The organism is Pseudoalteromonas sp. Angola-7, from assembly GCF_028599255.1.
GTDB lineage: Bacteria > Pseudomonadota > Gammaproteobacteria > Enterobacterales > Alteromonadaceae > Pseudoalteromonas > Pseudoalteromonas atlantica.
The window spans coordinates 1-57,671 of the sequence record NZ_JAQREL010000014.1 but is presented as its reverse complement, the minus strand read 5'-3'; the positions used below and the strand labels follow the sequence as shown (position 1 = coordinate 57,671).

54 protein-coding genes, 2 pseudogenes and 1 riboswitch (1 of these 57 running past the window's edge) are annotated in these 57,671 nt (G+C 39.4%); of the genes and pseudogenes, 24 read left to right on the top strand and 32 right to left on the bottom strand.

Annotation, left to right across the window (positions count from 1 at the left end; translation table 11 throughout):
- The 5 genes from PSH50_RS16600 to PSH50_RS16580 all read left to right on the top strand — a co-directional run.
- Window positions 1–258, top strand: the 3' end of a protein-coding gene (locus PSH50_RS16600) for an SDR family NAD(P)-dependent oxidoreductase (RefSeq protein ID WP_273586282.1). 465 nt of this gene lie to the left of the window's left edge; the window shows 258 of its 723 coding nt (coding positions 466–723); its start codon lies beyond the left edge, outside the window; it ends in the stop codon at window positions 256–258.
- 9 nt (window positions 259–267) lie between these two features.
- The gene (locus PSH50_RS16595; protein ID WP_004588763.1) at window positions 268–879 is read left to right on the top strand and encodes a flavin reductase family protein; all 612 of its coding nucleotides are present in this window, start codon (window positions 268–270) and stop codon (window positions 877–879) included.
- Between the two features lie 158 nt (window positions 880–1,037).
- On the top strand, window positions 1,038–2,258 hold the full coding sequence (locus PSH50_RS16590; RefSeq protein WP_273586281.1) for a Xaa-Pro peptidase family protein: 1,221 nt from the start codon (window positions 1,038–1,040) through the stop codon (window positions 2,256–2,258).
- Window positions 2,259–2,369: 111 nt separating this feature from the next.
- A complete protein-coding gene (locus tag PSH50_RS16585) occupies window positions 2,370–3,029 on the top strand; it encodes a DsbA family oxidoreductase (RefSeq protein ID WP_273586280.1) in 660 nt (219 codons plus the stop codon).
- A gap of 335 nt (window positions 3,030–3,364) precedes the next feature.
- Window positions 3,365–4,096, top strand: coding sequence for a MauE/DoxX family redox-associated membrane protein (locus PSH50_RS16580; protein ID WP_273586279.1), 732 nt, complete (start codon window positions 3,365–3,367; stop codon window positions 4,094–4,096).
- Between the two features lie 61 nt (window positions 4,097–4,157).
- Here the strand turns inward: PSH50_RS16580 and PSH50_RS16575 are convergent, their stop codons facing one another.
- From PSH50_RS16575 to PSH50_RS16550, 6 genes and pseudogenes are all read right to left on the bottom strand, one after another.
- Complete coding sequence (locus tag PSH50_RS16575) at window positions 4,158–4,436, bottom strand: peptidylprolyl isomerase (RefSeq protein WP_004588770.1); 279 nt, start codon at window positions 4,434–4,436, stop codon at window positions 4,158–4,160.
- An 87-nt stretch (window positions 4,437–4,523) separates the two neighbouring features.
- A pseudogene (locus PSH50_RS16570) lies at window positions 4,524–4,826 on the bottom strand (thiol-disulfide oxidoreductase DCC family protein); the annotation flags it as partial.
- Between the two features lie 292 nt (window positions 4,827–5,118).
- Window positions 5,119–5,214 (bottom strand): annotated as a pseudogene (locus PSH50_RS16565) (thiol-disulfide oxidoreductase); the annotation flags it as partial.
- An 18-nt stretch (window positions 5,215–5,232) separates the two neighbouring features.
- Window positions 5,233–5,760 (bottom strand): response regulator transcription factor, encoded by a 528-nt coding sequence (locus PSH50_RS16560; protein ID WP_029771697.1) that lies wholly within the window; start codon window positions 5,758–5,760, stop codon window positions 5,233–5,235.
- A complete protein-coding gene (locus tag PSH50_RS16555; RefSeq protein ID WP_273586430.1) occupies window positions 5,757–6,998 on the bottom strand; it encodes an ATP-binding protein in 1,242 nt (413 codons plus the stop codon). Before PSH50_RS16555 ends, PSH50_RS16560 begins: the two co-directional genes overlap by 4 nt.
- 44 nt (window positions 6,999–7,042) lie before the next feature.
- Entirely contained in the window at window positions 7,043–7,447 is a 405-nt protein-coding gene (locus PSH50_RS16550) for a DUF4440 domain-containing protein (RefSeq protein ID WP_054981811.1), read from the bottom strand.
- A 366-nt stretch (window positions 7,448–7,813) separates the two neighbouring features.
- Between PSH50_RS16550 and PSH50_RS16545 the strand changes: the two genes are divergently transcribed.
- Both PSH50_RS16545 and PSH50_RS16540 read left to right on the top strand, forming a co-directional pair.
- On the top strand, window positions 7,814–8,893 hold the full coding sequence (locus PSH50_RS16545) for a ketoacyl-ACP synthase III (protein ID WP_138579147.1): 1,080 nt from the start codon (window positions 7,814–7,816) through the stop codon (window positions 8,891–8,893).
- Window positions 8,894–8,989: 96 nt separating this feature from the next.
- Window positions 8,990–9,376, top strand: coding sequence for a VOC family protein (locus PSH50_RS16540; protein ID WP_273609844.1), 387 nt, complete (start codon window positions 8,990–8,992; stop codon window positions 9,374–9,376).
- Window positions 9,377–9,393: 17 nt separating this feature from the next.
- Here PSH50_RS16540 and PSH50_RS16535 read toward each other — a convergent pair whose 3' ends face one another.
- Window positions 9,394–10,755, bottom strand: coding sequence for a M17 family metallopeptidase (locus PSH50_RS16535; protein ID WP_054981809.1), 1,362 nt, complete (start codon window positions 10,753–10,755; stop codon window positions 9,394–9,396).
- Between the two features lie 82 nt (window positions 10,756–10,837).
- Window positions 10,838–11,260: a hypothetical protein gene (locus PSH50_RS16530; protein ID WP_024031949.1), complete on the bottom strand. Its 423-nt coding sequence runs from the start codon at window positions 11,258–11,260 to the stop codon at window positions 10,838–10,840.
- Between the two features lie 104 nt (window positions 11,261–11,364).
- Here PSH50_RS16530 and PSH50_RS16525 point away from each other — a divergent pair, with 104 nt between their 5' ends.
- From PSH50_RS16525 to PSH50_RS16515, 3 genes are all read left to right on the top strand, one after another.
- On the top strand, window positions 11,365–11,532 hold the full coding sequence (locus tag PSH50_RS16525; protein ID WP_004588779.1) for an oxidoreductase-like domain-containing protein: 168 nt from the start codon (window positions 11,365–11,367) through the stop codon (window positions 11,530–11,532).
- A 325-nt stretch (window positions 11,533–11,857) separates the two neighbouring features.
- A complete protein-coding gene (locus PSH50_RS16520; protein WP_004588780.1) occupies window positions 11,858–14,437 on the top strand; it encodes a TonB-dependent siderophore receptor in 2,580 nt (859 codons plus the stop codon).
- Between the two features lie 86 nt (window positions 14,438–14,523).
- Entirely contained in the window at window positions 14,524–15,951 is a 1,428-nt protein-coding gene (locus PSH50_RS16515) for a tetratricopeptide repeat-containing sulfotransferase family protein (protein WP_273586277.1), read from the top strand.
- A gap of 10 nt (window positions 15,952–15,961) precedes the next feature.
- Here the strand turns inward: PSH50_RS16515 and PSH50_RS16510 are convergent, their stop codons facing one another.
- Complete coding sequence (locus PSH50_RS16510) at window positions 15,962–16,864, bottom strand: alpha/beta fold hydrolase (protein WP_054981806.1); 903 nt, start codon at window positions 16,862–16,864, stop codon at window positions 15,962–15,964.
- Window positions 16,865–16,992: 128 nt separating this feature from the next.
- Here PSH50_RS16510 and rlmF point away from each other — a divergent pair, with 128 nt between their 5' ends.
- Both rlmF and ltaE read left to right on the top strand, forming a co-directional pair.
- Window positions 16,993–17,925, top strand: coding sequence for a 23S rRNA (adenine(1618)-N(6))-methyltransferase RlmF (gene rlmF, locus PSH50_RS16505; protein WP_273586276.1), 933 nt, complete (start codon window positions 16,993–16,995; stop codon window positions 17,923–17,925).
- Window positions 17,926–17,974: 49 nt separating this feature from the next.
- Window positions 17,975–18,979: a low-specificity L-threonine aldolase gene (gene ltaE / locus PSH50_RS16500; RefSeq protein WP_273586275.1), complete on the top strand. Its 1,005-nt coding sequence runs from the start codon at window positions 17,975–17,977 to the stop codon at window positions 18,977–18,979.
- Here ltaE and PSH50_RS16495 read toward each other — a convergent pair.
- The 6 genes from PSH50_RS16495 to PSH50_RS16470 all read right to left on the bottom strand — a co-directional run bounded on the left by PSH50_RS16495 (window position 18,962) and on the right by PSH50_RS16470 (window position 27,714).
- Entirely contained in the window at window positions 18,962–19,546 is a 585-nt protein-coding gene (locus tag PSH50_RS16495; RefSeq protein WP_004588785.1) for a thymidine kinase, read from the bottom strand. The genes ltaE and PSH50_RS16495 overlap by 18 nt on opposite strands.
- Window positions 19,547–19,647: 101 nt before the next feature.
- On the bottom strand, window positions 19,648–20,400 hold the full coding sequence (locus tag PSH50_RS16490; RefSeq protein ID WP_235207504.1) for an amino acid ABC transporter substrate-binding protein: 753 nt from the start codon (window positions 20,398–20,400) through the stop codon (window positions 19,648–19,650).
- 109 nt (window positions 20,401–20,509) lie between these two features.
- Window positions 20,510–20,980 (bottom strand): methylated-DNA--[protein]-cysteine S-methyltransferase, encoded by a 471-nt coding sequence (locus tag PSH50_RS16485; protein WP_273586274.1) that lies wholly within the window; start codon window positions 20,978–20,980, stop codon window positions 20,510–20,512.
- The gene (locus PSH50_RS16480; protein WP_273586273.1) at window positions 20,977–22,332 is read right to left on the bottom strand and encodes a DNA-3-methyladenine glycosylase 2 family protein; all 1,356 of its coding nucleotides are present in this window, start codon (window positions 22,330–22,332) and stop codon (window positions 20,977–20,979) included. The genes PSH50_RS16485 and PSH50_RS16480 overlap by 4 nt, the downstream gene beginning before the upstream one ends.
- A gap of 128 nt (window positions 22,333–22,460) precedes the next feature.
- Window positions 22,461–22,946 (bottom strand): GNAT family N-acetyltransferase, encoded by a 486-nt coding sequence (locus tag PSH50_RS16475; protein WP_054981801.1) that lies wholly within the window; start codon window positions 22,944–22,946, stop codon window positions 22,461–22,463.
- Between the two features lie 10 nt (window positions 22,947–22,956).
- Complete coding sequence (locus PSH50_RS16470) at window positions 22,957–27,714, bottom strand: PAS domain-containing protein (protein ID WP_273586272.1); 4,758 nt, start codon at window positions 27,712–27,714, stop codon at window positions 22,957–22,959.
- A gap of 422 nt (window positions 27,715–28,136) precedes the next feature.
- On the opposite strand from PSH50_RS16470, the gene PSH50_RS16465 reads away from it, so the two are divergent.
- The 3 genes from PSH50_RS16465 (at window position 28,137) to bfr (PSH50_RS16455) (ending at window position 30,324) form a co-directional block, all read left to right on the top strand.
- Window positions 28,137–29,207 (top strand): PepSY domain-containing protein, encoded by a 1,071-nt coding sequence (locus PSH50_RS16465; protein ID WP_273586271.1) that lies wholly within the window; start codon window positions 28,137–28,139, stop codon window positions 29,205–29,207.
- Window positions 29,208–29,373: 166 nt separating this feature from the next.
- Entirely contained in the window at window positions 29,374–29,847 is a 474-nt protein-coding gene (gene bfr / locus PSH50_RS16460; protein ID WP_024031963.1) for a bacterioferritin, read from the top strand.
- 12 nt (window positions 29,848–29,859) lie between these two features.
- Window positions 29,860–30,324: a bacterioferritin gene (gene bfr / locus PSH50_RS16455; protein WP_004588793.1), complete on the top strand. Its 465-nt coding sequence runs from the start codon at window positions 29,860–29,862 to the stop codon at window positions 30,322–30,324.
- A gap of 71 nt (window positions 30,325–30,395) precedes the next feature.
- Here bfr (PSH50_RS16455) and PSH50_RS16450 read toward each other — a convergent pair whose 3' ends face one another.
- The 5 genes from PSH50_RS16450 to PSH50_RS16430 all read right to left on the bottom strand — a co-directional run bounded on the left by PSH50_RS16450 (window position 30,396) and on the right by PSH50_RS16430 (window position 37,466).
- Entirely contained in the window at window positions 30,396–30,590 is a 195-nt protein-coding gene (locus PSH50_RS16450) for a (2Fe-2S)-binding protein (RefSeq protein WP_004588794.1), read from the bottom strand.
- A 682-nt stretch (window positions 30,591–31,272) separates the two neighbouring features.
- Window positions 31,273–34,473 carry an efflux RND transporter permease subunit gene (locus tag PSH50_RS16445; protein ID WP_273609843.1) on the bottom strand — a complete coding sequence of 1,067 codons (3,201 nt, stop codon included), beginning with the start codon at window positions 34,471–34,473 and terminating at the stop codon, window positions 31,273–31,275.
- 11 nt (window positions 34,474–34,484) lie between these two features.
- Window positions 34,485–35,741, bottom strand: coding sequence for an efflux RND transporter periplasmic adaptor subunit (locus PSH50_RS16440; RefSeq protein ID WP_096041312.1), 1,257 nt, complete (start codon window positions 35,739–35,741; stop codon window positions 34,485–34,487).
- Window positions 35,742–35,805: 64 nt separating this feature from the next.
- Window positions 35,806–37,023 (bottom strand): TolC family protein, encoded by a 1,218-nt coding sequence (locus PSH50_RS16435; protein WP_008468875.1) that lies wholly within the window; start codon window positions 37,021–37,023, stop codon window positions 35,806–35,808.
- An 83-nt stretch (window positions 37,024–37,106) separates the two neighbouring features.
- The gene (locus tag PSH50_RS16430; RefSeq protein WP_232842866.1) at window positions 37,107–37,466 is read right to left on the bottom strand and encodes a hypothetical protein; all 360 of its coding nucleotides are present in this window, start codon (window positions 37,464–37,466) and stop codon (window positions 37,107–37,109) included.
- A 156-nt stretch (window positions 37,467–37,622) separates the two neighbouring features.
- Between PSH50_RS16430 and PSH50_RS16425 the strand changes: the two genes are divergently transcribed.
- The 6 genes from PSH50_RS16425 (at window position 37,623) to PSH50_RS16400 (ending at window position 45,116) form a co-directional block, all read left to right on the top strand.
- Entirely contained in the window at window positions 37,623–38,522 is a 900-nt protein-coding gene (locus PSH50_RS16425) for a cation transporter (RefSeq protein WP_029771720.1), read from the top strand.
- A 99-nt stretch (window positions 38,523–38,621) separates the two neighbouring features.
- Window positions 38,622–39,266 carry a class I SAM-dependent methyltransferase gene (locus tag PSH50_RS16420; RefSeq protein WP_008109690.1) on the top strand — a complete coding sequence of 215 codons (645 nt, stop codon included), beginning with the start codon at window positions 38,622–38,624 and terminating at the stop codon, window positions 39,264–39,266.
- Between the two features lie 81 nt (window positions 39,267–39,347).
- Window positions 39,348–39,644 (top strand): hypothetical protein, encoded by a 297-nt coding sequence (locus PSH50_RS16415; protein ID WP_223230508.1) that lies wholly within the window; start codon window positions 39,348–39,350, stop codon window positions 39,642–39,644.
- Between the two features lie 73 nt (window positions 39,645–39,717).
- Entirely contained in the window at window positions 39,718–41,010 is a 1,293-nt protein-coding gene (locus PSH50_RS16410) for a TolC family protein (protein WP_008109686.1), read from the top strand.
- Between the two features lie 70 nt (window positions 41,011–41,080).
- Entirely contained in the window at window positions 41,081–41,977 is an 897-nt protein-coding gene (locus tag PSH50_RS16405) for an efflux RND transporter periplasmic adaptor subunit (RefSeq protein ID WP_273609842.1), read from the top strand.
- Window positions 41,978–41,987: 10 nt separating this feature from the next.
- Window positions 41,988–45,116: an efflux RND transporter permease subunit gene (locus PSH50_RS16400; RefSeq protein ID WP_024602003.1), complete on the top strand. Its 3,129-nt coding sequence runs from the start codon at window positions 41,988–41,990 to the stop codon at window positions 45,114–45,116.
- 71 nt (window positions 45,117–45,187) lie between these two features.
- Here the strand turns inward: PSH50_RS16400 and PSH50_RS16395 are convergent, their stop codons facing one another.
- Together PSH50_RS16395 and PSH50_RS16390 are read right to left on the bottom strand one after the other, a co-directional pair.
- Entirely contained in the window at window positions 45,188–46,075 is an 888-nt protein-coding gene (locus PSH50_RS16395; protein WP_029771724.1) for a cation diffusion facilitator family transporter, read from the bottom strand.
- Window positions 46,062–46,793: a transglutaminase family protein gene (locus PSH50_RS16390; RefSeq protein ID WP_029771726.1), complete on the bottom strand. Its 732-nt coding sequence runs from the start codon at window positions 46,791–46,793 to the stop codon at window positions 46,062–46,064. The genes PSH50_RS16395 and PSH50_RS16390 overlap by 14 nt, the downstream gene beginning before the upstream one ends.
- A 78-nt stretch (window positions 46,794–46,871) precedes the next feature.
- Between PSH50_RS16390 and cadR the strand changes: the two genes are divergently transcribed.
- The 3 genes from cadR to PSH50_RS16375 all read left to right on the top strand — a co-directional run bounded on the left by cadR (window position 46,872) and on the right by PSH50_RS16375 (window position 48,200).
- Window positions 46,872–47,261, top strand: coding sequence for a Cd(II)/Pb(II)-responsive transcriptional regulator (cadR, locus tag PSH50_RS16385; protein ID WP_096041309.1), 390 nt, complete (start codon window positions 46,872–46,874; stop codon window positions 47,259–47,261).
- A gap of 42 nt (window positions 47,262–47,303) precedes the next feature.
- Window positions 47,304–47,681: a MerR family transcriptional regulator gene (locus tag PSH50_RS16380; RefSeq protein ID WP_074498699.1), complete on the top strand. Its 378-nt coding sequence runs from the start codon at window positions 47,304–47,306 to the stop codon at window positions 47,679–47,681.
- Window positions 47,682–47,783: 102 nt separating this feature from the next.
- On the top strand, window positions 47,784–48,200 hold the full coding sequence (locus PSH50_RS16375; protein ID WP_223230624.1) for a MerC family mercury resistance protein: 417 nt from the start codon (window positions 47,784–47,786) through the stop codon (window positions 48,198–48,200).
- A gap of 314 nt (window positions 48,201–48,514) precedes the next feature.
- Here the strand turns inward: PSH50_RS16375 and PSH50_RS16370 are convergent, their stop codons facing one another.
- From PSH50_RS16370 to PSH50_RS16325, 10 genes are all read right to left on the bottom strand, one after another.
- Window positions 48,515–49,762, bottom strand: a complete 1,248-nt coding sequence (locus PSH50_RS16370) for a hypothetical protein (RefSeq protein ID WP_248443928.1) — start codon at window positions 49,760–49,762, stop codon at window positions 48,515–48,517.
- A 254-nt stretch (window positions 49,763–50,016) separates the two neighbouring features.
- A complete protein-coding gene (locus PSH50_RS16365; protein ID WP_055018908.1) occupies window positions 50,017–50,823 on the bottom strand; it encodes a trypsin-like serine protease in 807 nt (268 codons plus the stop codon).
- Window positions 50,824–52,203: 1,380 nt separating this feature from the next.
- A complete protein-coding gene (locus tag PSH50_RS16360; protein ID WP_055016676.1) occupies window positions 52,204–52,764 on the bottom strand; it encodes a TMEM165/GDT1 family protein in 561 nt (186 codons plus the stop codon).
- Between the two features lie 86 nt (window positions 52,765–52,850).
- A riboswitch (yybP-ykoY riboswitch) is annotated at window positions 52,851–52,952 on the bottom strand.
- A 525-nt stretch (window positions 52,953–53,477) separates the two neighbouring features.
- On the bottom strand, window positions 53,478–54,209 hold the full coding sequence (locus PSH50_RS16355) for a MauE/DoxX family redox-associated membrane protein (protein WP_055018909.1): 732 nt from the start codon (window positions 54,207–54,209) through the stop codon (window positions 53,478–53,480).
- 33 nt (window positions 54,210–54,242) lie between these two features.
- Window positions 54,243–54,752 carry a DUF305 domain-containing protein gene (locus tag PSH50_RS16350; protein ID WP_064387011.1) on the bottom strand — a complete coding sequence of 170 codons (510 nt, stop codon included), beginning with the start codon at window positions 54,750–54,752 and terminating at the stop codon, window positions 54,243–54,245.
- 140 nt (window positions 54,753–54,892) lie between these two features.
- A complete protein-coding gene (locus tag PSH50_RS16345) occupies window positions 54,893–55,411 on the bottom strand; it encodes a DUF411 domain-containing protein (RefSeq protein WP_273588108.1) in 519 nt (172 codons plus the stop codon).
- A 10-nt stretch (window positions 55,412–55,421) separates the two neighbouring features.
- Window positions 55,422–55,910, bottom strand: a complete 489-nt coding sequence (locus PSH50_RS16340; RefSeq protein WP_008109928.1) for a nuclear transport factor 2 family protein — start codon at window positions 55,908–55,910, stop codon at window positions 55,422–55,424.
- 23 nt (window positions 55,911–55,933) lie between these two features.
- The gene (locus tag PSH50_RS16335; protein WP_273609841.1) at window positions 55,934–56,842 is read right to left on the bottom strand and encodes a copper resistance D family protein; all 909 of its coding nucleotides are present in this window, start codon (window positions 56,840–56,842) and stop codon (window positions 55,934–55,936) included.
- Window positions 56,843–56,853: 11 nt separating this feature from the next.
- Window positions 56,854–57,261: a copper resistance CopC family protein gene (locus PSH50_RS16330; protein ID WP_008109924.1), complete on the bottom strand. Its 408-nt coding sequence runs from the start codon at window positions 57,259–57,261 to the stop codon at window positions 56,854–56,856.
- A gap of 22 nt (window positions 57,262–57,283) precedes the next feature.
- On the bottom strand, window positions 57,284–57,671 hold a 388-nt coding region (locus PSH50_RS16325; RefSeq protein ID WP_273609840.1), incomplete at its 5' end, for a copper resistance protein B.

Sequence of the window (57,671 nt, the reverse complement as noted above, 5' to 3'; positions counted from 1 at the left end):
GCCTTAAACATGCTATTTAAAACCGCAGCGGTAGAACTGGCGCGCCGAGCTAAAAATACTAAACTGGTGTTATTTCATCCGGGCACTACCGATACTGCGCTTTCAAAACCATTTCAAAAAAACGTACCTGCGGATAAGCTTTTTAGCGCTGAATTTGTAGCTAAACAGCTTTTTACACTTACGTTTAATAACCCTCATTTAGAACTTAACGGTGAGCCCGCCTATTTAGATTGGCAAGGCGAAGCCATACCCTGGTAAGGACCTTTAATGCATTTTACTAAAGAGCGCATAAACGCACTTGAAAAACACACTCGTACTCATTTAATTAATTCACTTTCGGGTTTTAAAAGCGCCAACTTAATTGGCACGCAAGACAAGCAAGGCAATACAAATGTAGCTATTGTTAGCTCGGTTATTCATTTAGGGGCTCACCCGCCATTGGTTGGCATGATAATGCGTCCTAATAGCGTGCCTCGCCATACGTTCGAAAACATCATAGAAACCGGCTGTTACACCATTAACCAAGTTAATAAGGCCATATATAAGCAAGCTCATCAAACATCAGCTCGCTACGATAAGGGCGAGTCAGAATTTGACGCGACAGGTTTAACGCCAGAATACCTAAATGAATTTACAGCACCTTTTGTGCAAGAGTCGCGATTAAAATACTCTGTAAAATACGTTGAGCACCAACACTTAGCCGTTAATGGCACTGAGCTGGTTATAGGTGAAATTACCGATGTGTATTTAGATGAAGCGGCGCTACAAAGTGATGGCTTTTTAGATTTACAAGCCATTGAAACAGTGGCTGTAACAGGGCTTGATAGCTACCACACTAGCAATAAATTATCGCGTTTACCTTACGCTAAAAAACCTTAGTATGCATGTTGTCGCATAATATTGAATTATGCTTTTACATTAAACACAATGCCTAACACCAATCTGCTTATTGGGCCTTTTTAACATTTTAGTGAAATTTAATTTGTTAAATTGCTCAAGTATTTATGCAGCTTGGTATTGAAACCAAGGAGACTTTTATGGCCACACTAGGCGTTGGTACACACACAAGCGAGCAAGCATTAGCGGGATTGAGCAACATGACCGCCAATGTAACCCCTATTCAAGCAGATGAATATTTACAGCGCATTGCAAAAGCACAAGCTTATATGCAAGCAAATAATATAGATGCAATTTATTTAAATGCAGGTACAAACCTTACTTATTTTACAGGCATGAAATGGTATGCAAGTGAGCGCATGGTTGGCGCCATTTTACCCGCTATAGGCGATGTACAATACATAGCCCCTTATTTTGAAATTGGCACCCTAAACGGCTTTAAAGTGATTGAAGGCCCCATTCATGGCTGGCAAGAACACGAAAGTCCATATGCGCTATTTGTAAGTGTACTCAAGCAGCTCAACATTAATGACAATGCCACAATAGGCATTGATGAAAGTGCACAGTTTTTTATATTTGATGGTATTAACAAAGCGCAAAAAGGCTTAAATATAGTTAATGCACAAAGCGTTACTGCTCATTGCCGCATGCATAAGTCGGTAAACGAATTAGCGCTCATGCAATGCGCAATGGACATGACTTTAGCTGTACATCAAGCAACTGCAAGCATGCTATATGAAGGTATTACCACCACAGAGGTAGAAGCCTTTATTAAAAAAGCGCATCAAAAGGTAGGTGCCCCCGGTAACTATTTTTGCATTGTATTGTTTGGTGTGGCGACTTCATTTCCACATGGCGTTAAAGATGCGCAAGTGCTTAAAAAAGGCGATATGGTATTAATAGATACCGGTTGCAAAGTGCATGATTACCTTTCAGATATAACCCGCACCTATGTATTTGGTGAGCCAACAGTGCGCCAGCGCATGTTTTGGGATCATGAAAAAGCAGCGCAACTCGCCGCCTTTAGTGCTGCAAAAATTGGCGCTACGTGTGAAGCAGTTGACGCAGGCGCTCGTCACTATTTAGCGGCTCACGGTTTAGGCCCACAGTACGAAACACCGGGCTGCCCGCATCGTACGGGCCATGGTATTGGCTTAGATATTCACGAATGGCCTTATTTAGTCGGTGGAGACAAAACCCCACTTGCACCTGGCATGTGTTTTAGTAACGAGCCAATGCTAGTTATACCTGATGAATTTGGCGTACGTTTGGAGGATCACTTTTATATGACCGACAACGGCCCACATTGGTTTACACAACCAAGTTATAGTATTGACGACCCGTTTGGGCTTAACGCTTAAACCCTTTAAAAAAGAGCAGCAATTAGCTGCTCTTTTTAGTTTGAGGATTGATAATGCATACTTCATCCCAATATCGTTTGTTATACAAAAGCAATCCGCAAAAGGATGAATATGAAAAACTTTAAAATTGATATCGTGTCAGACGTAATGTGCCCATGGTGCGTAATAGGTTACAAAAACCTAGAAACAGCGCTTGGCCAACTTAAAGACGAGATGAGTGCAGATATTACGTGGCATCCTTTTGAGTTAAACCCTGACATGCCGCTTGAAGGTCAAAACTTAAACGAGCATCTAATGCAAAAATACAACCTAAGCGAAGAGCAAGGCGATGAAAATCGTAAAAACATGTTCGAAGCAGGTCAGCGTGCCGGGTTTACCTTTAATTTTGATGGTGAGCGCATCATGATCAACAGCTTTGATTTACACCGCCTACTTACTTGGGCGCGTGAAGAAGATAAGCAAACCGAATTAAAGCTTGCCATGTTTGAAGCACACTTCACCGATTTAAAATACTTAAATCAAGAAGACGCACTGCTTGATGTAGTAGAAAGTGTTGGCCTTGATAAAGAACAGGCGCGTAGTATTTTACACTCAGATAAATACGTTCAAACAGTACGCCAAGAGCAAGACCGCTTTAAGCAACTCGGTATTACCTCAGTCCCTACATTTATTATCAACGATAAATACGCAATCAGTGGCGGACAACCGAGTGAGTCGTTTATTCAAGCACTAAAACAAATTAGTGAAGAAGAAGCCAAGCAAGACGCTTAGCAAGTAAGCTGCTGTTTAACATATATAAGGCTGCGCAATGCAGTCTTATATGATTATTAAGGGTGCAGTGTAACTTAACTGTCTACGTCAGCCGATATTTCTATAAGCTTTTAACAAAAACCCTCTGCTACTCAAGCCTTACCCTCTGCACTTTTATAAAAGTGCTGGCACTATACGTGCATTGTCTATTTTGTGTTCTTAATGAGTGTGCTGCGCGCTATTTTATATCAAATGCCACGTAAATATTACAAGGTGCCATTAACTTCTTTCATACCGCCATTCACTCACTATTACTTAAGGGCTAACGAGTAACTAAATACGCATAAGGAGCAAGCATGGCTAAGTCAGCAACATTATACAGAATGGTAACTAATGAGCATATTTGCCCATTTGGACTCAAATCAAAAGATTTACTTAAGCGAAAGGGCTATAAGGTAGATGATAAGCCGCTGACTTCGCGCGAAGAAACCGATGCATTTCAACAAAAGTACAATGTTGATACCACACCACAAACATTTATCGATAACGAACGCATTGGCGGGTATGACGACCTGCGCGCTTACTTTAATAAATCGGAGCCTGGTCAACAAGGTACTACTTATACTCCCGTAACGGCCATTTTTGCTGTTACCTTATTGCTTGCCTTTGCATTTAGCTACTCGACTGGCTTTGCACTTTTTTCTATGCATACAGTTATGCTGTTTGTCGCGTTAACAATGGGCGTACTGGCTATTCAAAAATTACGCGACTTATACAGCTTTAGTAATTCTTTTATAACCTATGATTTATTTGCGATGAAAGTAGTGAGATATGCTTATGTGTATCCATTTTTAGAAGCATTTGTAAGTATTGGCATGATTGCAGGGCTTTCAGCTTATATTGTTGCACCAATTTCTTTATTTATTGGGGGTGTTGGCGCCGTGTCGGTGATTAAGGCTGTTTACATAGACAAACGCGAGCTTAAATGTGCCTGTGTTGGCGGAGATAGTAATGTACCGCTGGGATTTGTCTCTCTGACCGAAAACCTGTTTATGATTGCTGCGGGTATCTGGATGTTTGTTAAATAAAAAAACTGAATACTAAAAAGGCTGCAGTGTGCAGCCTTTTTACTATTTTTCAGCGAGCTTATTAAGTACGATAAAGCACTTTAATTACATGCCAGCCAAATTTAGTTTTAACTAAATGTGGCTCTAAAATTGCGCCATTAAAGGCTATTTTGTCAAACTGCGGAACCATTTGCCCGCGTCTAAATTCGCCAAGGTCACCGCCTTTTTTACCTGATGGGCACGACGAGTATTTTTTAGCTAAGGTTTGAAATTTGGCACCTTTACCTAATTGCTTAATAATGTCTTCTGCTATTTCTTTGTGTTTAACCAATATGTGGAGTGCGTGCGCTGTACTTGCCATTTCAAAGCCCTGATAATTTAAAACGCGGCGATTTTAGCACAGCCACCTAAACCTAGCATCTACTTATAGCTAAGTTAACTTAGCCAATTATAAATAATGTTTTGCGTCCTCTGGGTTGGGTATTCTGCAATACTGATATTTGCCAAATAAGGTATACCGGTTTAAAGCAATTTTATCGTATAGCCAATTATTAAAGGTGTTGGGTAAAACACTAAATACAGTGGCTAGTTTGTAGGGGTAACCTAGCTGCTTAACCACTTCAAAAAAAGCATGGCTTTGCGTGTACGCTTTGCCGTTTTGTAGGTAAACCAGTGAAGCGTATTGTGTGGTTGAAAAACCAAAGTGAGTTAATAACAGTGCACCTTTTGGGGATTGCACGCTGCACAGTTTTAAAAATGGCAGTGGCATCATTACTAGGGCCTGTTGACCTTTCAGGATTAAAATTTGTTCAATCTAGGGGCCATTTAATCGCGGCGCGAGGTTTGTAACCTAGTGGGCTAAGTAAAAACCGAGCAACAAAGAGTAAATGACCCCTAGGCAGAACCCCTTCGGGCAGCGCCTGTTTGGCATTTATGCTACGTTATCGCCTATTTATGGGGAACAACCACACTACATAGGCTCTGTCTTGCCTAATTACCAAACAGGCTGCTGCAAATTTAACCTCGAAAGATAAACAGGCCCTAATTATAAAATTACACCACGCACTACATAATTTGCACTGTGCATCGAATAATATAATTTTTTGATTACGCATTAATGTAGCCGCATCATCACTCATTTTATACCCCTTAAGCAGTTACTGCTGAACCGGCTTTTTTTGTAACTTACGCTGCAATGTGCGCCTATGCATATTGAGTTGCCGCGCAGTGGCCGACACATTACCGTTATTACTATGTAGCACTTGCTGAATATGCTCCCACTCTAAACGCTCTGGTGACATAACGGGTGTGGCAACATCACTAACATTTTGTGTATTTAAATCTGCGTTTAGGGCCTTTAATAGCGTGGCCATATCAACGGGTTTAGTAAGGTAGTCGTTAGCGCCTAAACGCATGGCCTCTACAGCGGTGGCTATGCTTGCAAACCCTGTTAATAATACAATATACGCCTGCGGTAATAAGCTGCGAAGTGGCTTAATTAAGGCAAGGCCGTTATCGTCACCTAGTTTCATATCAAGCAAAATAAAATCTGGTAAGTGTTTATGTGCACTGAGTAATGCATCACTTTGGTTATGCGCAACTTCACAACTAAAGCCTTGCTTTGTTAAACGCCGAGCAAGTGTACTGGCAAGGTTTATATCGTCTTCAATTATCAGTAATTTCATGTAAGTGGTTGCTCATTATTTGCTATGGCTAATTTTACTTTAGCCACTGCCCCGCCACCAGCATGATTATACAAAGTTAACGAGCCGTTTAGTCGCTCAAACGTTACATTAGAAAGTAAAACCGCAAGCCCCATACCTTGGCTGCTAGGCATAAGTTGCCCGCCAAGCTCTGTTAATTGTGATTGGCTAAAACCGCTACCAAAATCACGAATTAGCAAATATATACTTTCACTGTGTTGATTATCTTGCTGCCAGCTTAGCTCCAACTGGGTTTGGTTATTTTTTTGATTAGCAATGCATGCATTTTGTAGCAAATTAAGTATGGCGGGCAATAGCATTGCATCACTTTTTAAGGTGACTGCTATTGGCTCACTTAACCAATTAATGTGCTGATCAGGGTATTGCAGTAATAATGTATCGATGATCTGCGTTTGTAGCTGCTTTACTGTAATGTGCTCGGTGGTATTTTTATTGCGAAGCTGAGCAGAGAGCTTTCTAAAGTCATTTAATTGCCTAGCACATTGCTTAAGCGGCGTTTGCATTTGCACAACGACAGGGTTATTTGGCTGATCTTCTAAAAGCTCTTCAAATAGTAATTGTAAGTTAGCGATAGGACTGGCTAGTTGATGGGTTATTTGCGCAGCTGCGCCATCTAGGGTTACCAGTTGCTCGTTGCGCAATTGCTGCTCGCGAGCTTTAGCTATTGTGCGCTCTCGCTCCTTTAATGCTCTACTCATAGCGCCAATAACCAAAGCGATAACGCTTGCACTTAAAACAAAGTTAACCCACATGCCTATAAAATGCCCGCTCATATTCATTTGATGCATACTGTGATCGGGCATTCTAATTAATAAAAAGCTATAGGCGGCAATAGCAAGAACCGCTATATAAGCGAGTCCTTTTTCACGAAGGGTGACCGCTGCAATCATGATAGGTAGTAATAATAGCGATACAAACGCATTGGTTGCGCCGCCACTTAATGAGAGCAAAATAGTTAAAAACAGGACATCCGCAGTGAGCTGCATTAACATCCCTATAGGGCGCGCTTGGCTAACATTTCGATAGGCGAATACGCTTACTAATTGAAATATCGCCTCTATAGCTATTACCACTAATAAAGGGAGTAACGCTATTTGGTGTTCTAATAAAAAATACACGCTCAGTACAGCAATTAACTGCACAGCAATAGCAGCACTTCGCAGCATTAAAAGGCGGCTAATGGTCGGGTCGGTTTGCATAAACAAGGTGTGATGTACCTATAAAATTTAATACGTTAAAAAAGTTAATCTTCATCCATTGATATAGTAAACAGCGCGCACGGGGTCCCTTGATGAAACACCATTTTCCATTGTTCATTACTTTTACGCCAAAGCGACATACGTAAGGAGTAATTAAACTCACTTCGGGCTGAGCGCCTATAAGCCGCTTGGTAACTAATTTGCGCGACATCATCGCTAAGCATTCGCCCTTTAAAGTGCTGATTATAAAACTGCGGAACAACCTCGGTAGGTAAACGTGTGAGTACGTGCTGCTTATCAAATACGGTGCCATTAGCTGCAATTTCAATAAATTCATCATCAAGTAAGGCATTTAATGCATGGCTTGATTGACGAACATCGGGGTCGAGCAACTGTCGTTCGGCCTCAATCAACTGATTAAACAACGACACTTTTATTTTATTGCTCATGGGCTTCCTTATTATGTATGCAATTGCCACGTGTTTGTGTTTATACGTTAAACGGGCAGTAATTAATAATATCGGCTTACTTTAATTCACTCAAGCTAACGGCTTGAACGCAGTGCCATAAACGCAAGCCACTTACGTTTAAGTGAAGCTGCAAAATCATGCACTATTCAATTATATGCTGTTTAACACATCGCTACGTATAGTTTTAATACTTGCTTACTCTTTAAACAAGCTTTACGTTAAATTGCCCACAATTACTATTATTTACGAGACAAAACAGGTTAATAACTTCTCTTAAAGGGCAATTTTTGATATAACTCACCCATTAGCAATACACGTCAGACCACCTTTTTAAGAGAACACACTATGGCCTACGCACATATTACTGGTTGGGGTAAATGTATTCCACCAGCAAGCATTAGCAACGATGAAATTAGCGAAATAGTTGATACCAACGATGAGTGGATCACCACACGTACTGGTATTAAATCTCGTAGGGTTAGCCATGTTAGCACTGCAGAACTTGCAACCGTTGCCGCAAAGCACGCCATCGATTGTGCAGGGATTGACGCAAAAGATATCGATTTAGTTATTTTAGCGACTTGTACCCCTTCTACTGTGGTGGCCAATACCGCCTCTTTAATACAAAAAAACATTGGTGCGACCGGCGCTGCAGCTATGGATACCAATGCTGCGTGTTCTGGTTTTTTATATGCTCTCCAGGCAGCTACCGCTCAAATTCAGGCGGGTATGATTAAAAAGGCCGTGGTTATTGCTGCAGAGCGCATGACCTGGTATGTAAACTGGGCACGCCGTGACAGCGCTGTATTATTTGGTGATGGCGCAGGCGCAGTAGTACTAGAAGCCGCAGACACACCCGCAGGCCTGCTAGGTACTAAAACCGGTTGCGACAGCGAAGACAGAGACATTTTGCATATCACCAACTTTGGTAGTGATTTAAATAAATATGAGCCAATTGGCCCATCAGACTTACTATTTGAAGGCCGTGAAATATTCAAACGTGCCGTTAAAGGTATGAGCGAAGCGTGTGATGATGTATTAACGCAAGCCAACCTAAGCCTTGATGACATTAACGTATTAGTGCCACACCAAGCTAATTTACGTATTATTCAAGCAATTCAGCATCGTTTAAAAGTGCCGGATGAAAAAGTAATGGTAAACATTGCTGACTACGGTAATACCTCAGCCGCGACGATTGCTATTGCGTTATGCGAAGCCGTAGAGCAAGGCTTAATTAAGCCGCATTCAAATATTATGTCGGCAGCGTTTGGCGCAGGTTTAACGTGGGCAGCAAGCTATATAAAATGGGGCGAGCGTGTAACGCCGATTAAAGTAAGTGATGCAACTTTGCCACCGTGTGAGCTAACCGGCCTTGAGCTTGTAGCCCCCGCAGTTAAAGCCTGCAAAGACGCTGAGCCTAGCTAAACGTTTTTAAAGCACATAAAAATTAAACGCACTTTTTAGTGCGTTTTTGTTTTTAGGAGAACAAACTCATGGAGCTAACTACATGGAACTAACTACATGGAACTATTAGGCATTCATCATGCTGCTGTTATTTGCAGTGACTACGCCCGCTCTAAGCACTTTTATAGTAACGTACTTAAACTTAAAGTTATTAACGAGCATTTTAGGGCCGCGCGTAATTCGTATAAATTAGATTTAGCGATGCCTGATGGCAGCCAAATAGAGTTATTTTCGTTTGATGGAGCACCTGTAAGACCAAGCTACCCAGAAGCGCAAGGCTTGAGGCATTTAGCATTTAAAGTTAAAAACGTTGCCCAAGCTAAGCAGTATTTAGAGTCACAAAATATAATAGTGGAAGAGATAAGAGTGGATGAAATAACCGGCAAAAAATTCACCTTTTTTGCCGATCCAGATAACTTACCGCTTGAGTTATACGAGGTATAACCCTCGTATAACAAGGTTTATTTAAAGCGGCTTTGCAAGTAATTAAATACCGCACGAATACCTAACGCTTCGCCGCCAGTTGGGCGACCAGGTAATGCACGTAAATTCCACGCCATTACATCAAAATGTACCCAGGGTGTGGTTGGCTCTACAAACTCTTTTAAATAAAGCGCCGCGGTAATTGCACCACCAAATGGTGTGCTGGCACAGTTTGCCATATCGGCTACATCGCTCTTTAAAAAGCTTTTGTACTGATCAAATAAAGGCAATTGCCATACTGGGTCGCTTACATCCATACCGGCATCAATAATACCATTTGCTACATCGCGCTCTGTTGAGAAAAAGCCCGGCAGCTCAGTACCTAAAGCAACACGACAAGCACCGGTAAGGGTCGCAAAGTCAATAATTAGCTCAGGGTTATCGTTTTGTGCCTCGCTAAGCGCATCACACAATACTAAACGCCCTTCTGCGTCGGTATTGTCTATTTCTACCATAATGCCTTTACGCGTTTTAATTACATCACCTGGGCGAAATGCATTTCGCGATACCGCATTTTCAACCGCAGGCACTAAAACACGCAGTCTAATTGGTAAATTAGCCGCCATAATTAGCTGCGCTAAAGCAATAACATGCGCGGCCCCGCCCATGTCTTTTTTCATGTTACGCATGCCCGAGCTTGGTTTTAAATCAAGCCCGCCAGAGTCAAAACATACCCCTTTACCGACTAAGGTAATAAGTGGTGCGTTTTCATCGCCCCATTTTAAATCAAGTAAACGCGGTTTATTTTCGCTCGCGCGCCCGACCATGTGTATTGTTGGGTAATTTTGCTCAAGTAGCTCATCGCCAATCCACTGGGTAAATTCACCGTTGTAATTATTGGCTAAATCTTCCATTACTTGCGATAAATGCTGCGGCATCATATCTACCGCAGGTGTGTTTACTAAATCACGCGCTAAATAAATGGCATCGGCTTGTTGCTTAATACGCTGATACAGCGCTTCATCGGCAATGGCTAATTGTGCTTTGGCAGTTGGTTTTTCTTTATATTCACTAAATTCATAGCCGCCTAACACAAAACCAAGCGCGACTTGCTCTATAAAGGCATCATCGCCTTGAATTTGATACGTGCCCAGCGGTAATTTATTGGCAAGCTCGCCTGCGGCCCAAAAATCATTTTGGCTTTGTAATAAACAATAAACGTGGCTTAGCTCACCGGTTTGCGCGTCAGGCACAAGCGCTAAACCTTGCTTTTCAAAGCCGCTATTTGTTAACCATGTTTGGATAAAAGCCGGTTGTTGTGATTGCCAGTCAGTTAACTCGTTTTTAAGAATAAAAGATAAAGGAATACCAGAAGAAGTATGACGAAGTAATGCACTCATTGAAAAGCTCATATAATAAAAAATGGTAGCTCAAAGCATACCAATAAGACCGGCTAAAAGGTATAGCTAATTTTAGCCAGATTTATTCTTTATTAGGCGCTTTAGTGTGTTGTTTTAAATCCTCTTTAACTATTTCGGCGTCTAGCTCTTTAACTGGTTTATTAATGTTAAACGAGCTGGGCAATACATCTACACCTACCATTCTGCCTAGCTTTACAACCAATGGAATAGTAATAGGGGCAAACGGCAGTACGGCAAATACACCTAAGCCAAGCCCTTTTAAAATATCTACAAACTGCTCATTAGCACGCTTTAACTCTTCTTTGCTGGTTTGCCCTTGCGTGTAACGCCTATAAATGGTGAGCATTTCTATGGTTTCTTGCCTTTCTTGCGCAAGAGCAATTTTTAGCGCCACCATTGCACGACGAAAGCGAAGCTGTTGGCGCTTTTTACTAATTTTAACTACCCGCCAAGGCGCACGGTGAATAACTTTATATAATCGCATACCCTTTATTTTCACACATAAAGGGTTTTACACAAGAATAATTTACTTAATACGCCCTATACTTTACTCTTTTGCACCATAACAGTGCTCACAAGCTCATTTTTATGCAAAACAAACAAATAATAGTACTCCTCAAACCCCAAAAACCACAGCCTGATGAATGCTGCGGCGGAGGTAGCTGTAGCCCTTGCGTGTGGGACGAATACAGACAAAAATATCGTGACTGGCAAGCGCAAAACACACCACCTGCCTCACAAAAAGAAACAAGTTGATAACATCCACCCACCCACTTCGCGCATTAAATCTTCGAAAAAGCGATAAAACCGCACTTTATTAGTTCAAATTAGTTACATACTGCACCATTGTTGCAAATATATTTTATTTTGAACTTTTTGTTATTAAAGAGTTAATTATTAATTGCCCTGAAAGTTTTTTATGTATAGTCTGTACATAGGACTTCACATGAGGTGGGCTTTTAGCTTTAAGAAGTCGAGTAGGTTGACTCTTTATCCCCATGTGAATACGTCCAAAATTATAAATAAGTAATGTTAATTACTGCATTACGTACAAAATATATTCTAACTGGGGAAAATTAGAATGAAACTTAAAAGCAACGCGCTAAATCAAGCAATTAAATTTGCATTAGCAACAACAACCACCGCAGGTTTGTTTATTTCAGGTTCTGCTGTTGCAGCAGAAGAAAGTGAAACTAAAGTTAATAAAAACGTTGAAAAAATTGCCGTAGTGGGTACTCGCTCAGCGCCACGCTCTATTGGTGATTCACCGGTTCCTATTGATATTATTGGCGGTGAAGAGCTAGAAAAGTCTGGTAACACAGACATGCTAGAGCTACTTAAAGGCTCTGTTCCTTCTTTTAATGTTCACCAAAACCCAATCAGTGATGCTGCATCACTAGTACGCCCAGCTAACTTACGTGGCTTACCTTCAGACAGCACATTAATCCTTTTAAACGGTAAACGCCGTCACCGTGCTTCTGTTATTGCATTTTTAGGTGGTGGTATTAACGATGGTGCACAAGGCGCTGATATTTCAGTTATTCCTAGCATTGCACTTAAGCAAGTAGAAGTACTACGTGATGGCGCAGCAGCACAATACGGCTCAGATGCAATCGCAGGTGTAATGAACTTCCAACTTAAAGATGCCTCTGAAGGCGGTAAATTTGAAGTACGCCATGGTCAATACTACGAAGGCGACGGTGATACAACACAGATATCGGGTAACGTAGGCCTACCATTTACAGACAACGGTTTTGCTAACTTAAGTTTTCAATATAAAACAGCAGATGCAACAAGTCGCTCAGAGCAACGCCCTGATGCAGCCGCACTTTCTGCTGCAGGTGTACCAGAAGTGTCTTCGCTTGCGCAAGTTTGGGGTGCCCCAGAGGTTGATGACGACATTTCAATTTTTGGTAACTTTGGTTTAGAACTAACAAACGACTCAGAATTTTATATGTTTGGTAACTACTCTGAGCGTGACGTACGTGGTGGTTTTTACTACCGTAACCCGCATACTCGCCCAGGTGTATACTCAAATGACGGCGGTGAAACACTACTTGTTGCCGATTTAACAGAAGACATGAGCGGTAACTGTCCAACTATCGCAATTGATGACAACGTACTAGATAACCCAGACTACATTAGCGGTGTTGCTAATAACCCTGATTGTTTTGCATTTAACGAAACCATTCCTGGTGGTTTTACACCTAACTTTGGTGGCAACATCACAGATACCTCTTTAACTATTGGTACAAAGGGTATGTTTACGGGTGGTTTCCTTAAAGATGCATTTTACGATTTAAGTGGTACGGTGGGTTTAAACGAATCTCGCTACTTTATTTACGACACGGTTAATGCGTCGTTAGGTGCAGACAGCCCACGTGATTTTAGCCCAGGTAAATATGAGCAACTAGAGAAAAACTTTAACTTTGACCTTTCTAAAGGCTTTGATTTTGACCTAGCGTACGATGTAAATATTGCCGGTGGTTTAGAATGGCACGAAGAAACATTTACTGTAATTTCGGGTGATGAAGCATCATTCACTGCAGGTCCTTTAACAGAGCAAGGTTTTGGTATTGGCTCTAATGGTTTCCCTGGTTTCAAACCTTCTGATGCAGGCGAATATACACGCCGTAACTACGCAGCTTATGTAGATATTGAAGCACCATTTACAGAAGAATTCTTAATGGGCCTTGCGGTACGTTTTGAAGATTACGACAGCTTTGGTACAACAACAAACTACAAAGTAATGGCGCAGTACCACGTAACTGAAGATCTAAATATTCGTGGCTCAGTAAGCACAGGTTTCCGTGCCCCTACTGTTGGCCAAGCTAACGTAAGTAACGTACAAACCAACTTAAGTGATGGTGTATTACAAGATTCTGCATTATTACCACCAACAAACCCAATTGCAGTGCAATTAGGTGGTACAGAGCTTGAGCCAGAAGAATCGCAAAGCTACACACTAGGTGCGGTTTACACTATTGGGGATTTATTTGTAACACTTGATTACTACAACATTGAAGTTGATGACCGTATCAGCCAATCTGAAAAAATTGTACTTAGCCAAGATGATAAAGACACGTTAGAAGCAGCAGGCGTACCAAATGCGCAAAGCTATGCACAAGTAAGCTTTTTCACAAATGACTTTGATACAACAACGCAAGGTATTGACTTAGTAGCAAACTACACAGCTGACATGCTAGGCGGAAGCTCTACATTTAGCCTTGCTTACAACTGGAATGAAACTGAGGTAACTAAGTTCAGCGACATTACCGGTGAGTTTAAAGTTAAGCGTTTAGAAGAAGATTTACCTAACCACCGTGCAACGCTTACTTGGGCACAGCAGTGGGAATCTTTTTCAATGTTTACCCGTGCTAATTACTACGGCGAATACCAAGGTGTTCACGTAGATTACGATGCAACAGCAAAAACAGCTGATGCAGCCGTGACCATTGACGCTGAAATAACGTACTTCTTAAATGAGTCTATTAGCTTCTCGGTAGGTGCACAAAACATCTTCGACCAAGACGCTGAAAAACTTGATTTTGAAGACCGTACGGGTATCCCTAACAATAACTGGGGTGGCCAATACTACGAAACGTCTCCATACGGTATTAACGGTGGCTTCTACTACGCGAAAGCAACCTATACTTTCTAATATTTTTTCATGATAAACCAAGGCGAAATGTTAAGACATTTCGCCTTTTTTATTTTATATTAATTAAAAAACAATAATGCCTCATCATGCTAATTAAAAAAGCCAATCAATTATTACAAGAAAATAAACTTAAAGAAGCCGAGTTTCATTTTAAAGCAATTTTAAATAGTAACCCGCAAAGCGGCGAAGCATTATTTGGTTTAGGCAGGATAGCACTTAGGTTAGAGCGCTTTGATGCAGCGGTATACTTATTACAAAAAGCATGCGAACGTTTACCCCATATGCTTGAGCCACTGCACGCCCTTGCCGATGCATTTAACGGTGTTAATTCCCCTAATGATGCGCTTAAAGTACTCGAATATGCTAAAAGCCTCGCAAGCCATAACCCAGAGCCTCATTATTATTTAGCTCAGCATTATTTAAGCTACGGCGAATTAGACAAAGCACACACCACATTTGCGCATGCGCTAAGTATGGGGCTATACCCCGTAACTGCCTATATTTTATTTGAACTAGTACAATTAGGCCGTTTCAATAAAGAACATAATTATGTGAGCAACCTGCACCACTTTTTAACGCAAACGAATAACGTGCGTTTAAAAATGGTGTGTTACTACGCGTTAGGTAAAAGCTACGACAAACTAGAAGATACAGAGCAAGCATTTAACTACTATGTGCTTGCCAACAAACTTCAAAAAAAGCTTACTCACTTTAAAACCAGTGACTTAGTGCCTTTTTATGAAACAATCATAACGCATAATACACAACAGCTAATTGCATCTGCCGATCACACTTTTACCGGCACTATTACGCCCGTGTTTATTATTGGTATGCCCCGCAGCGGCTCAACCTTACTTGAGCAAATGATGGCCAGCCACTCACAGTTTGCCACATTAGGTGAAAACACCAGTATTGCTAACCAAGTGGTGGCATTTATAGAGCAGCAAACGCAAACCCCTTACCCGCAATGCTTAAGCGCACTTAGTAACGATTTAATCGCAAAAGCTCGCAATATTTATATTGAAGAATTAAAAAAAGCACAGCCTATACGCCCTTTCATTATTAATAAGCTACCGAGTAACTATCAGTCTATTGGCTTAATTTACTTGCTGTTCCCTAATGCTAAATTTATTAATTTAAGTAGAGATTTTAATGCCACTGCTTTTTCGGTGTTTAGTAACTATTTTGCCGAAAATGAGCCGTACTTTTGTGATTTAAAAGAATTTAAACTTTACCATGCGTTGTATGCAAAATTAATGGATCATTGGCGCAGCCTGCCCTCATTACCGCTATACGATATTCATTATGAGCAAATAGTTGCCGAGCCCGAGTCGCAGCTAAGTGCTTTATTTTCGTTTTTAGGGTGTGAGTATGAACCGCAATGCTTAGCATTTTATAAGCGTAAGGCTGCTGTTAGCACATTAAGCAAACAAGCCATTAGGCAGCCAATTAATACACAGGCACTTGCGCATTGGGAGCGCTATAAAACACCGCTTTTAAAACAATTTGAATGAGCCTAATTGCCTAACTGTGTTCGTTAAACCAGCTTACAACATCTTTAAATTGTTCATCCCGTGCCTGAGGGTGAGTAAGCATATTAATATGATCGTAATCCACACTATGACCATGGCGCTTGCCATAAATTTTAAGGGTTTGTTTTCCAGGTCCGGACTCTGCCATAAACTTTTTAATATCAATAGGCTGCGCAAGAGCCTTATCGTTTACAGCGCCAATATGTAGTGTAGGCGGCACCTGCACTTTAGCTAAGGCTTTTGCATAGTCAAAACCATCATCGCTATCTATCCATGGCCTTTTTTTAGCCCACTGCATGCTTTGATAATGCGACTTTTGCGATTCGTTATCGCTGCCCCACTTATAGCCTTTAGCGTTTAAGTATCCCTGTTTTTTAGCCAATATGGGCGCCATAAAGTACCAAATTACATTTGCTTGTAGTAACTTTTTAGGGTGATTGTTAAACAAAGAGCGTTTAGAGCCAAAATAAGCACACGCTTTAACCTCTTTTAAATACTCAGGAAAACGTGCAAAAACGCTATTCATTAAAACGCCTCCCCAAGAGTGAGCAACCCAATAGTCTGGCTTTTTACCCTCAAATTGTTCAATGTAATTAATAAAGGCGGGGATATCTTCTACTATTGCCTCTGTTTGACCATATTTAGCCTGTGGCGAAATAAGCGGCTTGCTCTCTCCACGCCCGCGCAGGTCTGCTACATAACAGCAGTAGCCTTGCTCAGCCAAATAAGGGGCTAACCCTTTATTGCTATGAGTATAAAAAATTTTGCCATTTTCTACTGCGCCGTGCATAAAAAAAACCACGGGGCCCGCTTGCTTGTCGTTTGCTATACGGCGTAAATGTAGCGTTTGCTGATTGCCTAGTTGAACAAAATGTGAGTGCTGTGTAATTGCCACAAATTTTCCTTTATTATTTTTAGCCACTCATCCTACCAGTACCACTGTTAATTCTAAAGTAAATGGTTGCACTTTTTAGTGGGGCATTTGATACAATTGCGCCATTATTTAATTGCTAAATTAATGCTATGAAATCAAAACAAGTCTCTAACAAGCTCCACCCACGCAACCAACATTTACATGGCTACGATTTAGACATGCTATGTGATAAGCACGATGCGTTAACCCCTTTCATCATCGTCACCCCTGCGGGGAGTAAAAGCATTGATTTTACCAATAACACAGCAGTAAAAACGCTTAATCAAGCGCTTTTAAAAGCGCATTATAAAATAGATTTTTGGGATATTCCTGAGCATAATCTTTGCCCTCCTATTCCTGGTCGCGTTGATTACATTCATTACTTGGCCGACTTATTAAGCGACGACAACCAACAAAATATTCCAACTGGCAGGCAAATTAAGGTGCTCGATATTGGCACAGGGGCCAATTTGGTCTACCCGTTAACGGGTAATCATGAATACAACTGGCACTTTACTGGTAGCGACATCGATGCAAATTCTATAAAAATAGCGAAACAAATCGCCCAATTTAATGGTTTAAAAATAACCCTAAAACACCAAAAAAACGCATCATCTATTTTTGAAAACATTATAAATAAAAAAGATTTATTTCATTTAACCCTGTGTAACCCCCCGTTTCACGCAAGCGCAGAAGAGGCCAATAAAGGGTCGCAGCGCAAATGGAAAAACTTAGGAAAATCGCCTAAAAACACCCTTAATTTTGGCGGGCAAAATAATGAGCTATGGTGCGAGGGCGGCGAAGCACAGTTTATTAGCAATATGATTGCTCAAAGTGAGCAATTTGCAGAGCAAGTAATATGGTTTACTTCCTTGGTTTCAAAAAAAGAAACACTTAAAGTGTTAGAAAATAAATTAAGCACCCTCCCTATTGCCGAATATAAAATTATAGACATGGCACAAGGGCAAAAAGTAAGTCGCTTTATTGCCTGGAGTTATTTTGATAAAGCCACCCGTGAACAAATTTTTGAAGAGCTTGTTTAAACCCATAAAAACAATAAAGCCTGTAGTACTTAATAAAGGAATAAAAACCATGATAGATTTTCGCTCAGACACGGTTACTAAACCTTCAAAAGCCATGCGCGATGTAATGTATAGCGCGCCAGTAGGCGATGATGTGTACAGGGATGATCCTAGCGTAAACCAATTAGAAGCCTATGCATGTGAGCGTTTTAGCTTTGAAGCCGCACTTTATTGTAGCTCTGGCACGCAAGCTAACTTACTTGCGCTTATGGCTCATTGCGAACGCGGAGATGAATATATTTGCGGGCAAAATGCCCATAACTATAAATTTGAAGGCGGTGGCGCTGCAGTATTAGGCTCTATTCAACCACAACCGATTGAGAATGAACCCGATGGTAGCCTCTGCTTTGATAAAATTGCCGCAGCAATAAAACCAGACGATAGCCATTTTGCCAACACCCGCTTACTTAGCCTTGAAAACACCATAGGCGGAAAAGTACTCCCCCTTAGCTACTTAGCCAAAGCACGTCATTTTGTAAATGAGCACTCGTTAGCTCTGCACTTAGATGGCGCACGTGCGTTTAATGCAGCGGTTGAATTAAACGTTGATATTACAGATATAACCCAGCACTTTGACTCTGTTTCAATTTGCTTATCAAAAGGGCTAGGTGCTCCCGTTGGCTCGCTATTACTAGGCACAAAGGCGCTTATCACAAAAGCACGGCGCTGGAGAAAAGTACTCGGTGGTGGCATGCGCCAAGCCGGAATGCTGGCAGCCGCGGGGCAATACGCACTTGAAAATAACGTCTCTCGCTTAAAAGACGATCACGCTAATGCGCGTTATTTAGCAAGTAAGCTTAACGAACTCAATGGGTTTAGCGTTGATATGAGTAACACCACCAACATGGTGTATGCGCGCTATTCAAGTGAGTTAAATATAGCGCATATTAGCGAGCAATTAGCACAACAAGGCATATTAATTAGCCCAAGCAAACAGCTTAGGCTAGTCACTCATCTTGATATAAACAAAGATGATATAGATACTTTTATACGAGCCTTAGCGGCCCATATTTAGCTCAGCCTTATAGTGCTTGCGGCACACCGACACATAACGGTCGTTGCCGCCAATTTCTACTTGGTTACCATCGGCAATGGCATTGCCGTTTTCATCTGTACGCAACACATGATTGGCTTTACGGCCGCAATGACACACTGTTTTAAGCTCAACCAGTTTATCGGCCCATGCTAGCAAGTACTGAGAGCCAATAAATAACTCACCTCTAAAGTCGCTTCGCAGGCCATAACACAATACCGGAATACCAAGTTCATCAACCACATCAGTCAGCTGCATAACTTGCTCTTTAGACAAAAACTGGCATTCGTCAACCAATACACAGTGGCGCTTTTTTTCGTTTTGCAGATTTTGGATCAGCTCAAAAACATTTTTTGACGCATCAAATATATGCGCATCAGCTTGCAGCCCGATACGAGACGATACTTTTCCTACACCAGAGCGGTTATCAATTGCAGCCGTTAAAATAACTGGCTCCATACCGCGCTCACGATAGTTAAACGCAGATTGTAATAAGGTGGTTGATTTACCCGCATTCATCGCAGAGTAGTAAAAGTATAATTGAGCCATTGCCGTGCCTTAAGATAAAAAGTGCGCTTATGCTACCTTAATATGCGATTAATACCAATTTCATATCGCTATTTTAGTTAATAAGCGCTTTGATTTTCTTACTACTCAACAGCTTGCAAGTATTTTATATAAATTTGTGCACTGTCAAAGCGCGCTAACCATTGCCATATCTCTTTACTAAGCTGGCTATTTTGCTGGTAAAACTGCTTTGAAAAAATTAAATAACCGTCGGTTGTTTCATAAGGTGGGTAAAGGGGTTTTACATCGCTCCCTTTATGTTGATAGCTCGACACTTTTAAGTCATCTACTTGGCATAAATCAACACTTGCCTGTACCACTCCTTTATCAAGTAATTCAAATGCTTTGTCTTTTGAAAAAGTATTATGGATGTAAAAAGGCTCTTCTTTTAGCGCGCTGTTTAAGCCATAGCCATTAGGAATGGCGATAGTAAACGCTTTATTTTGAAATACTTCGCGCGTTTGCCATTGTTTATGAAAACGAGCCCGCCCTATTAAACAGCTACTAAAACGACTCACTGCAAATTTTTCTAGCAACACCCCTTTTTCGTTTGTAGGATACACAGCAAAACGTTCACGCCCATCACGATAGCTGGCAATAACCGCATTAACACGGTTAAGTTCTAAATCGTTTAGGCATCTGCGCCATGGTTTTCTAACAAAAGAAATAGACACATTGGGTATGTCGGCATCCAGTTGCTTTAAAATTTCAATTGAGGCGCCAGGGTTATCTATAGGTACCTCTTGCCCAATGCCTAAAAACATAGGTGCAACGTCTTTATCTTCATAGCAAAATATAAGTGTTTGAGGGTTAGCAAACACTGCTGAAGAAAACATCAAACCAATTATAAATAAATAATTTAAGCTGCTGATACTCATAATAATTTTTATTAGTAAATAATGTAAATTGTAGCTTGTGATAACAAAGCTGCCAGTACTGTAACTGTTAAATTATCCCTTCATGCTTTAGTAGCCAACTTTTTCTCTCAAGGCCACCGGCGTACCCAGTAAGCTTAGAGTTTGCACCAATAATTCGATGGCATGGCACAATAATACTAATGGGGTTTTTGCCATTTGCAGCCCCTACCGCTCTTACCGCCTTAGGGTTATTTAATTGTTTAGCTATATCGCCGTAGGTCATGGTTTTGCCAAAAGGGACGCTGAGCAACGCTTGCCACACACCATTTTGAAAAGGCGTACCTTGCGTATCTAATGGCACATTAAAGGTTTTGCGCTGACCATTAAAGTATTCGTTTAATTGCTTTACGCAGATTAAAACCGCTTCATTTGTTACTTGCTCAACGGGTGTATGGGCATAGTGTGTTTTTGGGTAAAAACCAACATAGCTCACCCCGTTTTCAGTCGCTTGAATAATAACATCGTCAATCGGACTCGAAATTGCGGTCTGTATAATCATGAAAGTTGCTGCCATAGTTGAAACGTTAAGTACGAGCGAAATGGAGCGCTCAGCTCTGGGTTAAATTGCTTAGCATTGATCAGCGCCTTTTTTACCCCGAGATCGCCGGCTAATAGTATATCTGGGTTACTTTGCCCGCGCAGTTTAGCGTAGTTAACAGTCCATGGGCCTATCCCTTTTATATCGAGCCAATTATCCAAAACCCTGTTATCGGGGTTATCAGCGCAGTACTTAGATAAATTTTTTAATGCATTTTTGCGCGATTGCGGCATTTTAAAAAATTCAAAGTCGCATGTCGCTAAATCCTCAGGCTGTGGAAAATACACTTTATCTGCGTGTTTATCGCCTCGCTCTGCAACCAGCTTTGTTACTAAAGTGTGCGCTGCCCCCACGCTAACTTGTTGACCCAATACAGCGCGGATCCCCGCTTCAAAGCTTGACCATATCCCAGGTAAGCGTAGCCCTTCACTTAATGTAAATGCCCCATTAATACTGTTTTTTAAGTGGCTTTCAATAGGGTTTATATCGGCATCTACATCAAATACACGGCGTATATTGTTAATTACTTTTTGTAAGTGCTCGGTATTATTTATTACTATTTCAACTTTAAAATGGTTATTTTGCGCCTTAAAGTGCGCATTAAAATAACCTACCGCCCCTTTTAGCTTAAATGTTCGCCCGTAACTGGTTGGGGTTATCCACTCCATAGGCTCTATTAACCGCTTTGACAAAAAGCTGTGCAAAGCCTGCCAATTGTAAGGAGGTCTAAAAGGGAGAGTTAATACAATCACAGGGGTTGCCTCTTTTTTTGATTTTCTGAGCTTTGATGGGGCCATATTTAATTGTTGTAAAAAAGCATCGTTAAAACGTCGCACACTTTTAAACCCAGCGGCAAATGCAATATCGGTTATAGGTAATGTGGTCTCTTGAATGAGCTTTTTAGCAAACTGACATTGGTTAAATAACCGATACTGAGTAACAGACACACCAAAGTGCTGATTAAATATGCGTCGCAAATAACGACTGGTAATCCCCAAACGAGTAGCTAGCATTTCGCAATTACAGCTATCACCTAAATCAATTAACTGCTTAGCTCTGAGCGCTGTTGTTTTTACCCCCTGCCAAGCAGCGCTGCCCGGAGCGCTATCGGGCCTGCAGCGTATGCACGGTCTAAAGCCTGCTTGCGCTGCGTTATGCGCATATTGATAATACACCACATTTTTTTCTTGAGCGGTGGGCGCGGGGCAAATTGGCCGACAATAAATACCGGTGCTTTTTACCGCAACGTAAAATAAGCCATCAAATCGTGCATCGCGGCTTTGCCGTGCTTTTTGCCAATACTGATTATTCATGTAGGGTCTTAATCAATAAAACGTACCTCAGCATAACAATTTTTAAAGCAGATACTGGCCGTTTTCGGCACTCATCTGCTTTTAAAAAAGTATTATACCAACCCACTTAATTAAGCGTTTTAGTATCACTATTGCTCTGCAAAATCGAGCAAGTCTTGGCCTGCTAGGCGGTAGATTATCCATTCGTTTTGGGCTTTTGCCCCAATGCTATTATAAAAATCTATAGCGGGTTGATTCCAATCCAGTACTACCCACTCAAAACGTCCACAGTCGTTTTTTATGGCTTTATTAGCAAGGTGTTTCATTATTAGTTTGCCCGCACCATTGCCACGGCTATCGGGGCTTACGTATAAATCTTCCAGATATAAGCCATTTTTACCCAGCCAGGTAGAGTAATTATAAAAATACACCGCAAAGCCAATAGGCTCATCATCTTCAAGGCAAATAACACTGTGTGCTGTTGCCCCCTCACTAAACAGCGTTTTTATAATTGCCTGCTCATCTGTTTTTACTGCATCAGGTTCTTTTTCGTAAATGGCCAGTTCGGTAATAAACTGTAAAATGGTTGGCGCATCGCTTTTTTTAGCATCGCGTATTTGTATTTGCTTACTCATGTTATTAATCCTAAAAGTACTGCTCTATTTTTTCTTTTAAAATATCAAGCTGAATGGGTTTAGTTAAGTAGTCGTCCATACCGGCATTAATACAACGTTCTTTATCTGAGTCCATTGCATTGGCGGTTAGGGCAATTATTTTTATTGCTTTGTGCTCATCCCCTGCCATACCGTCTCGTATATTAGCGGTGGCGTCAAAGCCATCCATTACCGGCATTTGGCAATCCATTAACACTAAATCAAAATACCCTTCGTTATGCTCGCTTAAGGTATTTATGGCTTCTTGACCATTTTGCGCCAGTATTACTTCGCAATTTAGCTTTTTAAGCATCAGTGTAGAAACATGCTGATTAACGGGGTTATCCTCAACTAATAAAATTTTTGCAGGTGTGTCTGATTTTTCTTTTCTGAGTGACGAAATATACCCTGGGGTCACCAAAGGAAGGGGCTCGGTGCTGTCTGAACTTGTAATAACCGATAACGCAGAAATTAAATCGGCGGTTGTAACCGGCTTAGGAAAATAAGCCTGAAAACCAATTTTTGAGTAGCGCTGAGCGCCTTCCATACCTGCAATACTGGTCATCATTACTAATGGCATGGCTTTATAGTCATCATGTGCTTTAAGCACTTTACACAGCTCCATTCCATCCATTTCTGGCATTTGCATGTCTAGCACGGCAATATCAAACATAGGCTGATCATTTTCTATGCGCTGTGCACATAGTTCAAGCGCCTGTTTTGCACTACTAGCAAGCGTAACATTAGCCCCCCAATGCCCTAATTGCTGAGAGATAACTAAGCGGTTTGTCTCGTTATCATCAACCACTAATACATTTAACGAACTCATATTTATATTAGGGATGGTACGTTCTTTTTCGATGCCTTCAGCCACTTTCATGGTTGCAGTAAATTCGCTGCCTTTGCCAGGTTCGCTCGCCAGTGAAATTTTACCATTCATTAGCTCACATAACTGTTTACATATTGCAAGCCCCAGCCCCGTGCCTCCGTATTCTCGCGTGGTTGATGCATCCACTTGCGAAAAAGGGGTAAATAATTGCTGTTGTTTTGCTTCGGTTATGCCTATTCCTGAGTCTTTTACTTTTATATTTAGCATTAGGTCTTGGTCGGTTTTTTCTATAGATGCACTCACCACCACTTCACCCTGGCTGGTAAATTTAACCGCATTACTAATTAAGTTGGTTACCACTTGGCGTATGCGCCCGGGGTCGCCCATTAAATGTGAAGGCTCCAAGGAGACTAAATCTAAAATAATCTCAATGCCTTTTTCTTGTGCGGTAAAGGCCTGTGCCTCGGCTATTTCGCCAATTAAGTCGCGCGCATTAAAATGTATATGCTCAAGCTCAACTTTGCCTGCTTCCGCCTTAGAAAAATCTAAAATATCGTTAATAACACCAAGTAAAGAATGAGCACTGCTTTTAGCAATAGCGACCTTTTTTTCTATTGGTTTACTTAATGGCTCTAATTCTACCAGCTCTAACATACCTAGTACGCCATTCATCGGTGTACGAATTTCGTGGCTCATGGTTGCTAAAAACTGGCTTTTTGCTACAGCAGCATCTTGTGCTTGCACTAAAGCAATCTTTAGCTTTTCAGCGGTTTCTTTACGCTTTTGCGAGACCAAGGTACTACCGACTAACGTAGCCAAAGAGCGCAAGTAGGTTTCTTCGCTTTGCGTCCAAATGTGCTTAGCCCCTACAGTTTCTGCGCATAAAATACCTAAATTTCCATCGCCTGATGAAATAACCGCATCCAGCATCGACTGAATATTTAATGGTTGAGTATAACTTTGCGTAAATTCAATGGTTGCCTTATGCGTATATACATCTTCAATTGCCACTAGGTTTTGCTCAAAAATAGCCTCATAGTAACTTGGAAAATCAGCCTTTTTAAGAACGCCGTCAAAATCCACAAATCCATCTTTTCGAGTATATAAACCATGGCACGCCATTTCGTCGCACTGTTTGTTAAATATCCAAATAGAGGCACGCTCAACATTTAATACCTCTACCATCGACTTTATCGCCAGCTTTTTAACTTGCGCAACGTCGCTATTTTGTACTTCAGGCGAAACCGTTAATGACGCTAAATTTTTGTTATAGGCGTTTGCTTTTTCGCTTTCTAACTCTAGGCGTTTATGTGCATCAATACTTTGGAACGAGCCAAAAACACGCACACATTTGCCGTCTTTAAATTCCGCCTGCCCCATCGACTTAACCCAGCGCTCTTTACCGGTATAAGTTAAAATTATCAGCTCAACACTCCAGCTTTCGCCTAAAGTCACCGCACATTCAAACAACGTGCTAATTTTATCGCGATGCTCTCCTGGCTTATAAAAGTTAATGGCAGTATCAATGCTAGGTTCAAACCCATCGGGAACTTCGTGTATTACTTTTACTTCGTCTGACCAATACATGGTTTGGTTTTCAAGGTTTATTTCCCATGCGCCAATTTGGCCTTGTTTACTCATTGCCTCAAGCAGGTTTTGTTGGCGGGTAATTTCTACTTGAGTATTATGGCGCTCAGTAATGTCTAAAATAAAGCCATCTAAATAAAGAACCTCGTTGTCATCGCCATAAATTGCTTGGCCTTTTTCGTGTACCCAACGAATACTGCCATCATTTCTTTTTACTCTGTATTCAATAGACCAAGGCAGCTTTTGTGCAATACAGGTACTTACTTGCAGCTCAACATTTTGATCGCCATCGTGAATAATAGCGGCAAAGCTTAGTGTTTTATTATTAATAAAGTCATCAGGCGTATAGCCTGTTATGTCTTTTACTTGGTCACTCATGTACAACATGGTCCAAGCTTTATCGAACTTACATCGATAAATAACCCCTGGAATATTTTCCACTAAAGAAGCAAAGCGATCGCGGCTATACTGTAGCTCAGACTCTATTTGCTTACGCTCGGTAATATCTAAATGTGTTCCAATCATACGACGAGGCGACCCATCTAGGTTCCAGTCGACTACTTTTGCAGTATCGAGTACCCAAACCCAGTGGCCATCTTTGTGTTTCATTCGCGCTTCGCTGACATAGTAATCAGTGTCACCATTAAAGTGCGCTTTTAGCTTTTGCTCTGAAATAACCAAATCATCGGGGTGTGCAAACTTATACCAAGTATTAATAGTGGTAGGTTCTAACTCGCTGAGTTTATAGCCTATTATTTCTGCCCAGCGATTATTAAAAGTCACTTTGCTGGTATCTATAAACCAATCCCATATTCCTACGGCGGTGGTATCTATGACTAACTGAAGTTGGGTTTTGTGCTGCTCAAGTTCAAGCTCTTGTAATTTTAATGGCGTGACATCAGTACGAATGGCTATATAGCTTTGCGGTTTACCGTGCTCATCAAAAAATGGCGCTATGGTGGTGTCTACCCAATAAAAGCCACCATGTTTTGCTTTATTACATATTTGGCCGTTCCATACTTCACCCCGTTTAAGGGTTTTATACATGCTTTTAAAAAAGCCTTTGTCGTGCCTTCCTGAATTAAGTAAACGGTGATTTTGACCTATAAGCTCATGTTCTTCATAGCCGCTAATTTCACAAAACTTCTTATTTACAAAGGTGATGGTGCCCGCTAAATCTGTTACCGCTACAATGGCATGCTCATCAAGGGCACTTTTTTGCTCATCCAATTGTTTAAACGCAGTTTGCAAAGCAGAGCGCTGCTTTTGCAATATGCTCTGCTGCTCTTCTTTAAATGCCACCATTTTTTGAAGATCTACTGATAACCTATTTAACTCGAGACTATCAGTTAAAGTAGGTACCTTTACTTTCTCGCCATCGGTAATTCGGGCCATTACTGAGGTAAGCTGAATTAAAGGCTTAGATAAGCGCCGACTAAACCACCACGCTGCGCATAAAATGAGAAGTAAAGAAACTGCATTTGTAAAAATAGCCAGCTGCTTATAATAAGTAGAGTCTTTGAGCATAATATGCAAAGGTTTTGCTGCTAAAAGTTGCCACCCTTGCACACCTAAAAAATTTAAATCACTAATATATGCATGGTATGTCGTGCCGTTGGCACTGGCGTAATCAAACACTTGCTTACTGGTGAGTGCCGTTTGCGAAAAAACAGGCGCCTCATCTGCATTTGTTACTGAAGAGCGCTCTATTTTATTATTATGTAGTACAAAAAAACTCACTTCGTTGTGCATGTTGTGAATGGTGTTTAAGCTTTTTAAAAGGCCATTAATATTTACTTCTGTGAGAATTACACCCTCTAGTTGTTGCGCCGCATTAAGCAAAGGCATAGCCACAATATTAAACTGTTTGCCATTTAACATAACAGAGCCAAAAGCGGCTGGCGTTGAGGTATTAACCGAATTTATAAGCGTACTAAGCTCACCTTTGTTTATCTGCCCGTAAGGCGAGATAATGGGCTGCTTAAGTGCCGATGCAGCTATAATTTCTATACTGTTTACAAAGTCATATTGATTAACAAAATGATTTATTAATTTGCTTTGTTCAAGCGGGAAGTTAGAAAGCTGATTTTTAAAGGTATATAAATCAGTAAGGTGATCATCAAACCATAAATTAGCAAACTCTGAGGCGATAGAGCTTAATTCATGAAGCTCTGCATTTGCATTTTTTTGCAAGGTATTATTAACGTGCTGTAAGCTAAACCAGGTCAGCAAACAAAGTGGAACAATAGCAATAACTAAAAAAGTAATGATCAGCTTACTACGCACAGACTGAGCTGTGCCATTTAGCAGCCCATACTTTTTTCCTTCAACCATGCTATATATCCAATAACTGTAATTGTATTATTTATTACCTATATTAATGCACTAAAACCTAAAAGACGCAAGTTTTAGCCCGCAAAGCGTTTAAAATACATCACATAATTACAGTTTAAACATCAATAAGTTGCAATTAAAATTTACACGTAAAAATAAGCAAGAACGCAAACCGTGCATATTTTAATTTTTAGCTGGTATTTATTTCATTATTATAAAAATTAAAGCGCATTACTCATACGAACTTTTACTGACTTAAAGCCACTAAATTTTTAAACTTGATTTAAGGGTCTAAAGCTTAGCGTGTTGTTCGCGGTTTTATATACAGTAGTTTGCTTACACAAAGGGTCACATTTTATAAATTGATAAACACCTGTTCTATCACTTACAATCGCTGTAACTGCTTATTATAGAGATTACTTTTGAAAATCTGGTTACGTCGAATTCACTTATACCTTGCCTTACTAAGTGGCCTTTTTTTGTTAATACTCAGTATTAGCGGCGCCATTTTACTCTATGCAAATGACATACAATTTTATATTCAGCCCGATAAATGGCAGGTAGAACCACAAACCAAAACGCTTAGCCACGCAGAGTTAATCCGCGCAGTACAGCAGCAAACAGATAAAAAAATCACCCGCTTTATGCCCCTTAGTAATCCTAATGCCAGCTGGCAATTTAGATTAGGTGATGGCAGTAACGCCAGTGTGAACCCGTATACAGGCAAAGTAATTTTTCAATACCAAACAAATGACACGCTGTATGGTTTTACCCTTGCTTTGCATCGCTGGCTATTATTTGAAACAGCCTTTGGTGAAAAGCCACTAAAAAACGTGGTCTCTGTATGCGCCCTATTATTAATAATAAATGTGTTAGTGGGTTTTTATTTATGGGTAAAGCCTAAAAACCGCCTAAAACGACTGGCGATTAAACCTAAAGCCAAATTTAAAGTACTTATGTATCAGCTACACACCGTGATGGGTGTTTATATTTTATTACCGCTATTGCTTATAGCCTTTACAGGTATCACCTTTAATTGGAAAAGCGCAACCAAAACATTAGTAGAAACAGTGGCATTTTCTCAAGTACAAAATAGGCCTAAAGCGCCAAAAGTGATAGCAAAATCAACAGCAAGTATTAAATACGACCAAGCAATAAATAAAGCCCTTGATGTATTTCCTGAGGGGATTTTATATCGTATTTACTTACCTAAAAAACACAATGACCCAATCGCTTTACGCCTACAAAACCCAGGAGAAAGCCATGCTTATAGCTGGGTGTGGGTAAATCCATACAACGCTAAAGTGCTTAGCGCGTATGATGCCAGTAAAGCAAATGCAGTCACCCATATATGGAACTTTAAATATGTGTTTCATACTGGCGCATTTGCAGGGCCGATTGTAAAATTTGTATGGCTTTTAATATCACTGTCGTTAGCATTTTTTATACTCAGTGGTGTTTATTTATGGTGCAAACGGCACAAGTGGGTATAGCATTACCCGTTAAATGAAAATGCAAAACTGTACATAAACCAAGCAATAACGCAAACTTAAATAAGAATCAAAACCAATTGTAAATTAATGATTTTTATAGAAAAACTTGCAAAATACGCAAATTTAACTACACTGTGCACAATTAAAATAGTTAAGGTGATTTATCATGAAAGGTAATCAAAAAGTAATCGATGCATTTAATACTTTGCTAGCCAATGAGTTAGCCGCAATTGACCAGTATTTTATTCATTCACGTATGTATGATGACTGGGGTTTAGATAAATTATATGTACGCCTTAACCATGAAATGGAAGAAGAAAAAGATCATGCTGATTGGCTAATCAAACGCATCTTGTTCTTAGAAGGCGTGCCTAACATGACTAAACGCCGTGACCTTTTAATTGGTAACGATGTAAAAAGCATGATGCAAAACGACTTAACACTAGAGCTTGAAGTAGTTGCATGTGTTAAAGAGGTAATTGCTATTTGTGAAGAGCAGCAAGATTATCAGTCTCGCGAAGTGTTAGAAAAGCTATTATTTGATACCGAAGAAGATCACGTTTATTGGTTAGAGCAACAACTTGGTCTAATTGATAAAATTGGTACGCAAAACTACCACCAAGCACAAATGGGCGAGTAAGGAGCATAAAGTATGAAAGGCGATAAAGACGTTATAGCAGCTTTAAATAAAGTACTCGCTAATGAGCTTGTGGGTATTAACCAATACTTTTTGCATGCCCGCATGTTTAAAGATTTTGGTTTTAGCCAGCTTGATAAAGCAGACTACAAAGTTTCAATTCAAAAAATGAAAAACGCCGATCGTTTAATCGAACGTATTTTATTTTTAGAAGGCTTACCTAACTTACAAGACCTAGGCCGTTTACGCATTGGCGAAAACAGCGAAGAAATGATTGCCGCAAATATGAGCTTTGAGCTTGATACAATTGATGATTTGCGCAGTGCAATTAAATTAGCTGAAAACAAAAAAGATTATATTAGCCGTGAAGCACTCGACAATATTTTGAACGAGCAGGAAGAACAAATTGACTGGCTAGAAACCCAGCAATTACTTATTCAAAATACGGGGCTTGAAAATTACTTACAGTCTCAACTGTAAGGTAAATTTAGGTCATAAAAAAAGCAGCTTTATAAGCTGCTTTTTTTGTATCTGAATTTTGTAATAACGAATTAAGCGACTTGATCGGTAATATCTGCAATCTCAATAAGTTTGCGATTTAGGATCTTTTTAGTACAACAACAACACTTACCGCATTGGCTGCCTACTTTAAGCTCTTTAGTTAATTCACGCATGGTAGTTGCACCATCGTCAATTGTTTGCTCAATTTTTTTATCGGTCACCCCGTGACAAAGACAAATATACATGAATACAAACTACTCTCAATTTCATTTAGTAGGTGCATATTAATCTAAACAATAATGGTTATCAATTGTTTGTGAAATAAAAATTAGTTATTTTTCAAAAAATGATCAGTGCCACTTAAATCGAGAATTCACGGCGCGTTGAGAACTTATTGATTTATAATGAAATATGGCACTTAAATTGAGATTTATTAACTAAATTACACTCTAAAAATAATTATGTTTTTTATTAGGTAAATTTCTTAAACAACGAGAAATCGCTTGAAAACATCTATTACAGTAAGTGATTTGAATTGATAATTTGCCTATCTGTTATACGAAAGCTAATCGGTTTACTTCGAGGTAGAGTTTATTTAGGCCGATGCTTTGCGGAGTAGCAACAGCGCATCTTTATTTTTCATTACATAAAGAACTTGTATTCATGGGCAGTTATAGCCGTGGATTGCATCACTCAATAATTACCGGCGGTCTGCTCTGTGCCATAAGCCGACCTTGAGACACATAGAGATTAAGACTGCAAAGATACGAAAGCGGAAGTTAGCTTTGGCCTGTTTAACGACAAATATTCCGACAAAGCAGTCATGACTATTAGTTTATTGTTAAATCTAATCTTTCTTTTCGTTCATCTACTCAATAACCCCACGCTAAACGTGACTTTAGCGTGGGGTTAGAGTTCACAGTCATTTTATCTGGATAGCTCTTTTATTTTTTTCTCTGAAAACCAGCGATATAAAACAGGTAAAACAAATAATGTTAACAGTGTTGCAGTTACCAAGCCGCCAACAATAACACTCGCTAAGGGGCGCTGTATTTCTGCACCAACACCATTAGACATTAACATCGGTATCAAACCTAAAGCTGATGTTATAGCAGTCATAAGTACAGGTCTTAATCTTGAAGTAGCGCCTTCAAAAACGGCTTTAGATGCTTCTAGACCGTCTTTAATACGTTGGTTGATACTTTCTACCATAACGACCCCATTCAATACCGCTACACCAAATAAGGTAATAAAGCCAACGGAGCTTGGTACAGACAAGTATTGTCCAGATAAATATAAGGAGAAAACTCCGCCAATTACAGCAAGCGGCACGTTGACCAATATCAGCATAGCTTGACCAACAGAACCAAAGGCAAAGTAAAGTAGTAGTGCGATTAGAGCTAACGATAAAGGTACAACTATAGCTAACCTATTTTGAGCACGTTTTTGACTTTCGAACTGGCCGCCAATCGAAACAGAATAACCTGAAGGTAAGTCAACCTTTTCAGCAATTACCTTTCTGATATCGGCAACCACGCTTCCCATATCTCGATTTTGTACATTTGCTTGGATAACGACTCTTCGTTGTACATCATCGCGTCTAACTTGTGGTGGGCCTGACTCAAATGAGACTGAGGCTACGTCACCCAGTCGCACCCAAGCACCAGTAGGTGATTGAAGCCGAATATCAGCAATAGCTTCTTTGTTACTTCGGTACTCTTCCTCTATGCGAACGTAAATATCATAACGTTCATTACCATTGATTATTTGTCCGGCTTCAACACCACCAATACCATCACGCACAACCTCCATTATGTCACTCACAGACAATCCAAAGCGTGATAGTTCTTGCCTGTTAGGACTTATCACCAATTGCGCTTCACCAGCAATTTGCTCCAATGCAACATCCCTTGCACCTTCAATGTTTTTAATTGCTGTTTCTATTTCTTGACCTTTAGCCGCCAGTACCTCAAGTTCAGGCCCAAACAACTTTATCGCCAACTGAGCCTTAACACCAGATAGTAGCTCATCGACACGAGTCGCAATAGGTTGAGAAAAGTTGAGTAGCAACCCAGGGAATTCTTCTAAAGATCTCTCCATTTTTCCTTGAAGTTCATATCGATTAGATGCACTGGTCCACTCAGAAACAGGCTTCAACCCTATGTAAATTTCGATGTTATTCACAGGCTCTGGGTCTCCACCTATTTCTGCTCGACCAATTCGGCTTAATGCATAGGTTACTTCAGGGAAAGCCATTAGTTTTTCTTCTAGAATTGGTGCCACAGTGAGCGCGGTATCTAAACTGGAAGAAGGTGCAAGCGTTGCTCTTAAGTTTATCGTCCCTTCTTCTAACTCAGGTACAAATTCAGTACCAATTAATGGAACTAATGCAAAGGCAGAGAAAACTAATATAAGTGCGGCTGAAATGACTAATTTGGTGCGTTTTAGTGCGAATGTAAGCCCTTTTCTGTAGAGTTTGTCTAATGGCCTAAGAACAAAGCTTTCCCTCTCTTTTACACCTGACTTAAATAAATAAGTAGCTAAAGCGGGTACAACAAACAACGCAACCACAATAGCAGATATAACAGCTAAAATGATGCTTATTGCCATAGGTTGAAATAACTTTGCCTCAACACCTTCAAAGCTAAATAAAGGCGTAAATACGACTAAAATAATAGAAGCTGCAAAAAATACGGGACGAGCCACTTCTTTACCCGCATTTTGAAGACGTAACTTAATACCATGCTCATCTTGTTCTACATCATGTGGATCAGTATCAGCACTAGGCACTCTTTCTTTTACAGTTTTTAAATGGGTAGAGTCTGGTCTATTTAAATGCTTAAACATGTTTTCAACCATCACGACTGAACCATCAACTAGCATACCAATGGCTACGGCAATGCCACCCAATGACATAAGGTTTGCAGAAATGCCCCACCAAGCCATGATCATTAACGCGATACCAATTGAAATTGGAATAGATATTAGGACAAGGAAGGTTGCACGTATATTCATTAAAAATAGTGCTAATACAATACAGATGAAAATAAATGCTAGTAATAGTGCATCAACTACTGTATCAACGGCTTTTTCAATCAAATCAGCCTGATCATAAAATGGTTCAAAGCGAACACCTTTAGGCAATGCTTGATTAATCAATGGGATTCTTGCATTGATACCATCAATGGTGGCTTTAGTATTAGACCCCATGCGTTTTAAGACAATGCCAGAGACAACTTCACCTAAATTTTCGACTTTACCGTCTTCGGTTTTGCGCGTCATTGTGACAGCACCTTGACGAATTTCACTGCCCATTTCAACTTTAGCAATATCCGAAACCGTCACAACTGTCCCATCAACTGTTTTGACGGGAACTTGTTTGATATTACTAATACCAGCGTCACCACTTTCAAACCAACCTGCACCTCTAATAACAAGCTGCTCTTGCCCACGGTTCATATACCATCCGCCAACATTGGCATTGTTGTTATCTAGGGCACCAACAACGTCTTCTTGCGTTAGGTTATAAGAAAGAAGCTTAGATGGATCTACATTTACTTGGTACTGCCTAACAATACCTCCAAAGGAGAGTACATCAGTAACACCATCGACAGGCATAACGAGTAATTTTACTACCCAATCATTGAGACTCCTGAGTGCCATAGCATCATAGCCTGCATCTTTATCTGAAATAAGAAGGTACTGAAATACTTGGCCTAGCCCTGAGGTGTTTGGCCCCATTTCGGGTGTGCCGACACCTTCTGGTATCAGTTCTTTTGCGGCTTGAAGACGCTCAAATACAAGTTGTCTTGCAAAGTAAATGTCGGTGCCTTCTTTGAAAACAACCGTGACGCCAGACAAGCCTGTTTTAGAAATTGAGCGCACTTGTTCTACATCAGGTAAGGCATACATGACCGCTTCAATGGGGTACGTAATGAGTTGTTCAACTTCTTCAGCAGCTAGTCCTGGCGCTTCAGTATTTACAGCAACTTGAACATTAGTAACATCAGGAAAGGCATCTAAATTTAGTTTTGGTATAACCATAATTGCGCCGACAATTGTGGCAAACAGCGCAATCAAAATCAGGAGTCTATTATTAACAGACCAATCTATTATTTTATTAAACATAGTCTTGCTCCTTAGTGGTTATGCGGATCAAATCCGCCTTTAGCGATTTCAGAAGCAACAAAAAATGCGCCTTTGGTTACAATTCGCGTCCCACTATCAAGGCCAATGATTTCCCTAAAATCACCTAAGGCTCGGCCTAGTTCTACTTCTACAGCTTTAAATTCTCCAGGGTGGTCTTCGACAAATACGGTCCAATCACCATCTGCGCTGCGGATCAATGCTTCTTCTGGCACAGCCATCACTTTCTGCTTTGTGGCAAACTGAAAGTAAACTTTTACAAACATACCTGAATGAAGGTTATCATCAGCATTCTGTACCCCCAATCTAATAATTCTTGTACGAGTTACGGGATCAATTGTATGGGCTTCTTGGATAACTTTGGCATTGTAACTCTGGCCTTCTAATTTAAGTACCGCAGGAGAATCAATTGATAAATTTAGCTTTTTATTTGGAGAAACTTTTGCTTCAACCCATAGTTGTTTTTCATCAGCTAACAACATGACTGCATCCCCAGCATCAACACGTTGCCCTTGGATAAAGTCGTCTTGAAGCACGACACCTTCACGGTGCGCCGTTAATGCATATTGTCCAAATGCTTTAATGTCTTTGTTAGAAATACCATTTATTGCTTTTTCAGTTAACCCTAAAGCAATGAGCTTGCCATAGCTCGCATTGTATGTTGTTTCAGCTTGTAATAATCGACTTTCACTCACCGTCTTATTACCCAGCTTTTTTACACGTTGCCATTCGGTTGAAGCGATTAAATAGTCAGCTTGTGCTTGTGCCATTGCTTCACTAAATAATGTAACTAACTTCTGACCTATTTCTACATACTCGCCAAGCGCTGCATGGCGACTGATAATGACTGACTCTGTACGTGGTGATACCACATAACTTTTATAGCCATTAGCTTTTATTTCGCCAGGTGCATATACGGAGCTAAATTGATATTCAGGCTTAACACTTTCCACTTTAATGTTAGCAAGCGACATCTTCTTTGGATCAATAGTGATACCTTCTTCATGTTCTTCTTCTCCCTCTTTATTACCACCTTCATGGCCGTGCTCGTCATGGTCACCTTTATCTTCTTCATGTCCCTTTTCGTGTTCATGCTCATCTTGATGTTCTTTTTCTTCTTGTTTCGAAACGTTTGTGACAGAACCAGTTCCATCTGACGACTGTGCAAAAGCATCATGATTTGTAGTAAACCCAACTAACAGGCAGCTAATTACTACGGCTAAAAATTTTTTACTAATTACTGTATTCATTTTTGTAACCTATATTTTTAATAAATTTAAGATTTCGTTTTTCGCTACTGAAAAAACAAAGCGCTCAAATCTCAAATTTGGATAACTGACCCATACTTAAAATGAAGGATATTTCTGCAAGCTTGAATTGATTTTCCAAACGTATTCCTGCATGAAGCCCTTCCGCACGTTGATTTAATGCAAGTAAGTAGTCAGAAGTATTAATGTCACCAGCTTCCCAGCGCTTATTTAATAAGTTTTCGCTGCTATCTAATCTGCCTTTTGTCAGTTTTTGCCATTGCTCATAATATTTTTTACTGACAATAAGCGATTCATAATTAGCTTTTGCTTCAAATGACTGCTTTCGATAAACCGACCGAAAGTTAGCCTCTGCTGCAATTGCTTCTGAATAAGCGGCTTTAACAGTATCTGAATAGTTATTTCTGATATTTAAAGGCATTGAGAAAGTCACGCCAATCAAGTCTTCATCTCCACTTTTCCCTGCGTTAACTCCAATGGTTGGATTGGCTTTAGATTCCATAGTGGTTAGTTGAGCTTTAGATTGTTTTATCTTCCATTGCGCTCTAGCGAGTTTAACTTTTGGATGTTCCTCAACCCACTGAGAGTTAAATGAATAGTTTGTTGCTCCAAAAGTAAATGAAAACAAATTGGTAGTATTAGGCGTCCAATCAGGCAATAACTCCTGAACATTTACCTCTGCATTTTTCAAAGCAATTTGCGACTCAGATATTTCACTGAAAACTTGGGACAAGTTTAAATAAACCAGTTCAGCGTCAAGTGGCTCTAGAAGTCCTGCTTTTCGCTTATCTTCAATAATTCCAACGAGCGTTTGTAATTGATTTTCTCTTACTGAAAGTAACTGAGCCACCTTTTTTGCTGCTTGCCAATTAACTATTGCAGTTAAAGCGTTAGCCTTTTTAGAATCGAGTAGAGATAACAATTGTTGCTGGTTTGCATAAACACCAATTTCACCAATGCTTTTATTTGCTGATTGCTTATCCCAAAAATCAATCGTTTGACTGATACCAATAGAATAATTATCAAAATCACCCTCTTTTTCATAGCTTGCTTCAAGCTCTGGGTTATATACGGCTTTAGTTAAGCTCTTGGCTCTATGATTACTTGCATTAAGTAACTCTTTAGCCGCAACAACTTCGGGATCTTTATTTATTTGACTATCTAGCCATGAAATACTTTTCTGTTTGGCATAAGTGGCAACTGAAAAACTCACAGCCATACATAAAGACAGGACTAAACCTGCATTTTTTAAATATATATACATAAAAATTCTTAATTTTAAAATTAATAAACACGAAACCTTTATCCATTATTAAAGGATAAATAGGTCATTAAAAATTAATCTAATTAAGAAATAGGCGGACGAAGTATCGCTTCAAGAAAGGTACTTGTTTGATCAATTTGATAAGGCGTTTTATTGATAATGTTTAGTTTGCCCGTGGTATTTGAATTACTGACTAAAATCCAAGATAAGTGGCTGCCACTGCAATGTCCGCAGTGATGACAATCTTTTTCATTATGCTGCTCATCACCTACATTATCATTTGAGACATTTCGATCATCTGCATGATCATGTTGAGTTTGAAGGTGCTCTATATCTATTTGGTGATTCTCAGATGTTGAGGATGCTACAGCAGTTAACGATTGTAAAACAATCGAAATAACCAAGAGCATTTTTAGTACAACATTAAGGTTCAAAGTTATCACCAGTTAAATATAGTATTTAAAATACTAGCAGAAACTATTTTCTTAAACTAGCTTTTCAATTCAGTTTCCACGCTTTTACATTAAATAATTTTTTATTTGACTCTATAGCCACTATAGATTTTATACTTATTTTAATATTATTACGGAATGTTAAATATGTCAGAAAAATGTAGTGGTCAGTGTCAATCATCTTCTACCAATGAAGATGTAAAAATTGATACACAATTAGATAACTATAGTGGCGCGTTTGTCAGTACATTTAAAGTACCTCAAATGGACTGTCCTTCAGAAGAGAGATTGATTAGGTTAGCACTTGACTCAATTGAGCCTTCAGTTGGGTTGCAATTTGATATTCCTAGCCGTTTAGTCAAGGTTTTTCATGATGAAAATTTAGATGAGATAACAAAAAAATTACAACAACTCAATCTCGGTGCAGAGTTGGCATCAACTAAAGAAAGTTGCAGCACCGAAGCTGCAAAAGCAAAAGATCTAGCCCAAAAAAATGAGATGAAAGAAGCATCAACCCTAAAATGGTTGTTAGCCATTAATGGAGTCATGTTTTTTATAGAAGTAATTGCTGGGTTGATTGCACAGTCTGCTGGCCTAATTGCGGACTCATTAGATATGTTTGCTGATGCTGCTGTGTATGGTTTGGCTATTTATTCGGTAGGTAAAAGTATCAGCATGAAACTTAGAGCGGCACATATATCTGGTGTGCTTCAAGTTATTCTAGCGCTAGGTGCTTTGAGCGAAGTCGTAAGACGCTTTGTTTACGGTAGTGAACCGATCTCTTCTTTAATGATGATATTTGGTGGAATAGCACTAATCGCTAACATTGCTTGTCTATTTTTAATATTTGGTAATAAAGAAGACGGCGCTCATATGAAAGCAAGCTGGATTTTTTCCGCAAATGACGTTATTGCAAATGTTGGGGTAATCTTAGCTGGCTTTTTAGTTACAGTAACAAGCAGCCGTTATCCAGATTTAGTGATTGGTTTGATTATTGCTGTTGTCGTTTTAAACGGTGCTCGCCGTATCTTACAGCTAAAGTATTAAACAAATTCATCATGGCTATTTATTTAAATTTTAAAACCATTAATAGCATCTTTATAGCTAGTTTAAGTCTGCTTCAAACGGCTAAAGGGAAATGAAGTTATGAAAAACAATGCCTACATTCCGCCATTACGATTTCATTGGTTAACTAATTTTTATGACAGCCTCGTTGCTATCACCACGAGAGAAGCATTTTTTAAAAAACTGATTGTAGATAAAGTTGCCAACGTCAAAGGAAACAACCTACTTGATGTTGGATGTGGAACCGGAACGCTAACAAAATTAATAGCTGAAAAATCACCTAAATATACCGTAATAGGCTTAGATGCAGACCAAACCGCTTTAGATATTTCACAGAAAAAAGTTATAGGCAAGGATCTTAATATTTCTTTTAGACAGGGCTTTGGACAAGAAATGCCTTTTAGTGATAATTCCTTTGATATCGTAGTTTCAAGTTTGTTTTTTCATCACTTAAGCCGTTCAACTAAGCGTGCGACATTAACTGAAATTCGTCGGGTACTGAAACCGGGTGGCATTTTATTAATTGCTGACTGGGGAAAGCCGACTTCAATATTTCAACGGATATTGTTCTTTGTCGTTCAGTTATTAGATGGTTTTGAAACTACAAAAGATAATGTAGATGGAGTCCTTCCTTCTTTAGAGGTTGAATCAGGGTTTACTCATGTTTCAGATTTAAACATAGTCCCAACGACTTTGGGAACTATCAGACTGATTGAAGCGAACTAGATAACAATGAACCTAATGCGTCCGTCATATTTTAAACCATATATATCATACGTGATAATGATTTTAATCGCGGTGCAATCTGTGTTTTTTTCGCTAGAAGAGCTTGAAGTAAACTTAATTGAAAGTTCTTTTAATACATCACTAACTGAGTCTATTACCCCGCTAGAATCTCCAGAAACCTCCAATTTATTTGAGGTGAGTAATAGCCAAACTTTAATTGATAATTGTAATTTTTGTTGCTGTTGTCACTTATTTTTAAATGCAGATTATTCTTGTAATATTTTACAAAAAATAGAATATTTCCTTACCTACGCCTTAGTTTCTCCTGAGCTAAAAGGCTATATGTCGGTGCCATTCCGCCCACCTAAATACGCCTAAATTTTATAGAAAATTAAGAAAGGTCAAATGTTAATGACCTAAATATCACATATTAATTTATAGGAAAGTATACATGGCACTTAATACCTGTGAGCATCGCAAGATAGCAATTTTGAGGTGTGTAACACCTCAGCTTAAATATATCGCGTTTCTCGCGTTGTCACTTTTTACATTTAATGTTTATGCCTTTGAAAAGCAGTTAAATCTTCAAGAGGCAATTCAGTGGACGCTTAAACAAAATCCTGAACTCAAAATATTTGATTTCAAACAAACCGCATTAACAGGACAAGAACAAACAGCAAGTTTAAATCCCGCTTATGAACTAGAAGTTGAAGCTGAGAACTTTGCAGGCTCAGGTGAATTTAATGCATTCGACAGTGCTGAATTAACAGTCGCTCTATCTTCGGTTATCGAAATGGGAGATAAACGCTCAGCGCGGATTGGACTTGTTTCAAAATCAAGAGCACTACTCAATGCTGAGAAAGAAGTCTCTGCGCTTAATTTAATGGCTCAAGTCACTGAGAAGTACGTGGAAGTACTTGCAGCCCAACAAAGAGTGATATTGGCAGATAATGCATTGAGCTTAGCACAAGAAACGTTAGAGATTGTATCTCAGCGTAACCGCGCAGGTGCTACTCCTGAGGCTGAAGTGAAACGTTCAAAAGCAGTTATTGCTCAGGCTAACCTCACCCTTCAATCTGAACAAAAGCGCTTGGAATATCTAAAGCTTTCTTTATCAGCTTACTGGGGAGAAACATCAGTGTCATTCTCTAGAGTAACTGGAGATCTGTTTCAGTTTGGCAATGATAGTGATTTTAGTAGTCTCTTTGCGAAATTAGAGAAAAACCCTGCTATTCAAGTTTATGCAAGTGAGCAGCGACTAAAAGAGGCCGAATTACAGTTGGCTAAAACAGAGTCAACGGCCAATATCAAATGGTCTGTTGGTGTTAGGCGCTCTCAAGAAGCCAATGATACGGCACTGGTCGCTGGCTTTAGCTTACCTTTGTTTGCTGAAAAGCGAAATTCTGGTGCAATCGCTAGTGCGCTAGCAGAGCGTGACCAAGTTGCCATAGAGAAAGAGGCGACTAAGTTGAGGTTTAGAAATCACTTACTACGAGCATACTCCAATAGAAAACAAGCCATATTAACAGCTAATTCATTAAAGCAGTCGGTTATCCCAATGCTTGAAGATGCACTGGAAGATACTCAAGACGCCTATCAAAAAGGTCGATATGGATATCTTGATTATGTATCGGCTAGACAAGAGCTGTTAAATGCTCGGCGAACCCTCATTGATGCGGCATCTGCTGCCCTAATTTATGGCGCAGAGATAGAAAAACTAACAAACGAAGCGCTGTCACTCTAAATAAACATCACTTTAAGTTTAATAACAATTTATTGATTCAGTTATTAACTGAATCGTTTAGGAATTCAAAATGAAAAACTATTTACTCGCACTATTGATTTTTATTGGGTATCTATCACCCATTCAAAGTGTTATCGCTAGTGAAGATGAACATGAAGGCGAAGAAGGCATTAGCAAAATAAACAATAACATGGCAAAAAGGCTTGGTGTTGAAACAGCCTATTTAGCTTCAAAAACGTTGAACCAAACTATCCCTGTATACGGCGCTACGACGATAGGCGCTGAACAATTATTTCAAGTTGGCGCTAGATATAACGGCGTTATAAAGATAATTAACTCCACTGTTGGTGATAAGGTAAAAAAAGGAGATCTATTAGCCGTTATTGAATCTAATGAAAGCTTAAATACCTATAAAATAACATCCCCTGTTTCTGGGACTGTTTTACAGAGAAATGGAAATATTGGCGGTATCACGCAAAACACTAGCTTGTTTGAAATCGTCAATTTTGACACCTTGTGGGCTGAATTTAAGGTGTTTACCAGCCAATATAATCAAATCAAAGTCGGTCAACCTGTTGATATTGAGCATGGTGAACAGGCATTCAACTCAACCATCACCAATATAATTCCAGCTAAAGATCAGTCTTATGTTTTAGCACGTGTACGTTTAAATAACACTGAGCTAAACCTAACCTCAGGCCAATTATTAATGGGCAGCGTAAAGATAAACCGATTTGAGGTGGATTTAGCCGTCGAGAAAGTTGCGATACAAGAACTGGGAGGACAATTTGGTGTCTTTGTAAAAGAAGATGAAGAGTACGAGTTTGCGCCACTTGTGCTCGGACGTTCAGACAAAAACTATATCGAGGTCATTGATGGCCTCAGTAAAGACGCTGAATATGTAAACAAAAACAGTTATCTGATAAAAGCGGATATTTTGAAATCTGAAGTAGAAGACGACGATTAGGAGACGCAATATGATTGAATCAATTTTGCGTCTAGCAATAAATAGACGCTATTTAGTATTAAGTCTGCTGATGGTAATCATCGGCGTTGGCATGTGGAGTTATCAAAAACTTCCCATTGATGCTGTTCCAGATATAACAAACGTGCAGGTACAAATAAACACTTCTGCCCCCGGTTATTCACCTTTGGAAGCGGAACAAAGGGTGACCTTTCCTGTAGAAACCGCCTTAGCCGGATTGCCAAAGCTGTCTCACACCCGCTCCCTGTCAAGATATGGATTATCTCAAGTAACCGTTATCTTTGAAGAGGGAACCGATATTTATTTTGCTCGCAACTTAATCAATGCAAGATTAGCTGCGATAAAAGGCGTTATTCCCTCTGGCTTAGAGCCAGAAATGGGTCCTATTTCGACAGGGCTTGGCGAAATATTTATGTATACCGTACAAGCTTCTCCTGACGCTAAAATGCCTAATGGAGAGCCTTATACCGCTATTGCCTTAAGAGAAATACAAGACTGGATCATTAAACCGCAATTGGCTCAAGTTAAAGGCGTCATTGAGGTCAACAGTATCGGCGGCTACAACAAGCAATATCACATAACGCCTAAACCCGAAAAATTACTTTTTCATCAGGTAACCTTTGAAGAAATATCTGATGCATTACGTAAAAACAATGACAACCGTGGCGCAGGTTATATCGAACAAAACGGACAGCAAGTTTTAGTACGCTCCATTGGGCAACTAGCGACAATAGATGAGATCCTCAATGTCATCATCAAAAAGAACGATGGTATTCCTGTAAAAATAAGTGATGTTGCCAATGTTGCTATAGGCAAAGAACTTAGAACAGGGGCTGCTACTCGTAATGGCATTGAGACAGTGCTTGGTACAACCATGATGCTGATTGGTGAGAATTCTCGCACCGTTGCTTTAGAAGTGGAACATAAGCTCAGCGAAATACAAAAATCTCTGCCAAAGGGCATTACCGCAGAGCCTGTTTACGACAGAACAACGTTAGTAGATAAAGCGATTGCAACCGTTACCAAAAACCTCGTTGAAGGTGCGCTTTTAGTTATTGTTGTGTTATTTATTCTACTTGGAAATTTACGTGCAGCTCTCATTACCGCTGCTGTTATCCCTATTTCCATGTTAATGACAATCACAGGTATGGTGCAAGCAGGAGTATCTGCCAATTTAATGAGTCTCGGCGCATTGGACTTTGGCTTGATAGTGGACGGGGCTGTAATCATCGTTGAAAACTCTGTCCGTAGGTTAGCACAGGCCCAACACAACGGTCATAGGCAAGACTTAAGAGAACGCCTAAATACCGTTTTTGAAGCCACTTCAGAAGTGATACGTCCAAGCTTGTTTGGTGTGGCAATTATCACTGTTGTTTACATCCCCATTTTCACGCTAACTGGCGTTGAAGGGAAAATGTTCCACCCTATGGCGGCAACTGTCGTTATGGCGTTAATTTCCGCAATGATCCTTTCAGTTACACTGGTTCCTGCTGCTGTAGCTGTGTTTATGAAAGGTAAAATCAGCGAAAAAGAAAGTGTAGTTATTCGTTCAACCAAGTCTATTTATGAACCATTGTTAAAAATGGCGATGAAATTTCGTTGGATTATTGTCTCATTCTCAACGCTGTTAATGGGGTATAGCCTTTGGTTAGCAACTACGCTTGGGACAGAATTTGTTCCTCAATTAAATGAAGGTGATATTGCACTACAGGCATTAAGAATTCCATCGACTGGCCTAGAGCAATCAGTAGAAATGCAAGAAGTACTTGAGCAACGTATTAAAGCGTTTCCTGAAGTTGATAAAGTATTCTCGCGCATCGGCACACCAGAAGTAGCAACTGACCCAATGCCACCGAGTATTGCTGATATCTTTGTTATTTTAAAACCACGTAAAGATTGGGCCGAACCTTCAAAGCCAAAGAGTGAATTAGTTGAAGAAATGGAAGAGGTACTGAAAAACATTCCGGGCAACAACTATGAATTCACTCAGCCTATTCAAATGCGTTTCAATGAATTGATTTCTGGCGTTAGAGCTGATGTCGGCATCAAAATATTTGGTGATGATTTGGATCGGTTATTACTCACCGCAAAAGATATTCTAAATATAGTGAAAACCGTGGACGGTGCTGCTGATGCCCGAATGGAACAGGTCACAGGTGTTCCATCTTTATCAGTAATTCCTAAACGAGAAGCGCTTGGTAGGTATGGTTTGAGCGTTACCGAACTGCAAGACTGGGTTGCTACTGCAATTGGCGGTGAATCTGCGGGGATCATTTATGAAGGAGACAGACGATTTGAGTTAGTTGTTCGTCTACCGGAGCAAATAAGAACGGATATCGATAGCTTGAAGCATCTGCCGCTTCCACTTGAGAATGGTAACTATGTGCCACTTGAAGAAGTTGCAGAGCTTAAATCTGAGTCTTTACCTGCTCAAATTAGCCGTGAGAGAGGTAAAAGAAGAGTTGTGGTTACCGTCAATGTTCGTGGTAGAGATTTAGGCGGTTTTGTCAAAGAAGTGAAAGCTAAAATTAATCAGGAAGGAGAAATTCCAGCAGGATACTGGCTTGATTATGGCGGAACCTTTGAACAGCTAGAGTCAGCGAGTAAAAGATTAAGCTTAGTTGTGCCGATCACACTAATTGTTATCTTAGGTATTTTGGTTATTGCATTTGGTTCATTAAAAGATGCATTGATCATTTTCAGTGGTGTACCGTTAGCATTAACTGGGGGCGTAATTTCTCTTTATTTAAGAGACATGCCTTTATCTATTTCGGCAGGTGTCGGCTTCATTGCATTGTCAGGTGTTGCCGTATTAAATGGCTTGGTTATGTTGGCTTTTATTCGAGATCTTTGGCATGAAAAAGGCGACCTTTACGTAGCGATCATTGAAGGTGCCATCATTCGTTTAAGACCTATTTTAATGACGGCACTGGTCGCAAGTTTAGGTTTTATTCCAATGGCGTTAAACACTGGAATTGGTGCAGAAGTGCAACGACCACTAGCAACAGTTGTTATCGGCGGTATTGTATCTTCTACAATTTTAACTTTGTTTGTATTGCCTATTTTATATCAATGGGCGCATGGCGCTGAGAGTAGTAAACAGCAATCTGACGAAATTTAAAAACAAAAAAGCAGCTTAATTTATGTTTAAGCTGCTTTTATATTTAATCTTTTTATTTTAATTTTTAAAGTTTAATTCGCATCATCTCGGCAAGTTTCTTTAGGAAACTCAAATTCAATGGTTGTATGAGACAAGCGATAGGCAGAAAGTCTCTTAGCCACTTGTTCCTTAAGTTTAATTAATTCATCAACGTCAGTTTTTTCGACTAATTCTATGTGAGCAGTTAATACGTGACTTTCGCCATCTAACGACCAAAAATGCAGATGATGTACGCCATTAACTTCTGGAAGGTTAGTTAGCGACTGTTTTATACTTTCTTGAGTTTCTTCATCTGGCGCGGCCTGAAGAAACAAGACAATTGTTGATTTCAGATTTTTAAAAACATTGAACAAGATAAACAATGTGAAGCCAATAGATAGTAACGGATCTAAAATGGGCAAATCTACAAATAACAGCACAATAGATACAATAAGCACAGCAACCCAGCCAAGTACGTCTTCAAGCAAGTGCCATGTAAGTACTTTTTCATTTAAGGTTTCTCCAGCTTTTAATTTTAATACAGCATATCCGTTAACGGCAACGCCGAGTATCGCTAGCCCTAACATCCCCTCGACTACAGGCATTTCAGGATTGGACAGCCTTGGAATTGCTTCAAATAAAATCCAAATTGAGCCAATGATTAAAACAATACTGTTTATCAATGCGCCAAAGAGTGTAAGTCTACGATAACCATAACTAAACTTATCTGATGCTTCTTTATCTGAAAAACGACTTAAAATCCACGCAAAACCTATTGAAAGACTATCACCAAGATCGTGAACGGCATCTGCCATTATCGCCGTACTGTTAGTGAGCCAACCACCTATAAATTCTATAATAGTGAATGTCACATTAAGGAAAAATGCCCAACCAATACGGTCGTCTTTACCATGCTGATGACTGTGACTATGGTTGTGCATTTTGTACCTCCAGTACTTTTTTATTTCTTATTTTTGATACATTCATATTAATCAAATGTCGGATCACTCGTTGATACAACCAACGTTTTACACCTGATAGATTAGTACCTTTTTCGAGATAGAACTTATCTGGTGAATCATAAAGCCCAAAGTCGTCATGAATACCTTCTTTTTGAATATAGGTATCCTCTCCACGCCAATCCGTACCGGGTGAAGATAAGCACTTTGTTGCAACACCATAACCACAAAACTCATCTTTTGCTTGGCTAAATTTCTGCTGTAGTGAGCTTAAGTATTGCTCATCCAATATAAAGCCCTCTAAGTTTATCCAACGCCCTTCAAAGTAAACTTCTACCCAACTATGAATGATGTATTTAGGTGCTAACCAAAATACATAGCTTGGGATAGCACCTTTTTGTAGTTGCTGATCAATGGTAAAACCATGGAAACGACACTGGATACCTAGTCCACGCAATAGTGCCATTAACAGATTACCCTTAGTATTACATTGTCCATAACCATCTGCTAGCACATCGCTTGCTGAAATATCATCACTCTTGTTATAGCCAAACATTATTTCATCTTTTACAAACTGATAAGCGGCACCAGTTTTGTTGAAATTATCCAAATTTTTCCACCCTCGTTGATCGATCAGGGATTGGATATCTTTGTGTTCAAAATTAACGATATTCGTATTGTTTAAATATTTCTCAGTCATTTTTATATATCCCTTTCGTTGCATACCTATACTATAGATCCTATAGTAACTATAGAGTCAAATGTCTGGGGGAAATTGATGAAAATAGGCGAATTGTCAAAAAAATCGGGCTGTTCAGTACAAACGATTAGATATTATGAAAGAGAAGGATTACTGTTAAATCCAAACCGTTCAGAAGGTAATTTCAGGCTGTATGATAGTAAAGCACTTAAACAATTGGAATTCGTAAAGCATTTTCGCAGCCTAGATATATCACTCAATGATATTAAACGTCTTATCGAATTAAAAAATAAGCCAGAAGAAAGCTGCTCTAGCGTTAATGCATTAATTGATCAGCAACTTGCACTAGTGAATAAACGTATGAAAGAATTAAGGGCGCTTAAAGCTGAATTACAACAGATGGCAAGTGCTTGTGGTTCAGACAATACAATTGAAGCGTGCGGCATCATCAAATCATTGGATAGCTAAACTAAATATAACTTTAGATTAGTAGTATTCACAAAGGCAATAATGAAAACCATTGGCAAATTAGCACAATCATTAAATTTAAATGTAGAAACCATTCGTTTTTATGAACGAGAAGGGCTGATTACACAACCTGAAAAACCAATATCTGGTTATAGACAATATGACGAAACAATAGCAGGACAACTTAGGTTTATCACAAAAGCCAAAGCGCTCGGCTTTACGTTAAGAGAAATAAAATCGCTAATGTCTATGGACAGCAACTGCGCTCAAGTTGAGCTATTAAGCCGACAAAAGTTAGCAATCATTCGAGACAAAATTAATGACCTTCAACGTTTAGAGAAAGTAATTGTGGATATGACAAATACCTGTATGCAAAACGAAGATCCAACACATTGCCCCATAATTGATTCATTAAAATGATTGACTCCGTACTTATATACGGAGTTTAGAATGATGGTAATATCAACCAATAGACTTTCAAATGATAAATAAAATATTAGGCAGAGTAGGCTCTAGTGGCGTTTGGCTAGCGGCACGGCCTGCTTCCCTGCATTAAGGTCACTTGCATCGGCATTAGGACTAGGCTTCTTCTCTCACTTCGAAGGAATAGCTGTAAATACGCTTTTACCTATTTTTGCATCTTTGGAACTATTGGTAAACTTATACAACTGGCACAAAAATAAAAACCATACCAGAGCTGTCTTCAGCATTCTAGGGCCTGTAGCAGTGCTATTAACGCTTTATCCTCTTTGGCTATATGATTGGAGCACATACCTATTTTACTTTGGTATTTGCTTAATGGTCGTTATGTCGGTTTTGGATATCGTAAAACCAGTAAGGGAGCAAACATGCAACGTATGGCTAATTGCCGTCGTTGAAACGATTAACGGTCAATATCTGCTTTTCGCTCAAATAAGACCCAAAAAATGGCTCATATAGCTATCTAGGTTAACGCTTTCAAAAACAGAAGTATATTTCCGATAACTACCTTTGAATTCCTATAAACGGAAGTTTGCTTCCGAAATATAGCAATATTGGGTTAGAAACCGGAAGTTTACTTCCGTTTTGTACTTTAAGATTATAAGTGGTATCTAATGAAAGCTCGGAAGTCCAACTCGTTTCTACCCCATTGTGTTTTACGTTAGTTTTTCTACACAGCATTCAGTTTAGTATTTGACTTACTTTACCTTATGACAAAAACTCTAGCTATATGGTCAAACTTACTCATCCACTGCAGTCCGTCAAGTTGATAGCTATTCAATAACTAAGTGCCGGTTAATAGCTTTTTTACACTCAAGGGTAAAGCGCCCCCCCATGTCCCTATCTACTTCGAACCTTTTCTTTTCCGAATCGACAAACCTTACAGTTGTTTTTATGTGCTCACCTTCACCGCTCAGGATGAGGGTAAGAGTGTTCTCATCTACCTCTTTGTAACCGAGAGTTAGCTTCTTCTCTCCAGCTTGGTTGTATATGTCATATTTTGGATAGTTGTCATCAACCTCCACAGCGCCTATTTTATCGCTTTCGCCTAGTAGTGGTTCAAGAACAATATCTTGAATAACCTGACAAGCTAATAGGTATAAAGGAGAACCCTGCGCTTGTTTGATGATCGACCTTAGCTGGATGCTTCTATACAGGCCACCAAATGTAGCCCCTTCACTACTGGTCACTAAACTCTCCGCTATTTCATGGGCAGCAACAAACATGTTCAGTATATCCTCTTGTGAGTTGGATTTTTCAGTTGATGGGGTTTCAACCACTTGATTCACTATGGGGGATAACTCTCCACCTAAGAAGTTTGTTAGATGGAGTGTTTCGAAAAAAGCATCTCGGTAGGTATTTATATCTGAGCTATCCAAATTAATCACCCTCATCCCAATTTCATAATGCAGTGTTAGTGCACATTGATTTAAATACTGAATTAGCTGGATGATCAGACTTTCTTTGATGTGCCTATTCGGCGTTTCTTTGGCTTCTTCGTTTTGCAATAGGTTTAGAGCTTCTTCTAGTAGCCTTTCGGTATTCCGAAAGTAGTAGTCAATGGCTCGTATCGCTTCATCACAGACACTTAGTTTACCACGTTTAATTAGACGGTCTTCCGCATACACCTTTGAGTGAATTGCTGGCAAGTCATCTGTTGAAATAAAAGTAAATGCACGGTCAGAGGATAATTTACCAAACTGCTTAATTAAAAGACGCTCACTAACATCATACTCATCTCTAAGGTGTCTATTTATTACTTGCTGCTCCTCTAATTCGGATGGCTTATTTGAGTTGTGAGCTATCAACCATTGAATTAATGTCGTAACACAAAAAACAACAGAAGCCAGCGGTATCCGATAGGTTTCTAATGTATGTTTTAGCCCCTCAGAGAAGCCAGAGACATTTTGAGCCATAGAGACCAATGTCAACACTACAATTAGAGTGAAAAATGGCAACACCCAAAACCAAATGGATTTGTATGGAGGTTGCCTTCTAGCTTTGCTCTTTATTGTGTCCATAAATATTTCTCAGTCAGTAGGTTATGTACTAGCTTACCCTATGAAACCCGTCATAACCAACAGAGTTTGCTTGCGTTGCACATCATCCACACTGCCAGAAAGTCCGCCGTGGCGAGCCGCTTATTCAATACATCACCTAATTCTAACTGAGTTAATTTAACAACCTATGTAACTCAAAATTGTCCAAGAACGAGCTTAAACGACCGTCCGCTTCTCGCTCTAGGTCGAACTTCATTACAGTCCCAAAACAGACGCTAATTGACAGTTTTTGGTTCGCTAGCTAATACATCCTTAATCCACTTACTATAATTGGAAATTCTCACTTGATATGCAGTTGTACCATATAACCCACCCTTAAAATCAGAAATATCGCCATGCGCTAATTGCCAACTTGAAAGCCCTACAAGAAAGGGTATACCACCCTGATAAATGACAGAGGCTCCACCACTATCACCTGAAGCGTGCATTCCCTCTAGAGGTAATCCATTAGGTGCCTTATCAAACCTGAATGTCAGCCAATTAGTTTCTGCATTTTCGATAATATTTTGGAAGTGATTCAGCTGTTTCAAAGATTTAGTCTCAGACTCTTCGCCAATAAGCCCATTACCTGTGGCACCTCTACCAAAAACTGTAACTGTTTTTCCTTGTTCTTTTGTGTTTGTGTAAAGAGTAATCGGTAATACATCGCTCACAGGCGAAGTTAATTTGATTAATGCAATATCACTTCTTGCTTTAAAAAAACTCATTAAAGGCGCTAAATTTCCTTTCAACAAACTTTCGCTAGGTTTTTCAAATTCAGGATGTATGTACACTTTTTCAATTTGATATGTATTTGATCCAATCCTTAAACTTTTACCAATATAATTATAAAAAATGGTATGCGCGACAGTTACAACCCACCTTGGGTTAATTAAAGCGCCATGCCCTTCATGAGGCATATCCACTAAGAAGTTAGGAGCTTCTTTCGACACATAATTCTCAGGGGGAATATCATGCCTTTTTACAACAGCGAGACAGCTAATAGAAAAGACAAATAGAAAAATGAAAAAGAAAGCTTTCATAGTGCGTCCATGTTTTTATGAATGCTTTACAGGCTACCTTGCAAGCTAGGAGAAGGCAACTAATTCGACCGTCTGCAATTCGCTCATAGCAGTCTGCCTGATGAAGTCTAAACGTATTCACTTAAACTGTAAGATCAGATATGAGCTGGTACAACTTGACCCTTTAAGGTGCCTTAATACCACTTTTTGTGCTTTTTTTAGGGCCGTTTTTTCATCGGAGTTAACAAAAAGCGGGTTATTAAGTTGATAAATTTTGGCATTGTTTATATTACTAGCTGCTAACGAGAGTTGATGAAGCGGATATTCGTAAAAAAGTGCGTCAAGCTGACCTTCTTATTTTATTAAGTCCTACTTCAATTCGTTCGGCAAGCTTTTAATTATCTTTAGCAACGAAAAAGTAGACAGCTGAGGGGTATTGGAGCAAGTGGTGAGTGTCTATAGTTAATCGAGGGGTTTCTAGGCTGTGGAGTTCAGACCAAGCTTCTGTAATAGCTCTTTGGAAAGTAAAAACATCGCTCTTTTGCTATGACATTGTAAAGAGAATATTCAGGTGCCTCTGTGTTGATTGAAAGTTTATTCGCGCGTAATATTGCTGCATCAGGCCAGTCTTTACCTAAAACTGCTATTTTACCAGCTAATTCCTCCTGCGAGTTGAGCATGGAAAACACCGATTTATCCAACTTATTTATTACAAGCACTCTTAGCCCTTAGGCACCCTTAATTAGTGGGATCTTGATCGGCAAAGCTACTTTTTCATGTATTGGGGTGCTCCTCATCCAAAAAACATCAGTATTGCCTTTGTTCAGTTCCCTCAGTTGCCGTTCTTGGCTAATCAGGGTATCTAATGGGCTTAGCTTAAATTTTCCAAACTCGGGTTCTGATGTTTTTAGGGCTTTTGTCAGAACCTCAATAAAGTACTTATTATTGGGGGGTGCCTGAGTGAGGATGCGTCGATGTAATGAATGGTATCGCTATAAACGGTTGCAGTGAAGGTCAGTAAAAATAGAAATATAATTCTTCATTTTTCACCTATGATAGCTTCATGTAATTCAAGATAAACCTAAGATAGTAGTCTGTAAATAACACATTAAAGAAGTACAGCTTAAATAAATCAGCGCAAACACTACAATCGGGTTTTTAATGTGTTGGATTCCATGTTACCAGGTGGCGATTTTAGCTGTTGCTTAGGCTCTAAATAACAAGTTTTGAACATTGGCTATTTTATTAAACGCTACTATGATCGTAAAATTACGAAAGTTTAATAGTAGATTTAAGGGCTACTATAGTATTAAAGTTGCTTACAATTGACACTATAAAAACGCTTACAATCACTTGTATAGTGTTAGGTAAGCGTTTGCGCTTGATTTCAACGTTACTTTATCAATATATCGTCATTAAGCCATGAATACCCAATATCACAAAAACACTGGCCGCAATAGCTCTTACTGTTTTTAGTGGAATTCTTTGTAACAAAGCTTTACCAACGTATATAATAGGGACATTAGCAATTAACATTCCTACCGTTGTCCCTATGGTAACCCATAGTACTGATTGATATTGCGCACCAAGCAATACGGTTGCGATTTGTGTTTTGTCACCAATTTCAGCAATAAAAAATAAGATTAAAGCTACTACAAACGCGCCATAGCAGTCATATTTGTGGCTCACTTCTTCATCCTTATCTGGAATGAGTAGCCAAAGACCCACTACAATAAAGCTTGAATTCACTATCCAAGGTAAGTATTCCACGACAAAGTTCCCACTTAGCCAATCACCAAACCAAGCAGATAAACCATGATTAATAATTGTTGCAGCGAGAATACCTAAAATAAGCGCTATTTTATTATGAAACCGGGCTGCTAAGAGTAAAGATAAAAGTTGGGTTTTATCACCTATTTCAGCAAGAGCGACAGTAACGGTAGAGGTTAAGAAAATATCCATAAATTTTAGTCTTTTGGCGGGAAATATTAAACCGAGGCAAACAACTATCTCCCGCCATGAGGATAGTGTCTACCTAGGTCTTGCCGATAATGCTTGCTACAACATTACAAACTTACCATGCACATGAGGTGCAATTATGTTGATAAGTTTACTCACTAATGAGCAGGCTACTCCCCTAAGAGGGTGGCTATTTTCCCACAAAGTAAAATACCAGTAAATATTTAATTATAAGTTTTACCGATGAGCATCTATAAAGTTGGACAAGTTAACGCTGCCACTACACAAGCATATTAAGTCAAAGCCGTTAATCTTCATCAGGGCATCTCATTTTCGACCATATGTTTAAAGCAAAAAGTATACGTTTTAATAACTAGGCTAATTACCGCTTCAAATCACTTACAGTAATAGATGTTTGTAAGCGATTTCTCGTTGTTTAAGAAATTTATCTAATAAAAAACATAATTATTTTTAGAGTGTAATTAAGTTGGTAGCTCTCAATTTAAGTGCTATATTTCATTGCAAATCAATGACTTATGAATGTTCCTTGAATTCTTGACTTAAGTGGCGCTGATCTCATTATTAGATGGGAAATCGATTTGGGCTGAGAAGGATTTAGCTCAAATCTAAACTGACAGTCACCGATTGAAAAACGGGTAACTGTCAGATCAAGTCTGAGCTAGTACACCATTATGTTTTTAAATTAAAGCTGTTGTTTACTTAATAAACATCCAAATACCGGCAGCGATCATAAACAGGTTTTCTGTTAGGGAGATAAACCCTAGTGGTACGTTACTGTCACCGCCTACACACGCACATTTTAACTCTCGTTTATCTATATAGACTGCTTTTATCACTGAAACAGCACCAACCCCACCTATGAACAATGAAATAGGGGCAATAATATAGGCTGGTAATCCGGCTATCATTCCAATGCCAACAAATGCTTCTAAAAATGGGTAAACATAGGCGTACCTGACTACTTTCATAGCGACTAAGTCATAGGTTATAAATGAATTAGTAAAGCTAAATAAGTCTTGAAGCTTTTGTATTGCTAACACTGCCATTGTTAGGGCTACAAATAGTTCAGCGGTTTGCATTGATAATAAGCTATTATTCGCTGCAAAACTAAATGCCACACTAAGCAAAAAACTAACCGAAAAAATCGCAATCACGGGCGTGTAAGTTGTACCTTCTTGCCCAGCTTTTGGCTTATCAAAGTAATCGCGTAAGTCGTCATAGCCACCTATACGTTTATTATCAATAAATGTTTGAGGTGTAGTTTCTACACTGTGTTGTTTTTTAAATTCATCTGTTTGCTCTCGAGAAGTTAATAGCTGATCATCAACTGTATATCCCTCTCGCTCTAGTAGGTCTTTTGATTTTAAACCAAACGGGCAAATATGCTCATCTGTGGCCATTCTAAAAAGTTGGGCTGATTTACTCATGTTTAGCTCCCTTTTATGTATTGGTATAAAATTTTACTTAGCATTAAAATCCGGTACTGTCCTAGATTGTGCTTGCTCCTGAGTTTCTGCTAGGCCATTTTTCTCTATATCCTTTAGTAACCACTGCATTTCTTTAATCTCACGACGCTGTGCCTCAATAATATTTGTTGCAAGCTCTTGGACTCGCTTATCTTTGATTTTTGCCCTTTCACTGGTGAGTATTGCAATTGAATGATGTGGGATCATCGCCGACATCCATGAGCTATCATCAACAGTCGCTTGTGATCGAACTAAAAATAAACTTCCCGCAAATACGGTAACACTAGCAATGAGTACTGTTATATTTTTCTTTTTATCTTTATACATATTGAGCATGAAAAGTAGCATTATCACTGCCATCGTGGCTCCCATATAAAGCGCCATATAAGTACGAGTTTCACTAAAAAAAACATGACTTAGCTGATAAGTATTCAAATACATCAGTACAAACATGACTAATGTTGATGTGGCTATCATTAAGAAAAACTTTAAATACTGCGACATTAGATGGCTCCTTTCTATCATTTACTTTGTATATCATTTATACCAATGGGTAATTCTTACAGGTTATTAGGCGTAAACCCACTATATATTTAATCATTGAATCAATGTTTAATATTACATCAAGAGTTGTGCCATAAGTGTTAAAACTGCTCAGCGTATTTGCTAATATGCTTATAAGTATTCTGCTGTAAATCGTGCGTAAGCATTTCAATATTATATTTATAAAAGCGATCGCCCATTTCCATACCTGGCGTACCAGCAGGCATAGAGGGAACAGAGAGCCCTATCGTCTTTTCAGGATGTTGTTCAGCTAAAAACTGTTTTATATGTTTGGCGGGAACATGACCTTCAAATACAAATCCATCGGCTGAAACGGCTGTATGGCATGACCACATATTTGGTTTTATTTGATACTGAGATTTAATCGTCCCCATGTCATTGACGTTAATTGCTTTTGTTTGAATATTGTTTTCGCTCAAATGAGCAATCCACTTATTACAACATCCACAATTTTTACTTTTATAAACGGTAAGCTCAATTTTAGGTTTTTCTGAATTCTCATAAGTTATTAATGCTTTATGTTGTTTTTCGATACTTATCGCCGAAAATGACATAGTTAATGATAAAAATAACGCTGAGGTAATGTAGATTACTCGCATTGTTAACTCCTTAATTTGACCAATGAATATGAGTGATTTTCCAACCTGTATCGGTGTTTTTTAATGTGATTGATTCCATTCCCATAGACTTAATATCTTTTCCTTTGTACTTTCCTTGAGTTTTACTTCTTGAAATTGAGTAAGCTATGTCTCCATTTGTGTAAACTTGATGCTCTAGTAGTTCACTATTAACAGCACTTAAGAATTTCATATCCGCTATCATATGATGTTTCGCGTATTCATCTGCAGAACGCTCAACACTTCCGCCTTCAAAAATGATGACATCGTCGGCCAGTAATTTACGTGCAGCTTCGCGATTGCCTTGTTTTAGAGATGCATGAAATAGGCTGACTGTTTTTGCAGCCTCGCTATCAACATTGACAAAGGCCTTGCCTTTTTTTGAATATTTTTCATCGTCATGTGCACTAACAGTAAAAGAACTAACAGTGCTAAAAATTAGTAGCAATAAAATTTTTAAATTAAAGGATTTAATTAACATACATTTTCCTTTTTTATTAATCGTTAAATAGGCGGACCAACAAGTGTTGTAAATACACTTGTTGTAATAAGTACAAATAGGGCAATTAATATTTCAACAGTGATCGAGCGTTTTAATATACTTATATGGTGTTGTTGAGTGATTTGCGGGACTAAAAAAAGCTTATGCCATGCACCTAGTAACAGCATCGCGCTGACGAGTAACAGCTTTAATAAAATTAGTTGCCCATAATTTGATGTAAACAATGCAGAAAGTGACTCTAGGTACTGCAGGAGCAGAGTTAAGCCCGAAATAAGTAGTACAAATACAATAACAATAGCGAGTTGACCAAAGTAATGCATTAACCGCTTTACTTCACTGGTAGGTAGTAAAGTGCAGCTTTTGTAAAGCGGCCACAATGACCCTAACCAGCTCGCAATGGCAATAAGGTGAAAGGTTAAAATACTTTTCACTAACCCATTTTCATTTGCACTGTGCCCAGTAAAAGTGAAGCTATAAGCGATAAACCCAAGCATGATTAGTATAACGGCACCGTTTTTATAACCTGCTACGTTATCATCTGATTCCACATTCCACATACATGCGCTAATTAGAGCAATAATAAGCGCTGGTATTCTAAACGTTGCTTGGTCACCTATGACTGATTGCCAAATAATTTCAAGCATAAAGGGGTCAAACATTCCCATAAAGCCTGATTCAGCCATTGCTCCAGCTTCTATTGGTACTTGTAAAAGTGCAGCAATACTACCTGTAACTACACACGTAATTTGCCAACGTTTTAAGAACTGATAAAAGCTAATTACCTGATGCCCTGCAACATTGCTGTTGCCACACATAAAGCGCATTAATAAAGTGCCCGCAAGCCCTGCAATTGCTATATAGCTTGCTAGTTTTAATAATAGTAAGAGTACTGACCATTCACTTAATTGCATTATGTTGCTACTTAATGATTATGTTTGCTGTGGGTATTAGATTGTTCTTGCATCATCTTATGCGATTCACTTTTGTGTACCATAAATCTAAACGTGTCGGTCATTTTATGTCCATCACCACCCAGTGCTGTCCATTTAACCGTGTAAGTGCCTTGGGCTAGGCTCGGTAATGACCAATTAAAGTCTGTGCTTGGGGTGGCGCTGGGTTTGAAATCAAAGTTTATTGATTTATTTTTTTCATCTTTGATGATGACTTTTGCTAGCCTTACTTCACCACCAAAAGTTAACGAAAGTTGCTCTGGGCTTTTCATTAACATGGCTTCTTGCGCAGGTGTTGATTGCTTGAGTGATATATGCGCTGATGCGGAAAATGTAAGCACTAAACCTAAAATGGCTACTGCAGAATTAAAAAACTTCATAATTACCTCTTATTTAAAATGATTAAAACCAAAATTTAATACCCGCAACAAATGCGGTGTTGTTGCTACTTTGTCCACTTGATGTGGCATAGTCGGCGGTATTGCCAAATTTATTGCTCCATTCAACGCCAATATAGGGCGCAAACTGGCGTGTAAATTCATAACGAACCCTAAAGCCAATCGCGCTGCTTGATAGGCCACTTCCAAGTTCGTTTTGTTTATCGTTTTTGCCATAAAGTGTAATTTCGGCTCGCGGTTGTATAATTAGCTTTTGCGTGAGTAGTAGTTCGTACTCTGCCTCTAACGTAAATGCGGTATTGCCTCGCTCACCTACGTATGCTGTCATATCAAGTTCAAACCAATAAGGGGCTAAACCTTGTAAGCCAAAAGCTAACCATTGCCGATTTTCA

Bases quoted from the DNA above. Each gene is read 5' to 3' on its own strand.
- PSH50_RS16595 (WP_004588763.1), top strand. From the start codon at position 268: ATGCATTTTACTAAAGAGCGCATAAACGCACTTGAAAAACACACTCGT.
- PSH50_RS16590 (WP_273586281.1), top strand. From the start codon at position 1,038: ATGGCCACACTAGGCGTTGGTACACACACAAGCGAGCAAGCATTAGCG.
- PSH50_RS16585 (WP_273586280.1), top strand. From the start codon at position 2,370: ATGAAAAACTTTAAAATTGATATCGTGTCAGACGTAATGTGCCCATGG.
- PSH50_RS16580 (WP_273586279.1), top strand. From the start codon at position 3,365: ATGGCTAAGTCAGCAACATTATACAGAATGGTAACTAATGAGCATATT.
- PSH50_RS16575 (WP_004588770.1), bottom strand. From the start codon at position 4,436: ATGGCAAGTACAGCGCACGCACTCCACATATTGGTTAAACACAAAGAA.
- PSH50_RS16560 (WP_029771697.1), bottom strand. From the start codon at position 5,760: ATGAAATTACTGATAATTGAAGACGATATAAACCTTGCCAGTACACTT.
- PSH50_RS16555 (WP_273586430.1), bottom strand. From the start codon at position 6,998: ATGCAAACCGACCCGACCATTAGCCGCCTTTTAATGCTGCGAAGTGCT.
- PSH50_RS16550 (WP_054981811.1), bottom strand. From the start codon at position 7,447: ATGAGCAATAAAATAAAAGTGTCGTTGTTTAATCAGTTGATTGAGGCC.
- PSH50_RS16545 (WP_138579147.1), top strand. From the start codon at position 7,814: ATGGCCTACGCACATATTACTGGTTGGGGTAAATGTATTCCACCAGCA.
- PSH50_RS16540 (WP_273609844.1), top strand. From the start codon at position 8,990: ATGGAACTATTAGGCATTCATCATGCTGCTGTTATTTGCAGTGACTAC.
- PSH50_RS16535 (WP_054981809.1), bottom strand. From the start codon at position 10,755: ATGAGTGCATTACTTCGTCATACTTCTTCTGGTATTCCTTTATCTTTT.
- PSH50_RS16530 (WP_024031949.1), bottom strand. From the start codon at position 11,260: ATGCGATTATATAAAGTTATTCACCGTGCGCCTTGGCGGGTAGTTAAA.
- PSH50_RS16525 (WP_004588779.1), top strand. From the start codon at position 11,365: ATGCAAAACAAACAAATAATAGTACTCCTCAAACCCCAAAAACCACAG.
- PSH50_RS16520 (WP_004588780.1), top strand. From the start codon at position 11,858: ATGAAACTTAAAAGCAACGCGCTAAATCAAGCAATTAAATTTGCATTA.
- PSH50_RS16515 (WP_273586277.1), top strand. From the start codon at position 14,524: ATGCTAATTAAAAAAGCCAATCAATTATTACAAGAAAATAAACTTAAA.
- rlmF (WP_273586276.1), top strand. From the start codon at position 16,993: ATGAAATCAAAACAAGTCTCTAACAAGCTCCACCCACGCAACCAACAT.
- ltaE (WP_273586275.1), top strand. From the start codon at position 17,975: ATGATAGATTTTCGCTCAGACACGGTTACTAAACCTTCAAAAGCCATG.
- PSH50_RS16495 (WP_004588785.1), bottom strand. From the start codon at position 19,546: ATGGCTCAATTATACTTTTACTACTCTGCGATGAATGCGGGTAAATCA.
- PSH50_RS16490 (WP_235207504.1), bottom strand. From the start codon at position 20,400: ATGTTTTCTTCAGCAGTGTTTGCTAACCCTCAAACACTTATATTTTGC.
- PSH50_RS16485 (WP_273586274.1), bottom strand. From the start codon at position 20,980: ATGATTATACAGACCGCAATTTCGAGTCCGATTGACGATGTTATTATT.
- PSH50_RS16480 (WP_273586273.1), bottom strand. From the start codon at position 22,332: ATGAATAATCAGTATTGGCAAAAAGCACGGCAAAGCCGCGATGCACGA.
- PSH50_RS16475 (WP_054981801.1), bottom strand. From the start codon at position 22,946: ATGAGTAAGCAAATACAAATACGCGATGCTAAAAAAAGCGATGCGCCA.
- PSH50_RS16470 (WP_273586272.1), bottom strand. From the start codon at position 27,714: ATGGTTGAAGGAAAAAAGTATGGGCTGCTAAATGGCACAGCTCAGTCT.
- bfr (WP_024031963.1), top strand. From the start codon at position 29,374: ATGAAAGGTAATCAAAAAGTAATCGATGCATTTAATACTTTGCTAGCC.
- bfr (WP_004588793.1), top strand. From the start codon at position 29,860: ATGAAAGGCGATAAAGACGTTATAGCAGCTTTAAATAAAGTACTCGCT.
- PSH50_RS16450 (WP_004588794.1), bottom strand. From the start codon at position 30,590: ATGTATATTTGTCTTTGTCACGGGGTGACCGATAAAAAAATTGAGCAA.
- PSH50_RS16445 (WP_273609843.1), bottom strand. From the start codon at position 34,473: ATGTTTAATAAAATAATAGATTGGTCTGTTAATAATAGACTCCTGATT.
- PSH50_RS16440 (WP_096041312.1), bottom strand. From the start codon at position 35,741: ATGAATACAGTAATTAGTAAAAAATTTTTAGCCGTAGTAATTAGCTGC.
- PSH50_RS16435 (WP_008468875.1), bottom strand. From the start codon at position 37,023: ATGTATATATATTTAAAAAATGCAGGTTTAGTCCTGTCTTTATGTATG.
- PSH50_RS16425 (WP_029771720.1), top strand. From the start codon at position 37,623: ATGTCAGAAAAATGTAGTGGTCAGTGTCAATCATCTTCTACCAATGAA.
- PSH50_RS16420 (WP_008109690.1), top strand. From the start codon at position 38,622: ATGAAAAACAATGCCTACATTCCGCCATTACGATTTCATTGGTTAACT.
- PSH50_RS16410 (WP_008109686.1), top strand. From the start codon at position 39,718: ATGGCACTTAATACCTGTGAGCATCGCAAGATAGCAATTTTGAGGTGT.
- PSH50_RS16405 (WP_273609842.1), top strand. From the start codon at position 41,081: ATGAAAAACTATTTACTCGCACTATTGATTTTTATTGGGTATCTATCA.
- PSH50_RS16400 (WP_024602003.1), top strand. From the start codon at position 41,988: ATGATTGAATCAATTTTGCGTCTAGCAATAAATAGACGCTATTTAGTA.
- PSH50_RS16395 (WP_029771724.1), bottom strand. From the start codon at position 46,075: ATGCACAACCATAGTCACAGTCATCAGCATGGTAAAGACGACCGTATT.
- PSH50_RS16390 (WP_029771726.1), bottom strand. From the start codon at position 46,793: ATGACTGAGAAATATTTAAACAATACGAATATCGTTAATTTTGAACAC.
- cadR (WP_096041309.1), top strand. From the start codon at position 46,872: ATGAAAATAGGCGAATTGTCAAAAAAATCGGGCTGTTCAGTACAAACG.
- PSH50_RS16380 (WP_074498699.1), top strand. From the start codon at position 47,304: ATGAAAACCATTGGCAAATTAGCACAATCATTAAATTTAAATGTAGAA.
- PSH50_RS16370 (WP_248443928.1), bottom strand. From the start codon at position 49,762: ATGGACACAATAAAGAGCAAAGCTAGAAGGCAACCTCCATACAAATCC.
- PSH50_RS16365 (WP_055018908.1), bottom strand. From the start codon at position 50,823: ATGAAAGCTTTCTTTTTCATTTTTCTATTTGTCTTTTCTATTAGCTGT.
- PSH50_RS16360 (WP_055016676.1), bottom strand. From the start codon at position 52,764: ATGGATATTTTCTTAACCTCTACCGTTACTGTCGCTCTTGCTGAAATA.
- PSH50_RS16355 (WP_055018909.1), bottom strand. From the start codon at position 54,209: ATGAGTAAATCAGCCCAACTTTTTAGAATGGCCACAGATGAGCATATT.
- PSH50_RS16350 (WP_064387011.1), bottom strand. From the start codon at position 54,752: ATGTCGCAGTATTTAAAGTTTTTCTTAATGATAGCCACATCAACATTA.
- PSH50_RS16345 (WP_273588108.1), bottom strand. From the start codon at position 55,411: ATGCGAGTAATCTACATTACCTCAGCGTTATTTTTATCATTAACTATG.
- PSH50_RS16340 (WP_008109928.1), bottom strand. From the start codon at position 55,910: ATGTTAATTAAATCCTTTAATTTAAAAATTTTATTGCTACTAATTTTT.
- PSH50_RS16335 (WP_273609841.1), bottom strand. From the start codon at position 56,842: ATGCAATTAAGTGAATGGTCAGTACTCTTACTATTATTAAAACTAGCA.
- PSH50_RS16330 (WP_008109924.1), bottom strand. From the start codon at position 57,261: ATGAAGTTTTTTAATTCTGCAGTAGCCATTTTAGGTTTAGTGCTTACA.